Origin of the sequence: Kitasatospora sp. NPDC094019 (genome assembly GCF_044764505.1) — a bacterium.
Taxonomy (GTDB): Bacteria; Actinomycetota; Actinomycetes; order Streptomycetales; family Streptomycetaceae; genus Kitasatospora.
In genome coordinates this window covers 123,421-180,401 of sequence record NZ_JBIWIF010000016.1, presented here as the reverse complement: position 1 = coordinate 180,401, position 56,981 = coordinate 123,421, and the positions used below count along the sequence as shown (strand labels likewise).

The 56,981-nt window shown below is 73.9% G+C and carries 46 protein-coding genes (2 of these 46 only partly in view); 22 read left to right on the top strand and 24 right to left on the bottom strand.

The window, feature by feature from the left end; genetic code table 11:
• Positions 1-239: the 5' portion of an amidase gene (locus ACIQ9P_RS30045; RefSeq protein ID WP_402362948.1), read on the bottom strand. 1,168 nt of this gene lie to the left of the window's left edge; 239 of the gene's 1,407 nt are visible here — the first part of the coding sequence; the start codon lies at positions 237-239; its stop codon lies beyond the left edge, outside the window.
• Between the two features lie 404 nt (positions 240-643).
• Between ACIQ9P_RS30045 and ACIQ9P_RS30040 the strand changes: the two genes are divergently transcribed.
• Together ACIQ9P_RS30040 and ACIQ9P_RS30035 are read left to right on the top strand one after the other, a co-directional pair.
• On the top strand, positions 644-2,440 hold the full coding sequence (locus ACIQ9P_RS30040) for a glycoside hydrolase family 35 protein (RefSeq protein ID WP_402362945.1): 1,797 nt from the start codon (positions 644-646) through the stop codon (positions 2,438-2,440).
• Between the two features lie 158 nt (positions 2,441-2,598).
• The gene (locus tag ACIQ9P_RS30035) at positions 2,599-3,753 is read left to right on the top strand and encodes a serine hydrolase domain-containing protein (protein ID WP_402362943.1); all 1,155 of its coding nucleotides are present in this window, start codon (positions 2,599-2,601) and stop codon (positions 3,751-3,753) included.
• A gap of 82 nt (positions 3,754-3,835) precedes the next feature.
• Here ACIQ9P_RS30035 and glmS read toward each other — a convergent pair whose 3' ends face one another.
• Together glmS and ACIQ9P_RS30025 are read right to left on the bottom strand one after the other, a co-directional pair.
• Positions 3,836-5,662, bottom strand: coding sequence for a glutamine--fructose-6-phosphate transaminase (isomerizing) (glmS, locus tag ACIQ9P_RS30030; RefSeq protein WP_402362940.1), 1,827 nt, complete (start codon positions 5,660-5,662; stop codon positions 3,836-3,838).
• Between the two features lie 164 nt (positions 5,663-5,826).
• Positions 5,827-6,111, bottom strand: a complete 285-nt coding sequence (locus tag ACIQ9P_RS30025) for a hypothetical protein (RefSeq protein WP_030396260.1) — start codon at positions 6,109-6,111, stop codon at positions 5,827-5,829.
• A gap of 210 nt (positions 6,112-6,321) precedes the next feature.
• Here ACIQ9P_RS30025 and asnB point away from each other — a divergent pair, with 210 nt between their 5' ends.
• Positions 6,322-8,172, top strand: coding sequence for an asparagine synthase (glutamine-hydrolyzing) (gene asnB / locus ACIQ9P_RS30020; protein WP_402362937.1), 1,851 nt, complete (start codon positions 6,322-6,324; stop codon positions 8,170-8,172).
• A 198-nt stretch (positions 8,173-8,370) separates the two neighbouring features.
• The gene (locus tag ACIQ9P_RS30015) at positions 8,371-9,513 is read left to right on the top strand and encodes a hypothetical protein (RefSeq protein WP_402362934.1); all 1,143 of its coding nucleotides are present in this window, start codon (positions 8,371-8,373) and stop codon (positions 9,511-9,513) included.
• A 199-nt stretch (positions 9,514-9,712) separates the two neighbouring features.
• Here the strand turns inward: ACIQ9P_RS30015 and ACIQ9P_RS30010 are convergent, their stop codons facing one another.
• Positions 9,713-10,885 (bottom strand): hypothetical protein, encoded by a 1,173-nt coding sequence (locus ACIQ9P_RS30010; protein WP_402362931.1) that lies wholly within the window; start codon positions 10,883-10,885, stop codon positions 9,713-9,715.
• A 420-nt stretch (positions 10,886-11,305) separates the two neighbouring features.
• Between ACIQ9P_RS30010 and ACIQ9P_RS30005 the strand changes: the two genes are divergently transcribed.
• The 5 genes from ACIQ9P_RS30005 to ACIQ9P_RS29985 all read left to right on the top strand — a co-directional run bounded on the left by ACIQ9P_RS30005 (position 11,306) and on the right by ACIQ9P_RS29985 (position 18,086).
• Entirely contained in the window at positions 11,306-12,733 is a 1,428-nt protein-coding gene (locus tag ACIQ9P_RS30005) for a pyridoxal phosphate-dependent decarboxylase family protein (protein WP_402362928.1), read from the top strand.
• A gap of 89 nt (positions 12,734-12,822) precedes the next feature.
• Complete coding sequence (locus tag ACIQ9P_RS30000; RefSeq protein ID WP_402362925.1) at positions 12,823-14,235, top strand: GNAT family N-acetyltransferase; 1,413 nt, start codon at positions 12,823-12,825, stop codon at positions 14,233-14,235.
• Positions 14,236-14,638: 403 nt separating this feature from the next.
• On the top strand, positions 14,639-15,901 hold the full coding sequence (locus tag ACIQ9P_RS29995) for a MurT ligase domain-containing protein (RefSeq protein ID WP_093859229.1): 1,263 nt from the start codon (positions 14,639-14,641) through the stop codon (positions 15,899-15,901).
• A gap of 64 nt (positions 15,902-15,965) precedes the next feature.
• On the top strand, positions 15,966-16,694 hold the full coding sequence (locus tag ACIQ9P_RS29990; protein WP_328953519.1) for a glutamine amidotransferase: 729 nt from the start codon (positions 15,966-15,968) through the stop codon (positions 16,692-16,694).
• Between the two features lie 366 nt (positions 16,695-17,060).
• Positions 17,061-18,086 carry a 6-phosphofructokinase gene (locus ACIQ9P_RS29985; protein ID WP_402362921.1) on the top strand — a complete coding sequence of 342 codons (1,026 nt, stop codon included), beginning with the start codon at positions 17,061-17,063 and terminating at the stop codon, positions 18,084-18,086.
• A 116-nt stretch (positions 18,087-18,202) separates the two neighbouring features.
• Here ACIQ9P_RS29985 and ACIQ9P_RS29980 read toward each other — a convergent pair whose 3' ends face one another.
• Positions 18,203-19,030, bottom strand: coding sequence for a tyrosinase family protein (locus tag ACIQ9P_RS29980; RefSeq protein WP_402362918.1), 828 nt, complete (start codon positions 19,028-19,030; stop codon positions 18,203-18,205).
• Positions 19,031-19,083: 53 nt separating this feature from the next.
• The gene (locus ACIQ9P_RS29975; protein ID WP_402362916.1) at positions 19,084-19,506 is read right to left on the bottom strand and encodes a tyrosinase cofactor; all 423 of its coding nucleotides are present in this window, start codon (positions 19,504-19,506) and stop codon (positions 19,084-19,086) included.
• A 305-nt stretch (positions 19,507-19,811) separates the two neighbouring features.
• Between ACIQ9P_RS29975 and ACIQ9P_RS29970 the strand changes: the two genes are divergently transcribed.
• Positions 19,812-20,807: a 2-hydroxyacid dehydrogenase gene (locus ACIQ9P_RS29970; RefSeq protein ID WP_402362913.1), complete on the top strand. Its 996-nt coding sequence runs from the start codon at positions 19,812-19,814 to the stop codon at positions 20,805-20,807.
• 351 nt (positions 20,808-21,158) lie between these two features.
• On the opposite strand, the gene ACIQ9P_RS29965 is transcribed toward ACIQ9P_RS29970, so the two are convergent.
• The 4 genes from ACIQ9P_RS29965 to ACIQ9P_RS29950 form a co-directional block, all read right to left on the bottom strand.
• Positions 21,159-21,509: a spore-associated protein gene (locus ACIQ9P_RS29965; protein WP_402362910.1), complete on the bottom strand. Its 351-nt coding sequence runs from the start codon at positions 21,507-21,509 to the stop codon at positions 21,159-21,161.
• Positions 21,510-21,614: 105 nt separating this feature from the next.
• Positions 21,615-21,956 (bottom strand): spore-associated protein A, encoded by a 342-nt coding sequence (locus tag ACIQ9P_RS29960; RefSeq protein WP_402362908.1) that lies wholly within the window; start codon positions 21,954-21,956, stop codon positions 21,615-21,617.
• Between the two features lie 195 nt (positions 21,957-22,151).
• Positions 22,152-22,592: a spore-associated protein A gene (locus ACIQ9P_RS29955; RefSeq protein ID WP_402362906.1), complete on the bottom strand. Its 441-nt coding sequence runs from the start codon at positions 22,590-22,592 to the stop codon at positions 22,152-22,154.
• 313 nt (positions 22,593-22,905) lie between these two features.
• Positions 22,906-23,334 carry a DUF2690 domain-containing protein gene (locus ACIQ9P_RS29950; RefSeq protein WP_402362903.1) on the bottom strand — a complete coding sequence of 143 codons (429 nt, stop codon included), beginning with the start codon at positions 23,332-23,334 and terminating at the stop codon, positions 22,906-22,908.
• A 362-nt stretch (positions 23,335-23,696) separates the two neighbouring features.
• Here ACIQ9P_RS29950 and ACIQ9P_RS29945 point away from each other — a divergent pair, with 362 nt between their 5' ends.
• Positions 23,697-27,539, top strand: a complete 3,843-nt coding sequence (locus ACIQ9P_RS29945; RefSeq protein ID WP_402362900.1) for a helix-turn-helix domain-containing protein — start codon at positions 23,697-23,699, stop codon at positions 27,537-27,539.
• A 172-nt stretch (positions 27,540-27,711) separates the two neighbouring features.
• Here ACIQ9P_RS29945 and ACIQ9P_RS29940 read toward each other — a convergent pair whose 3' ends face one another.
• The 3 genes from ACIQ9P_RS29940 to ACIQ9P_RS29930 form a co-directional block, all read right to left on the bottom strand.
• Positions 27,712-28,554, bottom strand: coding sequence for an alpha/beta fold hydrolase (locus ACIQ9P_RS29940; RefSeq protein ID WP_402362897.1), 843 nt, complete (start codon positions 28,552-28,554; stop codon positions 27,712-27,714).
• A gap of 107 nt (positions 28,555-28,661) precedes the next feature.
• Entirely contained in the window at positions 28,662-29,468 is an 807-nt protein-coding gene (locus ACIQ9P_RS29935; RefSeq protein ID WP_402362894.1) for an alpha/beta fold hydrolase, read from the bottom strand.
• A 69-nt stretch (positions 29,469-29,537) separates the two neighbouring features.
• Entirely contained in the window at positions 29,538-30,536 is a 999-nt protein-coding gene (locus ACIQ9P_RS29930) for an FUSC family protein (protein ID WP_402362891.1), read from the bottom strand.
• A gap of 334 nt (positions 30,537-30,870) precedes the next feature.
• On the opposite strand from ACIQ9P_RS29930, the gene ACIQ9P_RS29925 reads away from it, so the two are divergent.
• The gene (locus ACIQ9P_RS29925) at positions 30,871-31,839 is read left to right on the top strand and encodes a cytochrome c oxidase assembly protein (protein ID WP_402363047.1); all 969 of its coding nucleotides are present in this window, start codon (positions 30,871-30,873) and stop codon (positions 31,837-31,839) included.
• A 100-nt stretch (positions 31,840-31,939) separates the two neighbouring features.
• Here ACIQ9P_RS29925 and ACIQ9P_RS29920 read toward each other — a convergent pair whose 3' ends face one another.
• Positions 31,940-32,647: a TetR/AcrR family transcriptional regulator gene (locus tag ACIQ9P_RS29920; RefSeq protein ID WP_402362888.1), complete on the bottom strand. Its 708-nt coding sequence runs from the start codon at positions 32,645-32,647 to the stop codon at positions 31,940-31,942.
• Between the two features lie 142 nt (positions 32,648-32,789).
• Between ACIQ9P_RS29920 and ACIQ9P_RS29915 the strand changes: the two genes are divergently transcribed.
• Positions 32,790-34,271, top strand: a complete 1,482-nt coding sequence (locus ACIQ9P_RS29915; RefSeq protein WP_402362885.1) for an MFS transporter — start codon at positions 32,790-32,792, stop codon at positions 34,269-34,271.
• A gap of 119 nt (positions 34,272-34,390) precedes the next feature.
• Here the strand turns inward: ACIQ9P_RS29915 and ACIQ9P_RS29910 are convergent, their stop codons facing one another.
• The 3 genes from ACIQ9P_RS29910 to ACIQ9P_RS29900 form a co-directional block, all read right to left on the bottom strand.
• Positions 34,391-36,613: an NADP-dependent isocitrate dehydrogenase gene (locus ACIQ9P_RS29910; protein WP_402362882.1), complete on the bottom strand. Its 2,223-nt coding sequence runs from the start codon at positions 36,611-36,613 to the stop codon at positions 34,391-34,393.
• 130 nt (positions 36,614-36,743) lie between these two features.
• Positions 36,744-37,175, bottom strand: a complete 432-nt coding sequence (locus ACIQ9P_RS29905) for a DUF4180 domain-containing protein (RefSeq protein ID WP_402362879.1) — start codon at positions 37,173-37,175, stop codon at positions 36,744-36,746.
• Positions 37,168-37,668: a helix-turn-helix domain-containing protein gene (locus ACIQ9P_RS29900; RefSeq protein ID WP_402362876.1), complete on the bottom strand. Its 501-nt coding sequence runs from the start codon at positions 37,666-37,668 to the stop codon at positions 37,168-37,170. Before ACIQ9P_RS29900 ends, ACIQ9P_RS29905 begins: the two co-directional genes overlap by 8 nt.
• 235 nt (positions 37,669-37,903) lie before the next feature.
• On the opposite strand from ACIQ9P_RS29900, the gene ACIQ9P_RS29895 reads away from it, so the two are divergent.
• A complete protein-coding gene (locus tag ACIQ9P_RS29895) occupies positions 37,904-38,290 on the top strand; it encodes an SAV_915 family protein (protein ID WP_402362874.1) in 387 nt (128 codons plus the stop codon).
• Complete coding sequence (locus ACIQ9P_RS29890; protein ID WP_402362871.1) at positions 38,287-38,598, top strand: hypothetical protein; 312 nt, start codon at positions 38,287-38,289, stop codon at positions 38,596-38,598. Before ACIQ9P_RS29895 ends, ACIQ9P_RS29890 begins: the two co-directional genes overlap by 4 nt.
• Before the next feature lie 80 nt (positions 38,599-38,678).
• Here the strand turns inward: ACIQ9P_RS29890 and ACIQ9P_RS29885 are convergent, their stop codons facing one another.
• Together ACIQ9P_RS29885 and ACIQ9P_RS29880 are read right to left on the bottom strand one after the other, a co-directional pair.
• A complete protein-coding gene (locus tag ACIQ9P_RS29885; RefSeq protein ID WP_402362867.1) occupies positions 38,679-39,998 on the bottom strand; it encodes a DUF2254 domain-containing protein in 1,320 nt (439 codons plus the stop codon).
• A 238-nt stretch (positions 39,999-40,236) separates the two neighbouring features.
• A complete protein-coding gene (locus ACIQ9P_RS29880; RefSeq protein ID WP_402362865.1) occupies positions 40,237-41,874 on the bottom strand; it encodes an FAD-dependent oxidoreductase in 1,638 nt (545 codons plus the stop codon).
• 306 nt (positions 41,875-42,180) lie between these two features.
• Between ACIQ9P_RS29880 and ACIQ9P_RS29875 the strand changes: the two genes are divergently transcribed.
• The 7 genes from ACIQ9P_RS29875 to ACIQ9P_RS29845 all read left to right on the top strand — a co-directional run bounded on the left by ACIQ9P_RS29875 (position 42,181) and on the right by ACIQ9P_RS29845 (position 47,544).
• Positions 42,181-43,347: a SchA/CurD-like domain-containing protein gene (locus tag ACIQ9P_RS29875; RefSeq protein WP_402362863.1), complete on the top strand. Its 1,167-nt coding sequence runs from the start codon at positions 42,181-42,183 to the stop codon at positions 43,345-43,347.
• Between the two features lie 92 nt (positions 43,348-43,439).
• Positions 43,440-43,874 (top strand): cupin domain-containing protein, encoded by a 435-nt coding sequence (locus ACIQ9P_RS29870; protein WP_402362860.1) that lies wholly within the window; start codon positions 43,440-43,442, stop codon positions 43,872-43,874.
• On the top strand, positions 43,871-45,130 hold the full coding sequence (locus ACIQ9P_RS29865) for a beta-ketoacyl-[acyl-carrier-protein] synthase family protein (protein ID WP_402362857.1): 1,260 nt from the start codon (positions 43,871-43,873) through the stop codon (positions 45,128-45,130). The genes ACIQ9P_RS29870 and ACIQ9P_RS29865 overlap by 4 nt, the downstream gene beginning before the upstream one ends.
• 5 nt (positions 45,131-45,135) lie before the next feature.
• Positions 45,136-46,377: a beta-ketoacyl synthase N-terminal-like domain-containing protein gene (locus ACIQ9P_RS29860; protein ID WP_402362855.1), complete on the top strand. Its 1,242-nt coding sequence runs from the start codon at positions 45,136-45,138 to the stop codon at positions 46,375-46,377.
• Positions 46,378-46,457: 80 nt separating this feature from the next.
• The gene (locus ACIQ9P_RS29855) at positions 46,458-46,718 is read left to right on the top strand and encodes an acyl carrier protein (protein WP_402362852.1); all 261 of its coding nucleotides are present in this window, start codon (positions 46,458-46,460) and stop codon (positions 46,716-46,718) included.
• Position 46,719: 1 nt separating this feature from the next.
• Positions 46,720-47,175 (top strand): SRPBCC family protein, encoded by a 456-nt coding sequence (locus tag ACIQ9P_RS29850; RefSeq protein WP_402362849.1) that lies wholly within the window; start codon positions 46,720-46,722, stop codon positions 47,173-47,175.
• A gap of 39 nt (positions 47,176-47,214) precedes the next feature.
• Positions 47,215-47,544: a TcmI family type II polyketide cyclase gene (locus tag ACIQ9P_RS29845; RefSeq protein WP_045944736.1), complete on the top strand. Its 330-nt coding sequence runs from the start codon at positions 47,215-47,217 to the stop codon at positions 47,542-47,544.
• A 110-nt stretch (positions 47,545-47,654) separates the two neighbouring features.
• On the opposite strand, the gene ACIQ9P_RS29840 is transcribed toward ACIQ9P_RS29845, so the two are convergent.
• From ACIQ9P_RS29840 to ACIQ9P_RS29820, 5 genes are all read right to left on the bottom strand, one after another.
• Positions 47,655-50,594, bottom strand: coding sequence for a condensation domain-containing protein (locus ACIQ9P_RS29840; RefSeq protein WP_402362847.1), 2,940 nt, complete (start codon positions 50,592-50,594; stop codon positions 47,655-47,657).
• The gene (locus ACIQ9P_RS29835; protein ID WP_402362844.1) at positions 50,591-52,507 is read right to left on the bottom strand and encodes an amino acid adenylation domain-containing protein; all 1,917 of its coding nucleotides are present in this window, start codon (positions 52,505-52,507) and stop codon (positions 50,591-50,593) included. Before ACIQ9P_RS29835 ends, ACIQ9P_RS29840 begins: the two co-directional genes overlap by 4 nt.
• Positions 52,508-52,584: 77 nt before the next feature.
• A complete protein-coding gene (locus ACIQ9P_RS29830) occupies positions 52,585-54,465 on the bottom strand; it encodes a non-ribosomal peptide synthetase (RefSeq protein ID WP_402362840.1) in 1,881 nt (626 codons plus the stop codon).
• Between the two features lie 39 nt (positions 54,466-54,504).
• A complete protein-coding gene (locus ACIQ9P_RS29825; protein WP_402362837.1) occupies positions 54,505-55,734 on the bottom strand; it encodes an acyl-CoA dehydrogenase family protein in 1,230 nt (409 codons plus the stop codon).
• Positions 55,731-56,981 carry the 3' end of a condensation domain-containing protein gene (locus tag ACIQ9P_RS29820; protein ID WP_402362834.1) on the bottom strand. Its footprint extends 1,986 nt past the window's final position, so the window shows 1,251 of its 3,237 coding nt (coding positions 1,987-3,237); the start codon falls outside the window, past its right edge; its stop codon occupies positions 55,731-55,733. The genes ACIQ9P_RS29825 and ACIQ9P_RS29820 overlap by 4 nt, the downstream gene beginning before the upstream one ends.

Sequence of the window (56,981 nt, the reverse complement as noted above, 5' to 3'; positions counted from 1 at the left end):
TAGCTGGGCACTCCCGACAGCGGGGCGTCCTCGGCGCTGCCGTCGGCCCCGTGCGGGCGCCCGTACGCGGCGAAGGCGACCGGGGCGAGTGCCGCGTCGACCCGTTCGGCCCGGGCCGCCGCGGCCGCCGCCAGCTCGGCGGGGGCCACCTCACCGGCCCGCACCAGTGCGGCCAGCGCCACCGCGTCGTGCTCCCCCAGCGCGTCGTCCGCGTACGCGTGCACCCGCTCGTCGGCCATCCGGACTCCCCATCCCTGCCAGTCACCAATCGGTGGCGGCGCCCCCGGATACGTACCTACCCGTCGGTAATGCCGCGCGAGCTGAGCAGTCTAGGGGCGGAGCGGCGCGTGGAACACCCCGTGTCCCGAACCCGGAAGCGATGCCCCGACGCTGGCGGACCGCCCGGGCATCGCGCCCGGGCGGTCCGCCGGCGGACGGAGCGCCACCGCGTCAGGTGCAGTGGATCTTCCCGCAGTTCGGCGTGGAGATCCGGTGCTGCGTGCCCGCCGAAAGCCGGGTGGGGCGCGTACACACCTCGTATACGCTGGCTGGACGAGGGCCGGCCCGGGGGGCTGACGCCCCGGGGCCGGTTCCGACGCAACAGCACCCGACCGACGACCGCGTCAACCGAAAGCTGGTCCGCATGATCGAGCTCGACTTCGACGACGACGGCTTCCGCCGCAATGGCGTGCCGCACCGGATCGTCTCCGGCGCGCTGCACTACTTCCGGGTCCACCCGGAGCTGTGGGACGACCGGCTGGCCCGGCTGCGCGCGCTGGGTCTCAACACCGTGGACACCTACATCCCGTGGAACTTCCACGAGCTCCCCTCCGGCGAGGTGGACTTCACCGGCTGGCGGGACATCGCGCGGTTCGTCCGGACCGCCGAGCGGCACGGGCTGGACGTCATCCTCCGCCCGGGCCCCTACATCTGCGCCGAGTGGGAGTCGGGCGGTCTGCCGGCCCGGCTGCTCGCCGCGGACGGAATGGGGCTGCGCAGTTCCGACCCGGCGTTCCTCGCCGAGGTGGACGGCTGGTTCGACGCCGTGGTTCCCGAACTGCTGCCGCTGCTGGGCAGCCGCGGCGGCCCGGTGGTGGCCGTCCAGGTGGAGAACGAGTACGGGAGCTACGGCACCGACGCCGCCTACCTCGCCCATCTGCGCGACGGCCTCCTCGCCCGCGGGGTGGACTGCCTGCTGTTCACCGCCGACGGTTCCGAGGACTTCATGCAGCAGGGCGGGGCGGTGCCGGGGCTGCTCGCCACCGGGACGTTCGGCTCGCGGGCGCCGGAGCGTTTCGAGGTGCTGCGTCGGCAGCAGCCGAAGGGGCCGCTGGCGGCGATGGAGTTCTGGATCGGCTGGTTCGACCGGGTCGGCGAGCCGCACCACGTCCGGGACGTCGAGGAGACGGCGGGCTCGCTCGACGAGTTGCTCGCGACCGGGGCCTCGGTGAACCTCTACATGGCGCACGGCGGCACCAACTTCGGTTTCTGGGCGGGGGCCAACCACTCGGGGACGGGGCCGGACACCGCGGGCTACGAGCCGACCGTGACCAGTTACGACTACGACGCGCCGATCGGCGAGGCGGGCGAGCTGACCGCCAAGTTCCACGCGCTGCGGGCCGTCATCGGCAAGTACGCGCCGCTCCCGGAGGGCGAACTGCCGGCGCCGCCGCCGCGCCTGGAGCCCCGCCGGCTGGAGCGGGCGACCGGCCGGGCGCGGCTGCTGGACTCCCTGGACGTGCTGTCGACGCCGGTCCGCCGGCCGACCACCGAGCCGATGGAGCGGGTCGGCCAGTCGCTCGGCCTGATCCACTACCGGACGCACGTCCCGGGCCCGCGGCCGGAGATGCCGCTGCGGATCGACGGGATCGGGGACCGCGCGCAGGTCTTCGCCGACGGCCGCCCGCTGGGGGTGCTGGACCGCAACGACCCGGGCGCCACCCTGCCCCTGGCCGCCGGTCCGGCCGGGGTGACCCTGGACATCCTGGTCGAGGCGCTGGGGCGGGTCAACTACGGTCCGCAGCACGACGATCGCAAGGGAATCCGGCGCGGTGTCTCGCACGAGCGCCAGCGGCTGCACTCGTGGGAGATCCGGCCGCTGCCGCTCGCCGATCTCTCCGCCCTGGCCTTCGGCGAGGACGTCGGCGCCGCCGAGGGCGATCCCGTCCTCCACCGGTTCGAGACCGAGGTCGACACTCCGGCGGACGCCTTTCTCGCACTGCCGGACTGGGGCCGGGGCCTGCTCTGGCTCAACGGCTTCCTGCTCGGCCGCTACACCCACGAGGGCCCGCAGCGCACCCTGTACGCGCCGGGGCCGCTCTGGCAGCAGGGCCGCAACACCCTTGTCGTGCTCGAACTGGACCGCCACGGGGAGGCCCTGGAGATCCGCGACGAGCCGGACCTCGGTCCGACCACCCGCGCCCCGAGCGCCGACTACTGACACCACCGCCCGGCCGCCGCCCGACCCCGCGCCCGGCCCGCACCCGGCCCCGCGCCCGGCACCGGAATACTCCGGTGCCGGGCCGGGTTGACGCCCCGGCGGGCCGATGATCAAGACCGATGGTCGAGGCCGCGGGAAAGCGGAACCGAGGGGGAACCATGTCGAGCAGTGCCACCGTGGGCGGGAACGTCGCGCCGGGCTTCGAGGAGGTGCGCGCGGAGTTCGCCGCCGTGGTCGCGGAGGAACCGGAGGGCGGCGGCGCGCAGTTGGCCGTGCACCTGGACGGGCGGCGGGTGGTCGACCTCTGGGCCGGTGAGGGGGTCTCCGGCGAGTCGCTGTTCGCGCTCTACTCCTCCGCGAAGGGGGCGGCGCACCTGGTGACGGCACTGCTGGTGCAGGAGGGCGTACTCGACCTGGAGAAGGAAGTCGCCCACTACTGGCCGGAGTTCGCGGCCGAGGGCAAGGGTGCGCTCACCCTTCGGCAGCTGCTGGAGCACCGGGCGGGCCTGATCGGGGTCGACGGTGGGTTCACGACGGAGGAGCTGGCGGACGACCGGCGGCTCGCGGAGCGGCTGGCGGCCCAGAAGCCCTACTGGGAGCCCGGGACGGCCTACGGCTACCACGCCTACGTGATCGGCGCGCTGACCGGTGAGGTGGTCCGCCGCCGGACCGGCCGTACGCTGCGGGAGCTGTTCGAGGAGCGGATCCGGGCCCCGTACGGGCTGGACTTCTTCCTCGGCCTTCCCGCCGAGCTGGAGTCGCGGTACCTGCCGGTGCTTCCGGCGGTCCCCCTCCCCGGGCAGCAGGACGAACCGCCGGCACCCGACAGTCCGACGGGGATCGCCTTCAACCTGAACGCCTCCCCGCCCACCGACCTGATGGGTTTCGGCAACCTCCGCTCGGTGCAGACGCAGGGCCCGGCCTCGACCGGCAGCTTCGGCAACGCCCGCGGTCTGGCGGCGCTGTACGCGGCGGCGGCGCAGGGGCTGGACGGGCGGGCGCCGTTCCTGACCCCGGCCACGATCACCGAGTTCGGTCCGGTCCGCACGCACGGCACCGACGTGGTGACCGGCGAGGTGGACCACTTCGGCCTCGGCTTCGAGGCGCAGAGCACCCGCTTCCCGTTCCTCGGGGCGGAGGCGTTCGGCCACAGCGGCGCGGTGGGCGCGCAGTCCTTCGCCGATCCGCGCAGCGGCGTCGCCTACGGCTACACCCGGCGCCGGTTCAGCGCCATCCCCCTCGGCCCGGAGAACCACCGGCTGGCCGGGGCCGTCGTCCGCGCCGCCGGAGCGGTACGCGGGACGGCCGGCTGACCGTCGGACGCGTGAGGGACCGGCCGTGGAGCACGGCCGGTCCCGGGAGCGCCCGCACCCGCGCGGGCACCGGACCGTACGGCTACTCCACCGTCACGCTCTTGGCGAGGTTGCGCGGCTTGTCGACGTCGCGCCCCAGCGCCACCGCCGCGTGGTAGGCGAGCAGCTGGAGCGGGATGTTGAGCAGCAGCGGGTCGAGCTCGGGCTCGCTCTTGGGAACCAGGATGCAGTGGTCCGCGAGCTTGGTCTCGGGGCGGCGGTGGGCGACGGCGAGGACGCGGCCCGAGCGGGCCTTGATCTCGCCGAGGGTGGTGAGGTTCTTGTCGAGCAGTTCGTCGTCCGGGACGAGGGCGACGGTGGGCAGTTCGGGGCTGATCAGCGCCAGCGGGCCGTGCTTGAGCTCGCTCGCCGGGTACGCCTCGGCGTGGACGTAGGAGATCTCCTTGAGCTTCTGCGCGCCCTCGCGGGCGACGGGGTAGCCGCGCACCCGGCCGATGAACATCATGCCCTCGGACCCGGCGTACTCGGCGGCGAGTCCGGCGATGGCGTCGCTCTGGGCGAGGACCTCGCGGATCTGGTCGGGCAGCGCCTTGAGGGCGGAGACGATCCGGCGGCCGTCGGCGGGCGAGAGGTCGTGGATCCGGCCGAAGTGCAGGGCGATCAGCGCGAAGGCGACGACGGTGGAGGTGAACGCCTTGGTGGAGGCGACCGAGATCTCCGGGCCCGCGTGCAGGTAGATGCCGCCGTCGCACTCGCGGGCGATGGCGCTGCCGACGGTGTTGACGACACCGAGCACCCGGCCGCCCTTGCGCTTGACCTCCTGGACGGCGGCAAGCGTGTCGTAGGTCTCGCCGGACTGGCTGACCGCGATGTAGAGGGTGTCGGCCTCGATCACCGGGTTGCGGTAGCGGAACTCCGAGGCGGGCTCGCTGTGCGCGGGGATCCGGGCCAGTTCCTCGATCAGCTGGGCGCCCATCTCGCCGGCGTAGTAGGCGGAGCCGCAGCCGAGGATCTTGACCCGGCGGATCTCGCGCAGCTCGCGGGCGTCCAGGTTGAGGCCGCCGAGGTGGGCGGTGGCGAAGCGCTCGTCGAGGCGGCCGCCGAGGGTGCGCTCGACCGAGCCGGGCTGCTCGTGGATCTCCTTGAGCAGGAAGTGCTCGTAGCCGCCGGTGTCGTAGGAGTCGATCTCCCAGTCCACGGTGGACGGCTGGCGGTGGGTGGTGCGGGCGTCCTCGGTGAAGGTGCGGAAGCCGTCGGCGCGGACGGTGGCCAGCTCGCCGTCCTCCAGGTGGACCACCTGGCGGGTGTAGCGGACCAGGGCGGAGACGTCGGAGGCGACGAACATCTCCTTCTCGCCGATGCCGAGCACGATCGGGCTGCCGTTCCGGGCGACCACGATCCGGTCCGGCTGCTCGGCGTCGAGGACGGCGATGCCGTAGGTGCCGACGACCTTGCCGAGGGCGGCGCGCACGGCCTCCTCCAGCTCGACGCCCTCGGTGGCGTGGGCGGCGATCAGGTGGCCGAGCACCTCGGTGTCGGTCTCGGAGCGGAAGACCGCGCCGTCGGCGGTGAGCTTGGCGCGCAGCTCGTCGGCGTTCTCGATGATGCCGTTGTGGACGACGGCGATCCGCTCGGCGTTGTCCAGGTGCGGGTGGGCGTTGGCGTCGCTGGGGACGCCGTGGGTGGCCCAGCGGGTGTGACCGATGCCGGTGGTGCCCTTGAACCGGGCGGGGACGGCGGCGGCGAGGTCGGCGACGCGGCCCTTGACCTTGCGGAGCTTGATGCCGCCGGTGCGGCCGGCGACGGCGACGCCGGCCGAGTCGTAGCCTCGGTACTCCAGTCGGGCGAGGCCCTCCAGCAGGAAGGGGGTCGCGTCCTTGGGGCCGATGTAGGCCACGATTCCGCACATGGTGGTGGGCTCCTTGGTTCCTTGTTCCTTGGTTCCGGCTGTTTCCGGTGATCGCTGCTCCGGTGCTCGCCACTCCGGCGCTCACTGCTCCGGTGCTCGCCACTCCGACGCTCACTGCTCCGCGCTCGTCGCTCCGGGGCCGGCCGCTCCGGGGCCGCGGCCGGTCAGCCGTAGACGATCCGGCGCAGCTGACGGGCCGAGAGCTCCGGGGCCGCGACCCGGCGGGCGGGCAGCTCCTCGGCGAGCCGGGCGAAGATCTTCTCGTTGGTCAGGCCGCGCGCCTGAAGCTCGCCGTGACGGCGGCGGACGTACTCCTCCGTGGTCTCGGAGAAGTACGCCAGCACCTCCGCCACCACCCGCGCCGCCTCCCGGGGCCCGAGCGGGCTGGTCCGGGTGAGGTGGGCGAGGAGGTCTTCGTGAGGGTGCGAGGAACCGGTCGAGCTGGACACAGTCAGTGACTCTAGGCGCCCTTCCCGGAAGAGATCAAAGATCCTGCCCGAAATCGGGCAGGATTCTGCGGCATCCGGCCCAGCCCCAGGGTCTTGTCCGCACCGGGGCCACCACGTAGCGTGATGGCCTGCTCACACACCGGGGGGAACACGGGGTGATGAGGGGGGCGGGAGCATCGGAAGAGTGTCGGAAGAACCGGAGGCTTGCTGATGTGCGGGATCACCGGATGGGTCGCCTACGACCGCGACCTGACCCTCGAACGCGCCGTGCTCGACGCCATGACGGCCACCCAGCTCTGCCGCGGCCCGGACGACGGCGGGGCCCGGCTGGAACGCCACGCCGCCCTCGGCCACCGGCGCCTCGCCGTACTCGACCCCGAGGGCGGCGCCCAGCCGATGACGGCCGAGCACGACGGCCGGCTGCTGGCCGCCCTCAGCTACAACGGCGAGATCTACAACCACCACGAACTGCGCGCCCAGCTGGTCGCGGCCGGACACCGCTTCCGCACCCGCGGCGACACCGAGGTGGTCCTGCGCGGCTACCTGGAGTGGGGCGAGCACGTCGCCGAGCGGCTCAACGGCATGTTCGCCTTCGCCGTCTGGGACGCCCGAACCGAGGAACTGCTGCTGGTCCGCGACCGGATGGGCGTCAAGCCACTGCACTACCACCCCACCCCGGACGGCGTGGTCTTCGGCTCGGAGCCCAAGGCGCTGTTCGCCCACCCCGCGGTGCGCCCGGTGGTCGACCTGGACGGGCTGCGCGAGCTGATCACGATGACCCGCACCCCCGGCCTCACCCCGTACCGGGGCATCGCCGAGGTCCGGCCCGGCCACCTGGTGCGGGTGCGGCGCGGCGGCGTCTCGGTCCACCGCTACTGGGCGCTGGAGGCGCGCCCGCACACCCAGGACCTCCCCAGCACGATCACCACCGTCCGGGCCCTGCTGGAGGAGATCGTCCACCGCCAACTGGAGGCGGACGTGCCGCTCTGCTCACTGCTCTCCGGCGGCCTCGACTCCAGCGCGGTCACCGCCCTGGCCGCCCGCAGCCTGGCCGCGACCGGCGACGGGCCGGTCCGCTCCTTCGCGGTCGACTTCACCGGGCAGAGCGAGCACTTCCACCCGGACGCGGTGCGCACCACCCCGGACCGGCCGTACGCGGAGCTGCTGGCCCGGCACGTGGGCGCCGACCACCGGGTGATCGAGCTGGACAGCGCCGCCCTCACCGAACCGGCGCAGCGGCTCGCCACCCTGCGTGCCCGGGACCTGCCGGGCGGAGTCGGCGACATGGACACCTCGCTGCTGCTGCTCTTCCGCGGGGTGCGCCGGCACTCGACGGTCGCCCTGTCCGGCGAGTCCGCGGACGAGCTTTTCGGCGGCTACCGCTGGTTCCACGACCCGAAGGCCCTCGACGTCGACGACTTCCCGTGGGCGGCCGCGCTCAACGGCTTCGGCGGCGCCGGCAGCGGCCCGCGCGAGCAGTTGCTGGGCCGGGGACTGCTCGCCAAGCTCGACCTGCCCGGCTACCGGCGCGCCCGGTACCGGGAGGCGCTCACCGAGGTGCCGCACCTGCCGGACACCGACCCGTTCGAACGGCGGATGCGGGAGATGTCCTACCTCAACCTGACCCGCTTCGTCCGGATCCTGCTGGACCGCAAGGACCGGATGAGCATGGCCAACGGGCTGGAGGTGCGGGTGCCGTTCTGCGACCACCGACTGGTGCAGTACGTCTTCAACACGCCGTGGACGATGAAGTACTTCGACGGCCGGGAGAAGAGCCTGCTGCGCGCCGCCGTCCGGGACATGCTGCCGCCCGCGATCGCCGACCGGATGAAGAGCCCGTACCCGGTCGTCCAGGACCCGCGCTACCCGGAGCTGCTGCGCCGGGAACTCGCCGCGCTGGCGGCAGACCCCGGCTCCCCGGCCCTCGCCCTGCTCGACCGCCGCGCGCTCGCCGACGCGCTCGCCCCGGACACCGACCCGCAGTCGGTCCGGCTGGCGGCCGATCTGGCCCTGGACCTGGACGCCTGGCTGACGGAGTACCAGGTGTCGCTGGAGCTCTGACCCGGGCGCCCCGGGTGGCGCGCCGTTGCGCCACCCGGGGGAGGGTGACCCGCCGCCAACCCGCCTCGTTGACCGGGCGGGACGTGCGATAGCGTCGCCGACACCTCCCGAATGGCGGCCGAAAACACGGAATCCGAGACCCGTGCCGTCAGGATGGGGAACGTCCCGTCCGTCTCGATCCGCCGGGGGATCTCCGTCATGCAACCGCGAGCCTTCGCGATCCTCACCGCCCTGCTGCTCGGGGTGCTGGGCCTGGGGTCGGTGGCCGTCACCGACTGGACGCCCCAGCAGGCCGCCGACCGGGCGGCCGCCGTCGCGACCGCCACCGGGCCCGGTGGCGCCACCGGGCCGGCCGGCGCCGCGCCCACCGGCACCGGGCAGCCGGCCGCCTCGGCCACCGCGACCGGGGACCCGGCGGTGTGGACCCGCTCGACGCTGCGCAACAAGCTGATGGCCGAGATGGACGCCAGCGACCCCGGCGTCGCCCTGGCCGACCTCGACCGGATCACCAAGCAGCTGCCGTACACCGTCCGGTTCTGCCACCCGATCGCCCACGAGCTCGGGCACGCGGCGGTCAAGCGGTTCAACGCCGATTTCCAGAAGGTCATCTCCTTCCCGCACGAGACCTGCGCGGCCGGCTATCTGCACGGCGCGGTGGAGGAGATGCTCAACGCCTCCGCCCAGCCGGAGACCGACCTGGTCAAGCTCTGCGCGCCGAAGAACACCGGCCCGTGCATCCACGGCGTCGGCCACGGCACCATGTTCGTCGCCAAGCAGGACGTCGCCAAGGCGCGCGACCTGTGCAACAAGTTCACCACCGACCAGAACCGGATCCGCTGCTCCGAGGGCCTGTTCATGCAGCTCTTCGGCCCGGACGAGGAGGACGAGAAGGCCAAGGCCAACCTCCCCGCCGACAAGCTCGCCCAGGACCCGCTGTACCCGTGCAAGGACCAGCCGGCGCTGTTCCAGTCCGCCTGCTTCTTCTACGCGCCGACCTTCTACCTCTCCTCGCACGACTACCCGAACCACCCCGAGGTGTACGCCGAGGCGCTGAAGTGGTGCCTCAACGGCAAAGCCTCCGGCGGGGCGGTCGACTGCAGCCGGGGCGTCGGCTCGCGCACCATGAAGTACAACCTGGACCGCGAGGACTGGGCCGCCCAGCAGTGCGCCACCGCCGCGGACGGCTGGCAGCGCAAGGCGTGCGCGGAGGGCCTGGTCAGCTACTACACGGTCAACTACACGGAGGCGGGCGCGGCCGGCCGGCTCTGCGCCAAGTTCACCGACAAGGAGATGCAGGGCTACTGCCGCTCCGCCGGCGGGCTCTCGGCCTCCCTCGACTGAGGAGGTGCGGCGCGTACGGCACGGTGTCCGCGGGCGGCCCGCGCGGGAACTCCGACGGCCGCCCGCTCGCGGACGGATTCCGCACCGGCGGCGGGACGGCAGGGTCCGGCGGCCCCACCGCCGTGGCGGGGCCGCCGGACCGGGTGCGACCGTACGGCCGGGGCCGTGCGGTCAGGGCACTGCGGTCAGGGCACTGCGGTCAGAGCCGGGTGGTCATCACCATCGGCTGCGGAAGTCGCTGCTTCTCGTAGTTGTAGGCGCCGGTGACGGTCACCTCACGGCCGCTGGTGGACACCTTCCAGGACCAGTACGCCGTGCCCGCGCCGGACTCCGGGAAGTCCAGCGAGGTCGCCCGCGAGCCCGTCACCCGCAGCGCGTACGCGTCCTCGCCGCCGCCCGAGACCCGGCCCACCGTCACGATGCCGTCCGGCGAGGAGGCGGCGCCGCTCACCGCGCCCGCGCCCTCGGGAGCCTCGACCCGGGTCCAGGCGCGACCGTCCCAGTGCATGAGCAACGCGTGGCCGCGGTCCTTCTCGTCCAGCACCACGCGCCCGACCGCCCACACGTCGCGCGGCCCCTTCACCACGACATCGTTGAACTCGCCGTACAGGCCGCCGAAGGCCGGCACCGGCACGACGCTCCAGCCGCGCCCGTCGAAGTGCAGGGCGACCGGCCGGTCGTCCTCGGCGTAGCCGTTGCCGACCGCCCAGACGTCGTCGGGGCCGGCCGCGGCGATCGCGCTGAGGCCCCAGCTCTGGTACGGCGCGGGCAGTTCGACCTGCCGCCAGGAGCGGCCGTTCCAGTGCTGGACGATGCCCACGTGGCTGTCGGCCCCCTGGCTCCAGCCCGCCGCCCAGGCATCGTTCGGCGTCAGCGCGGCGATTCCCAGCAGGCCGCCGCCGCCCGAGTCGGCGGGCATCGGAGCCGGCTCGATCTGCCAGGAGCGGCCGTTCCAGTGCTGGGTCATGACCGGCCCACCACCCCGGCCGGAGTCACCGACCAGCCAGCCGTCGCGGGCCGAGGTCGCCGCGACGGCGTTGACCCGCTCGGTCCCGCCGGGAGCGGTCGGCACTTCGGTCCACTTCCCGTCGCGGCGGTCGTCGCGGGCATAGAGCACGGGGTCGAACCCGACGCTCCCGTCGCCGCCCGGGACGACCCGGAAGCCGGCCGCCCAGGTGGTGCGGGCCTCGGGACGGGTTGAGCCGGTCAGCACGGTGTCGCCACCGGGCAGTTTGGCCGCCGTCCAGCGCGCCGCCCCCGCGGCGGGCGATGGTTCCGGAGCGGCCGAGGCGGTGGCGGGCAGGACCCCGCACGCGAGGAGCGCGGCGAGCGCGCCTGTCAACGACAGTCGGATGCGTGTTCCGACAGCCATGTCGTACCTCCAGACCCGGGGCGCGGTGCCCCGATGCCCGGATGACGCCCGTCCCTCCGCCGGAGGTTGCCCGCCCGGTCCCGGGAATTCGGCGCGTGCGAAGTTCTTCTGAGGACATGTCAGTTCGGTTGTCCCGCAGGCGCTCCGGGCAAATGCCACCCCGTTCGCAACGCCGTCGCCGTTCGGAGCGCCGTCGCCGTTCGCCCGGCGCCGGACGATCGGGCGATCGCTCGCGCCACCTGGGCCACCACCGGCGCATCACCGCTCGCGGTCGACCGATCACCCGGACCTCTCGGGCGCCGGGCCGTCCCGGATGACGGGCCCGCGCCGCACGGCGCGGGCCCGTTTCCGTAGGATCGCGGCGTTCGGGTGCGCCGAGGACGCCGCGCCACCGGGCCCCGCACCACCTGGAGCCACCGCATGACCTCCGACGACTTCCGCGCCGCCGCGCACACCGCCGCCGACCTGGCCGCCGACCACCTCGCCGGGCTGACCGCCCGGCCGGTCTGGCAGCCGATGGACGACGCCGCCCGGCGCACCCTGCTGGACGCCACCCTGCCCGCCACCGGCCGTCCGCTGGACGAGCTGCTGGCCACCGTCGGCCGGGACGTGCTGCCGTACCCGATGGGCAACGGCCACCCCCGCTTCTTCGGCTGGGTGAACTCCGCACCCGCTCCGGCCGGCGTGCTCGCCGCCCTGGCCGCCGCCGCGATGAACCCCAGCTCGGCCGGCGGCGACCACGCGGACGTCCACCTGGAGCGGGCCGTGGTCCGCTGGATCGCCGAACTGGTCGGCTTCCCGCACCCGCCCGGCGGCGGGCTGCTCACCTCCGGCACCTCGATGGCGACCATCGTCTGCCTCGCCGCCGCCCGCGACCGGGCCGCGCGCGCCGCCGGGTGGGACGTCCGCGAGGACGGCCTGGCCGGGATGCCGCCGCTGGTCGGCTACGTCACCGGCGAGACCCACTCCTGCGTCCGCAAGGCCGCCGAGCTGCTCGGCCTCGGCAGCAAGCACCTGCGCACCGTCGCCGCCGGCCCGGACGGCCGACTCGACCCGGCCGCGCTGCGCGCCGCGATCGCCCGCGACCGGGCCGCCGGACTGCTGCCGTTCCTGGTCGTGGCCTCGGCCGGCACCGTCGGCACCGGCGCGGTCGACGCCTTCGACCCGATCGCCGACCTGTGCGCCGAGGAGCGGCTCTGGCTGCACGTCGACGGCGCCTACGGGGCTTTCGGCGTCCTGGACCCGGAGATCGCCCACCGCTACGCCGGGCTGGCGCGCGCCGACTCGCTCGCCCTCGACCCGCACAAGTGGCTCGGCGTCCCGGTCGACTGCGGCTGCGCGCTGGTCCGCGACCCCGCCGAGCTGCGCGCCGCGTTCAGCCTCGTCCCCTCCTACCTGCGCGACGAGGCGGCCGGCGAGCTCGGCTGGTTCTCCGAGTACGGCACCGAGCAGACCCGCCCGTTCCGCGCCCTCAAGGTGTGGGCGACCATCGCCCACCGGGGCCGCGACGGCCTGGCCGCCGACATCGCCCGGACCACCGCCCTGGCCCGCCGACTCGGTGAACTCATCACCGCCGACCCGGAGTTGGAACTCCTCGCCGAGGTCCAGACCTCCATCGTGGCGTTCCGGCTGCGCCCGGCCGGCCCGACCGACGACACCGCCCTGGACGCCCTCAACCGCGAGCTCCCCGCCGCCGTCCAGCGCCGCGGCCGCGCCTTCCTCACCGGCGCCCGCCTCGGCGACCGCGAGATGCTCCGCGCCTGCCTCCTCAACCCCGCCACCACCGAGGCCGACCTCGTCGTCCTCCTCGACGAGGTGAAGGCGGCCGGGCGCGAGCACACCGGGTGACCGGCCGCGGTGATCGAGTCACAGCACCATTAACCGCGGGGTCACGGAGGATTCGTGATCGTGAAACACGGAAGCGGCAGATTGATGGCATGGAGCACACGGAGCAGCTGACGCCCCCGACCGATCCGACCACGACCCCGTCCCGTGCCCAGCGTCGCGGCCTCCGCGGCCACCGCTGGCGGCGCGACGCGGTGGAGCTCTCCGCCGTCTTCCTCTCGGTGACCGCCGCCGACCTGGTGGCCAAGCTCGTGGTGCACGGGCCGGACGGGCCGGTGCTGCTCGCCGCGTCCGCCGCCGCCCTGCTCGCCACCGCGCTGTTCCACACCTGGTGGGCACACCGCCACCAGCTGCACGGCCCCCCGGCTCCGGACGCGCCCGCGCCGCCGGGGGCGCCGGGCGCCGAGGCACTGCGGGGGCCGCTGCACGACTTCGAGGGCAGCACACTGTGGCGGATCCGCACCACCGTGCAGGACTCCCCCGGCAGCCTGGCCCGGGTCTGCTCGGCCCTCGCCGAGCGGCAGGTGAACATCGTCTCGATGCAGTCCCACCCGCTGCCGACCGGCGCCGTGGACGAGTTCTTCGTCCGCGCGCCGCGCCCGCTCACCCGGGCCGACCTGACCGCGCTGGTGGCCGGGGCCGGCGGGGACGACATCTGGACCGGCCCGGCCGACGCCCACGACCTGGTGGACGTGCCCACCCATGTCCTGGCCCTCGCCACCCGGACGGCGCTGGACGCCGCGGAGCTGCCGGTCGCCCTGCGCCGGCTCTTCGGGCAGTGCAGCATCCGGCAGTACCCGGGGGCGGCCGCGCGCGGCACCGCCGGGGTGGACGGCCATGTGATGCGGCTGCCCGTCCCCTCCGGCGACCTGATCGAGCTCACCCGCCCGCAGCTGCCGTTCACCCCGACCGAGTTCGCCCGGGCGCAGGCCCTGGTCGAGCTGGACACCCTGCTCGGCCCCCGGGTGCCGGACGTCCGGGCCCGGCCGAGCGTGCCGGCCGGCGCCGAGCTGACCGTGCGGCGGGCGGACGCGGACGACAAGGCGGCCGCCCTGGCGATGCACCACCGCTGCTCCCCCGAGACCCTGCGCAAGCGCTACCACGGGCCGGTCCGGGACGCCGACCGCTACCTGGACCACCTGCTGGACGCCCGGCACGGGCAGGCGCTGGCGGTGGAGGCGGCGGACGGGCGGATCGTCGCCCTCGGACACCTGATGTGGGACGACGAGGGCGCCGAGGTGGCGGTGCTGGTCGAGGACGCCTGGCAGCGGCACGGGCTGGGCCTGGACCTGATGCGGCGGATGTCGGCGCTGGCCCTGGAGGCCGGGGTGGAGACGGTGTACGCGGTCACCCAGTCCTCCAACACCGGACTGATCGCGACCATGCGCCGGCTGGCGGCGCCGCTGGACTACCAGGTGGAGGAGGGCACCCTGGTGATCACCGCCCATCTGGCGGAGGCCACCGAGGAGCTCCCGGTCCCCTGGCAGACCCGTCCGGGCCGCTGAGAACGGGGCGGCCCCAGGGGCCGCCGGTCGGCCCGATCGAGCGGTACCGGTGAACAGAACGAACAGGTCCGGTAATCATCCGGTCATTTCTTCACCACACCCTCACCAAGAACCCCACCGGCCCCGGGCCGGGCGGCCCCCGCGCCGCCCGGCCCGGGGCGCGCGCGGAACCGCCGCACCCCGCTCACGCGTCCCCGACGGGGAACGGCCCGTCCGTACACCGCCGATCCTGACCCCGTGTCAGGGACTTCCGGACCGCCGCTTCCGGGGCGTCGCAGCAGGCGGCACGGGGTCCGGGGCGTCGAGCCCGGCGGCGGAGTCGGTAGGCTGATCCCGTCCCCGCCGCCCGACGGCCCGTAGTCCGGCCCCCGGGCGGTGCCGCAGCAAGGAGGAACCACTGAGCATGGCAGGCACCGAATCGGAGCCCACAGGCGCACGCGACGCCTCGCTGCCGGCGCGCGCGAAGATCGCGGTGACCGCCGGCAAGGTGGCCGCCGCCGTGTCCCGCAAGGCCGGTCGCGGCAGCGGCTCGGTGATCGGCGGCAAGGTCGCGCTCAGGCTCGACCCCGACCTGCTCGCCACCCTCGCCGACCACCTGGACGTGGTGCTGGTCAGCGCCACCAACGGCAAGACCACCACCACCCGCCTGATCGCCGAGGCGCTTCGCGCCGCCGGCCCGGTGGTCTCCAACGCCCTGGGCGCCAACATGCCGGCCGGCATCACCTCCGCCCTGGCCGGCGGCTCGGAGGCCCGCTTCGGCGTGATCGAGGTCGACGAGAAGTACCTGGCCGGCGTCGCCCGCGACACCCGCCCCAAGGCGATCGCCCTGCTCAACCTCTCCCGCGACCAGCTCGACCGCGCCGCCGAGACCCGGATGATGGCCGAGAAGTGGCGCGAGGGCCTCCAGGACACCGAGGCCGTGGTGATCGCCAACGCCGACGACCCGCTGGTGACCTGGGCCGCCTCCTCCTGCAAGAAGGTGGTCTGGGTGGCCGCCGGACAGGCGTGGAAGGAGGACGCCTGGTCCTGCCCCGCCTGCGGCGGTGTGATGCAGCGCCCCGGCGACGACTGGTTCTGCCAGGAGTGCGGTTTCCGGCGCCCCAACCCGCACTGGGCGCTCCAGGGCACCCACGTGATCGACCCGCAGCGCGGCGCCTGGCCGATCCAGCTCCAGCTGCCCGGCCGGGCCAACCTGGCCAACGCCACCAGCTCGGCCGCCGTGGCCGCCGTGTTCGGCGTCTCCCCGCAGGTCGCCCTGGAGCGGATGCGCGGCGTCACCGCCGTCGCCGGCCGCTACGACGTGGTGCAGTACCAGGGCCGTGACATAAGGCTGCTGCTGGCCAAGAACCCGGCCGGCTGGCTGGAGACCTTCTCGCTGATCGACGGCCCGCCCACCCCGGTGGTGCTCTCGGTCAACGCGCTCGACGCGGACGGCACCGACACCTCCTGGCTGTGGGACGTCGACTACGAGCGGCTGGCCGGGCACCCGGTCTTCGTGCTGGGCCAGCGGAAGCTGGACCTCGCGGTGCGCCTGGAGGTCGCCGGGCTGCAGTTCCACGTCGTGGACTCGCTGGAGCAGGCCGTCCGGATGGCCCCGCCCGGCCGGATCGAGGCGATCGCCAACTACACCGCCTTCCAGCAGCTGCGGAAGGTCGTGGCCGGCTGATGCCGGAGCGGCACCCGCAGCCCCCAGCAGCCCACCGCACGTACGTCATGGAAGGTCTTCGAGGATGAGTGAGAGCAGCCTGCGCGTGGTCTGGGTCTACCCCGACCTGCTCAGCACCTACGGCGACCGGGGCAATGCCCTGGTCGTGGAGCGCCGGGCCCGCCAGCGCCACCTCAACGTCACCCGGATCGACGTCCGCTCCGACCAGTCGGTGCCCACCAGCGGGGACATCTACCTGATCGGCGGCGGTGAGGACCGCCCCCAGCGGCTGGCCGCCGAGCGGCTGCGCAACGACACCGGGCTGGTGCGGGCGGCCGAGAACGGCGCGATCATCTTCGCGGTCTGCGCCGGCTACCAGATCCTCGGCCACGAGTTCGTCAACGACCTCGGCCAGCGCGAGCCGGGCCTCGGCCTGCTGGACGTGTGGACCACCCGCGGCGAGGGCGAGCGCTGCGTCGGCGACGTGCTGGCCGACGTGGACCCGCAGCTCGGCCTGCCGCAGCTGACCGGGTTCGAGAACCACCAGGGCGTGACCCACCTCGGCCAGGGCGTCAAGCCGCTGGCCCGGGTCACCGCCGGCCGGGGCAACGGCACCGGCGACGGCACCGAGGGCGCGTGGCGGGACACCGTCTTCGGGACCTACCTGCACGGCCCGGTGATGGCGCGCAACCCCGCCGTCGCCGACATGCTGCTCAAGCTGGCGCTGGACGTGAACGCCCTGCCGCCCGCCGACACCACCTGGTACGACGCGCTGCGCGCCGAGCGCATCGCCGCCACGACGCGCCCCGCCTAGTACCCCCCGGTCCGTCCGCCCGGTGCCCGCGATGCGGTCATGGGCTCCCCGGACGGGCCGGGACGTACGACAATGGGGCTGCCCCGTTCCGGGGCTGCCGGCTGCACACCCTCCTCGGCAGCAGGCTGTATTTCCACGCGGGGCGTCGACGACGCCGCTCCCGCGTCGGCTCCTGCCCGGCCGGACGCAGGCGCCGTATGCTCGACTCCACGGCCGGTTTCGGATGTTCTGTCCGAGTCGGCCGGTCCTTCACCCGACGGTCACCTCCGCGCCCACCCGGCGCGGGTAGGTCCGGTCGTGGTGGCGGTCCGTCGTCCCAGCCTGTAGTCCGGCCGTTCCTCGGTTCTGCTCGGGAGTTGCAAAGCAATGCGTATTGGAGTGCTGACCAGCGGCGGTGACTGCCCCGGCCTGAACGCGGTGATCCGGTCCGTGGTCCACCGGGGGGTGGTCGACCACGGCGACGAGATCATCGGGTTCGAGGACGGCTGGCGCGGTTTCCTGGAAGGGCACCACCGGCCCCTGACCCTCGACTCGGTGAGCGGCATCCTGGCCCAGGGTGGCACCATCCTCGGGTCCTCCCGGGTCCAGCCCAGCCATCTGCGCGACGGCGTCGAGCGCGCCAAGAAGTACTGCGCGGACCTCGGCCTGGACGCGGTGATCCCGATCGGCGGCGAGGGCACCCTCAAGGCCGCCAAGCTGATGAGCGACGCGGGTCTGCCGATCGTCGGCGTGCCGAAGACCATCGACAACGACATCGCGTGCACCGACGTCACCTTCGGCTTCGACACCGCCGTCTCGGTGGCCACCGAGGCGCTGGACCGGCTGAAGACCACGGCCGAGTCGCACCAGCGCGTGATGGTGGTCGAGGTCATGGGCCGCCACACGGGCTGGATCGCCCTCAACGCGGGCATGGCCGCCGGCGCGCACGCGATCGTCGTGCCGGAGCGCCCGTTCCACATCGAGAAGCTCACCGCCGTCGTCCGGGAGCGCTTCGACCGCCAGAAGAAGTTCGCCATCGTGGTCTGCGCCGAGGGCGCCAAGCCCGAGCCCGGCACCATGCACTGGGAGGAGGGCACCAGGGACATCTACGGGCACGAGCGCTTCACCGGCATCGCCACCCAGCTCTCCGGCGAGCTGGAGCACCGCCTCGGCAAGGAGGCCCGCCCGGTGATCCTCGGCCACACCCAGCGCGGCGGCACCCCGACCGCCTACGACCGGGTGCTCGCCACCCGCTTCGGCTGGCACGCCGTCGAAGCCGTCCACAAGGGCGCCTTCGGGCACATCACCGCTCTGCAGGGCACCGACATCAGCCTGGTGCCGCTGGCCGAGGCGGTGGCCGAGCTGAAGACCGTGCCGGCCGACCGCTACCAGGAGGCCGAGACGGTCATCTGACCGCCCGACCCCGTGACGTCCGGTGCCCCGGCCCCCGAGAGCGCGAGTCTCGGGGGCCGGGGCCGTTCGCGGCGGCTGCCCCGCCGGGAGCGCGACCGGACCCGCGGACCGGCCGATCAGAAACCGGTGTCGTAGGTGTACTTGCCGCTGTGGTCGAGCAGGTCCGCCGGGGAGACCGTGTTCCACGGCTTCATCCGGTCGTTGAGGTCGATCACGTCGGGCGTGCCGGCCGTCGGCAGGTAGGTCCGGCCCGGGTTGCGCTTCTGCCACTCGGACCAGAGCTTGTCGACGAAGCAGTGGTGCAGCCAGAACACCGGGTCGTTGGGCGACATGCCGGTGGCCATCTGGCCGCCCACCCAGACGTGCACCCGGTTGTGCAGGTTGACCCCGCGCCACCCCTCCAGGTTGTTGCGGAAGCCGGCCGAGGAACTGTTCCACGGCGCGGCGTCGTAGGTGGTGATGGCGAGCACCGACTCGGTGTCGGTCCGGCTGGGCAGCTGGGCCACCCCGGTGCCGAGCTGGCGGCGCAGATAGGTGCGGCTGTCGGTGTTGACGTTGAGCCGCCAGTTGCCGCCGGAGAAGGCGAACGGGCCGGTGGTCACCTGGCCGTCGCTGCTGCGGCCGTTGCCGCCCATGAAGTCGGCGCCCCAGATGCCGGCGGTGGCCGTGCGGTCGGCGGTCCAGTCCCAGTACGGGAGGTTGACGCTCGGATCGACGGCCTGCAGCGCCGCCTCGAACTCCAGCAGGTACTGGCGGTGCCAGGGCAGGAAGGAGGGCGAGCGGTGCCCGGTGCGCTCGCCGTTGTCGACGTCGCTGAGGATGAACTGGTTGTGCGTGGTGACGAACGGGTCGTAGCCGCCGTTGGCCTTGAGCGCCAGCACGGCGTTGACGAACGCGCGCTTCTCCTGGGCCGTCAGGTTCGCCTGGTTCTTGCGGACTCCCATGTGAGTCCCCCCTCTGGTGGTGGTGGTCGGTCGCGGTGGGCGAGTGGCCGGAATCAGACGGTGACGACCGGGACGAGCGTCGCGCCCTGGAGGTCGTTGACGGCGGCCCGGGCGAGCGAGCGCGGCGTCGCGAAGGTCTGGTAGTGGTTCACGACGCTGATCCAGGTGCCGTCGGCGTTGCGCATCATGTGCAGCTCGTCGCCGTCGATCGTCACCCGGTAGCCGGTGCCCCCACCGGTGCCGGTGCCGCCGCCGTGGTGGTGACTCCCCCCGTCGACCGGGCGGCCCTGGATCCGGCGGCCCTGGAAGACCTCGTCGAAGGTGTCGGACGCGCCCGGGTCGGCGGCGGTGGCGGCCCCGCCGCCGGGGCCCGCGAGACCGATCACGACGGTGCCGGTGGCGACGGTCAGGGCGGCCGCGGCCCCCTGGAGCATGCGTCGGCGCGTCAGCTCCGTGGCATGGGTGTCCTCGGACATGGTGATACCCCCTCAAGTGCCCGGGACTGTGGTTCGGGCACTGTTCACGAACGGTTGGTTAACCGTTAAACGAAGGCGATTCCTTGATCGAATCGCTCATTTCGATGGTCGCAATGCTTGTTGACCTACGGAACAGCCGATCGGCGGGGGTGCGAAGGGTTGCGTATGAATTCGGTCATTTTCCGTCACCTGCCGAACACGCAGCGAACACCCCCGGCGGGGCGCACCCGGCCGGCCCCACCGCGGCCGGTTAGCGTGGCCGGTGGACCGGCACGGGCCGGGACGGACACCGGAGGGAGCAGGCGATGGAGATCCTCGCGTACGGCGTGCAGGCCGACGAGCGGCCACTGCTGGAGACGGCCTTCGCGGGCCGGCACGCGCTGCGCTGCCTGTCCGTCTTCCTCAACCGCGACACCGCTCCGCTCGCGGCCGGGTACCCGGTGGTCAGCAGCAGCGTCAACGCCGAGCTCGACGCCGGGACCCTCGCCGTCCTCGCCGCCGGCGGCACCGAACTGATCGCCCAGCGCTCCACCGGCTTCAACAACATCGACCTCGACGCCGCGGCCGGCTTCGGCATGACGGTCGCCCGGGTCTCCCAGTACAGCCCCTACGCGGTCGCCGAACACGCCTGGACCCTGGCCCTGGCCGTCAACCGCAGGCTCACCCGGGCCGCCGGGCGCTCCCGCGAGTTCGACTTCCGCCTCGACGGCCTGCTCGGCCGCGACATCCACGGCATGACCGTCGGCGTCATCGGCACCGGCAAGATCGGCGAGTGCTTCGCCCGGATCGCCGCCGGATTCGGCACCGAACTCCTCGGCTGGGACATCGCCGAGAACCCGGCCTGCCGGGACCTCGGCACGACCTACACCGAACTGCCCGAACTCCTCTCCCGCGCCGATCTGGTGAGCCTCCACGTCCCCCTGCTGCCGTCCACCCACCACCTCATCGACGGAGCCGCGCTGGCCCGGATGAAGGACGACGCGATCCTGGTCAACTCCAGCCGCGGCGGCCTCGTCGACAGCGCCGCCCTGGTCGAGACCCTGCGCGCCGGCCGCCTCTCCGGCGTCGGCCTCGACGTCTACGAGGAGGAGACCGGTGTCTTCTTCACCGACCGCTCGATCGAGGGCATCACCGACGACACCCTCGCCCGTCTCGTCACCTTCCCCCAGGTCATCGTCACCAGCCACCAGGCGTACTTCACGTCCACCGCCGTCGGACAGATCATCGACGCCACCGTCCGCAACGTCGACGACTTCGCCGCCGGCCACCGCAACGAGAACACCCTCGTCCCCAAGAACTGAACCCGCGGGCCGAAACGCTTCCGGCGCTCGCAGCCATGCGCCGCGCCAGCGCACGGCCCCTCTCGCACGAACTGCTCCTGCCCGCGCAGTCGCAGGATCGAACGCACCGTCCCGGCGAAGGCCGATCAGGTCCGCAGCCGGACGAAGCCCGGTTCCGGGGCGGTCGGACGCCGGCCTGCGACAAGGACGACTGCGAGAAGCGCCACGACACGGTTGCGGGATCAGCCGGCTGGAACGCCACGGCACCGTGCGGTGTCCACGGGACACGACAGGTCGGCCGTGCGCTGCAAGGCGAAAGCGCTGGTCGCAGCCACCAACGGATGGCCACGACCAGCACTTTCGCAATAGGTTTCAGCCGCAGTGGGTGTGCCAGCGGCTGACCTCCTGGTCGTTGATCACACCGCCCCAGTCGATACAGGTACCGCGGCCGTTCACCGAGACGGGGCCGGCGTACGAGGTGTAGTAGCCGGAGTCGATGTCCTGGACACCGTCGTCCCGCCCGATCCAGGCATTCATCGAGAGGGCGGCGCCCGGGTGGCTGCGCACGACGACCAGGCAGTTGCGGCCCGCCTCCGCGTTCCAGGTCAGGTAGGCCGTTCCGAGGTTCCCGATCGGTGCGGAGTCGATGGTGCTGTATCCGTTCCCGCAGGGCCCGGACGCGGCGGCGCGGGCAGCGGGAGTGGCGAGGGCGAGCAGCCCCATGGCCATGGCTCCCGCGATGACCGCGAGAGCGGGGCCACCGCGAGGACCGAATGCGCCGCGACGGAGTACTTCGAGAATCACGATCGTTTCCTCCCTCCCCTTTCCCTACCCGCAGTGCGACCTGAACTGGTACGCGCCGGTGGGTGCGTCGTCCACGTAGCCGCCCCAGTTGATACAGGTGGCCCGCCCGTTCGCGTACACCGGACCCGCGTAGTGGTGGTAGAGGTTCTTGTCCTCCTCCTCGAAGCCGTCTGCGGTCCGCTGGATCCAGGCCGTCATGTAGTAGAGCTCGACGGGGCCGTCGTTCGCTCCGTACCTCTGCGTGACCACGCAGTTGTAGCCGCTGGAGCTGTTCCAGGTCAGAAAGGTGCGCCCGTAGCCGCTGATGTCGAGGGAATCGATCTCTCTGTACCCGGCGCCGCACGATCCGTTGTAGGTCCCGTTCACAGGCGTCGCCGCGGCCGCCCCCGGAAAGGCGATGAGACCCACGGCCGCCGCAGACAGGGCCATTCCTGTGCGGAGGCGGAGGGACTGGATCCTTCTCACTGACACTCCTTGCGTGATGGTCCGAATGGATGAGGTCGACGATCCGGGTCGGAATTCCCGGAATGCGGAGGATCGGAGAGCTCTACGGCGGTGGGATCAACCGCAGTGGGAGTCGTACTGCCAGTACTTTCCGTAGAGGTACGAGCCGCCCCAGTCCACGCAGCTTCCCTCGGCGTAGACGTAGACCGGCCCGGCGTAAGCGGTGTAGTTACCGCTGTCGGAATCGCGGGAGGCACGGTCACCGCTCCGCTGGATCCAGGCGTCCATGGATTTGGCGGAGCCCGGATATTCGGCCACCGTGACGACGCAGTTGTAGCCGTTGTCCGAATAGGTCAGGAAGATATTGGCGCCCGACTCCAGGCGCAGGCTGTCGATGACCCGGTACCCACTCCCGCAGGCGCCGTTGTATCCGGCCGCCTCCTGATCCGATCCGGGACGCGCGGAGACCTCGGTCGCGGATGCCGTTGCAGGCGATGCCACCAACAGCGCTCCGCCTAGGAGCAGCGATGCCGCCGCCGCCTTGAAGTTGCCCTTCATTTCTCTCCCTCGGGGTCGATCTCCTTGTGGCGATTCATTTCATCGGCGAGAGTTCGCCCGAGCTGATGTCGGCGTGCGCCTGGCCGGACAGCGGGAACAGCAGGAGCAGCGGTGGCGTGCGACCGTCGGTCACGCCCCGTCCAAGCGGTCACGCCGACCTCACGTCGTACCGTCCGACAGGAGGGGCGGAACCACGTTCATTGCCCGCACTGCGGTTTTCGAGTTCCGCCGATGCATCAGCTGCATGCTTTTCCGGGGAAGGGATCTGCGCTACCACGGCAGCTCCCCGGATCCCCGAACGGGTGGAGGAGCCTCAGTGCCAGCCGGTGCAGATGGGCTGGTCCCAGTTGTCGATGCAGGCTCGCGCTTCGACCGAACCATTGACCATGTTGCCGAAACCGGTGGGGCCGGTCGCGATCCACCCGTGGATGTTTCCGTTCGTGTTCTGCACCCAGAAGTTCTGCCCGACCGAGGTGCCGGAGATCCGGGCCCAGTTCGACCTGCACGAAGGGCTGTAGCGCAGTTCGATCGTGCCCTTCGCCGAGTACGCCGACTCCACCGTGTAGGCGTCCGTGTTGCAGCCCATGTCCACCGGGTCCTTTCCGTTGCAGGAGGACCCGTAGCAGCCGGCCGTGGCCCGGGTGACAGCGGCGGACGCGGTCGGAGCGGCCAGCCCGGTCAGCGCGGTCGCAGCCACTGCGAGGCCGAACAGGATCCCGACCGGACGATTCGTGTGCCTCATGCGGATTTCCTTCCCTGGAGACGAGGTGATCGACGCTGCCAGCGGGCTCGGCACTGTCTGCCGTATGCGCACCGCGGCCCACACGGACGGGGGTGCCACCGAGGCACGACCGTGCCGGTGCCAGGGCCGGCCGCTGTCGCGCTCCGGCTCTGACACAGCCGAGTCTTGACGGCCGACCTGTTGTTGCGCAGCCCCCCTCATCACGTGAAACAAAGTGCCGCCCCGCAGGCCGGAAGGACCGCCGGAACGAGACAGGATGACGGGAAGCCGTGGCAGCGGTGCTCGCGGGTCCGTAGGTTGACGCAAGCTGATGGTGCGGGCGGGTGGGGGGAGGGCTCGGGATGGGGCGCCAGGAGAGTCCGTTGGATCCGACGGCCGGACCGGTCGAACGGTTCGCGTCGGAGTTGCGCGAGCTGCGCGGGGAGGCGGGGAACGTGACCTACCGGGTCATGGCCGGCCGTACCCGCTATTCGGTCGCGACGTTGTCGCGGGCGGCCGGCGGGCAGCAACTCCCCTCGCTGCCGGTGGTCCTGGCCTACGTGCAGGCGTGCGGCGGCGACCCTGCGGAGTGGGAGCGGCGCTGGCTCGCCGCAGTGCGGGAGGCAGCCGCCGAGGAGGGCGACGCCGGTGCGCCGTACCGGGGACTCTCCCGGTTCGAGCCGGGTGACCGGGAGCGGTTCTTCGGCAGGGACCGGCTCGTCGCCGACCTGCTGGCCCTGGTGGACTCCCATCGGCTGGTCGCTGTCGTGGGCGCCTCGGGCAGCGGCAAGTCCTCCCTGCTGCGCGCCGGACTGGTCCCGGCGCTCCGGGACCGGGGTGCGACGCAGGCGGGCCCGGCCGCCGTGCGGATCCTCACGCCGGGCGCGCGGCCCGCCCGCGACCACGCCGCACTGGTGACGCCCGGGAACGGCAAGGGCTACACGGTGCTGGTGGTGGACCAGTTCGAGGAGGCGTTCACGCTGTGCGCCGAGCCGGCGGAACGCGCCGCCTTCATCGATCTGCTCCTGGCGGCGAGCGCGCCGGACAGCCGTTTGCGGGTGGTCCTCGCAGTGCGGGCCGACTTCTTCGGCCACTGCGCCGAGCACCACGGGCTCGCGGCGGCCCTGCGGGAAGCCACGCTACTGGTCGGGCCGATGGGACCCGCCGAACTGCGCGAGGCGATCGTCAAGCCGGCCGCCGGCGCGGGCCTGATCGTCGAACGCGCCCTGACCTCAAGGATCGTCGAGGAGATCGACGGCGAGCCGGGCGGGCTGCCCCTGCTGTCGCATGCTCTGCTGGAGACCTGGCGCCGCCGCAGGGGCAGGGCACTGACAGAAGCCGCCTACGAAGCCGCCGGCGGCGTGCACGGCGCCATCGCCCTTACCGCAGAACGGGCCTACGACCGCCTGACACCGGAGCAGGCCACCGCCGCCCGGCGCATCCTGCTGCGGCTGGTCACCCCGGGCCAGGGCGTGCAGGACACGAGCCGTCCCGTCGACCGCACCGAATTGGAGTCACTCGACGCCGGGGGCGCCGACACCGGCACCACCGCGGTGCTGGAACTCCTGGCCCGCGCCCGGCTGATCACCCTGGACGGCGACACCGTCCACCTCGCCCACGAAGCGCTGATCAGCTCCTGGCCGCGCCTCAACACGTGGATCCACGACGCCCGCGACAAGCTGCGCCGGCATCGGCATCTCACCGAAGCGGCCGAAGCGTGGGAGGAACTGGATCAGGACCCCGGAGCGCTCTACCGGGGCACCCGGCTGGCAACTGCCGAGACAGCCTTCGCGACCTCCGGGCCGCGCAGCGACCTCACCCCGCTGGAGTCCCGCTTCCTCACCGCCGCCCTCACCGCCCGCGACCAGGAGAACCGGAAGGCCGCGCGCTCCGTCCGGCGGAAGCGGACCCTGCTCGCCGCGCTGTCCACCCTGGTCGTACTCGTCCTGCTGGCCGGGGTGACCGCGTGGCAGCAGAACCGGACCGGCGAGCGCCGTCGCACCGAGGCCGCCGCCCGCCGGGCCGCCGCGATGGCGGACGGCATGCGCTCCTCCGACCCGGTGACGGCGATGCGGCTGAGCCTCGCCGCGTGGAGGACGGCCGACCTTCCCGAGTCACGGTCCGCGTTGCTCGGCGCCACCGTCCAGTCGGATCGGGACGTCTTCACCGATCCGCCGTCCGACAAGGCCGTCCCGCAGACCCATTTCCTCAGCGGCGACGGCCGCACCTTGGTCGGTGTGGGCCGGGACGAGGTGGTGAGGTGGGACGTCGACACACACCGGCGCGTGGCAACACTCCACGGCCTCGGGGCCTTGGCCGACAACACGGAGGACATGAGCGCCGACACCCGGACACTCGCCGGGTTCGAGCACGACTACGTGAACGTGTGGGACGTGCCAGCGGAACGCTTCGGCGCACTCCCGGTGACACGCCACGTGTTCGGTCCCGGGTTGCGTGGAACGGCGGCCCGGCTCGGTCCCAGCGGTCGAACGCTGCTCCTCTTCGCGGTCCTCGGCACGGACGACGTGATCCAGGTCCGGGATGTCCTCGATGGTCGGCTGCTTCTCGAACGACACACCAAGGCCGGTGAGCGCACGCCGGCCGGCCCCGACGAACTGCGCCGCGTGCCGGAAGTCAGGCAGCGGCGGATGTGGGCGGAGGACCGCCTGCAGTACTACCCGTACCCCGAGGCGTCGCTCAGCCCCGACGACCGACAGGTGGCACTGTGCCTTCCGGACGAGCCGGTCCAGGTGTGGAACGTACCCGAGCAGCGCCAGGTCCCCACTCCCTGGGCCCCCCGCGTCACCGCGCAGCAGTGCCTGAACCAGGCGGTCGGTTTCACACCGGACGGGCGCCGACTGGCAGTCGTCGACAGCGGGGCAGTGCGGATCTGGGACCTCGCCTCGGGAACGGAACTCCCCCGGATCGAGCACCCCGGCATCAGGGAGACGGTGTTCAGCGCGGACGGAACGCTCATGGTGGCCTCGGACGGCAAGGAGGTACTGGTGTGGCGCCTCGACACACCGTCGGTCCCGATCCTGCGGCATCCGCTCGCCAACACCGACGCCAGCCAGTTCAGACTTGACCCGGACGGACACCGGATCCGTTACCTGGAGGGCTCGACCGGAGCGGTGGTCCGAACCGTCGACCTCACGAACGCCCTCGCCCCGGCCTGGACCAGCAGGCCGATCGCGGCTGCCGTGTTCAGCCCCGACGGAAACACGCTCGCTACGCTGCCGTCGCCCGCGGGCGGCGACACGTACCGCTTCCAACTGCGCGATCTCCGCAGACCGGAGGACGTCGTGGACCTTCCCGGCACGTCCTGCACCTCGCAGCACCAGGTCCCCGTGCCCTGCACCGTCCTCACAGCGTTCCGTCCGGACGGGGGAGCGTTCGCCTACGGTGTCTTCGACCCCTCACAGACGGATTCGCCCCCCAGAGTGTCCGTCTGGGACGTCTCCTCCGGCAGCGTAACGGCGACCCTGGACATCCTTACCAGGAAGGGGCGCCCGGGGTCCGACATCAACGCGATCGCCTTCACCCCGGACGGAGGATCGATCCTGGTGTCACGAATGCCGCAGGACGAGGCGGTGGAAGTCTGGAACCTGTCCCAGCAGGCGAAGACCCAGGAGATCTGCTGCGTCGGCGGGGAACAACTCGCCGTCCGTCCGGACGGGCAGCTCATTGTCACCTCGCACAACCAGCTCGTGGACCTTGCAGCAGGCCGGGCAAAATCCAGGACGCTCACTCAGAACACCACCCGGGCAGTCGCGTTCAGCCCGACCGGCGCCTACCTGGCCACCGGCGATCAAGCCGGTCGTGTCACATTCTGGGACGGCGCTGCCGAGAACAACCTGGGCATGCTGCCCGGCAGCCTCAGGCCCGACGCCGAAGGGGCGTCGGACCCCGTCTCCGTACTGGCCTTCTCCCACGACGGCAGCACCCTGGCCGCCGCGGGCGGCGACGGCACACTACGGCTGTGGGACCTCGCATCCCACCAACCACTCGGCCCCGCACTCCCCGCGCCAGGAGGCGCCGCCCTCTCCCTCGCCTTCGGCCCGGACGACCGCACCCTGCGCGTGGCGACCGAGCACGTACCGGCACACGAGATCGCGGTCGCCCCGGACCGGTCGGCCACCGACATCTGCGAACGAGCCGGAGGCGGACTGCCCCCGGCCGACTGGCACACCTACCTTCCCGAGGTGCCCTACCGGGAGGTCTGCTGACCCGACGGCGCGATTCCCTGCGGGCACCCGGCCGGGGACAGGGGCCCGCGGTCCCAGCTGTACGACCGAGCGACAGTACCGGCCGCCGAACACGCCCGGACCCTGGCGCCGGCCGTCGACCGCAGGCACGCCCACGCCGCCGGGCACTCCCGCGAGTTCGGCTTCCGGGGCCTCAGCCGGTGACCCTCGCGAGCCAGGCCAGCAGGTCGGCGGTGACCTCCTCGTGGTTGGTCTCGTGCAGCAGTTCGTGACGGGCGCCGGGGTAGCTGTGGTGGACCACGTCGGTGAATCCCACGTGCTGGTAGCGGCGGGCGACCAGGTCGGCGGGCACCAGACCGGCCGTGAGCGGGTCGTCCTCCCCCGCGAAGACCGCGACCGGCAGGTCCGGCCGGACCCAGGAGGGGTCGGTGAGCCGGGGGGCCGCGGCGACCAGACCCGCCAGCCCGGCGGCGTCCAGGGTGAATCCGCACAGCGGGTCGGCGAGGTGGGCGTCGACGGCGTCCGCGTCGCGGCTGAGCCAGTCGGCGGGGGTGCGGGCGGGACGGAACGGCTCGTTGAGGGCGGCCAGCAACTGCGGTCCGGTCCCGGTGAGGCCCCGGGCGAGGTGGTCCAGCGCGGTGGTGCCGAACAGGGCGAGGCCGGACAGCCGCGCGGCGTGGTCGAGGGTGTACTGCTGGGCGGCGAAGGATCCCAGGCTGTGGCCGAGCAGCACGACGGGGGCTCCGGGGTGGCGGCGCTCGGCGACGGCGGTGATCCGGGCGAGGTCGGCCACGAGCTCGTTCCAGCCGTCCGGGCCGAGGCGGCCGCGCCCCGCGTGCATGGTCAGGCCGTGGCCGCGGTGGTCGCCCGCGTAGACGGCGCAGCCGACCGCGGTGAGGGCGTCGGCGAGGCGCGCATAGCGCCCGCTGTGCTCGCCCATGCCGTGGGCGATCTGGACGACGGCGCGGGCCGGACCCTCAGGGGCCCAGGTCCGGACGTGGAGGCGGATGCCGCCGGGGCTGGGGAGGGTGAACACGGGGGCTCCAGGTGTCGAGGGGGCGGAGACGTACGGCCGCCCGGCCCGGGGCGGGAGCCTCGGGCCGGGCGGGGGTGCGGGGAGTGCGGACGCGGGCCGACCGGGTCTCAGCCGGTCGTGGCGGCGAACCCGGCGATCAGCCGGGCGACCGCCTCCGGGCGGTCGAGGTGGACGGTGTGACCGGCCTCGGGGACGACCGTGGCGCGGGCCAACGGGCTGAGGACCGCGGTGGCACCGGCGTGCTCGCTCGACCAGAACTGGCTGTCGGCCCCGGCGACGATCAGGGCGGGCACGGTGAGGCCGGCCACGACGTCGCGCCAGTCCTGGCAGGCGTGGTCGAACAGCAGCGGGTAGGTGTCACCGGTGATGAGCCGGCTCATGCCGCGCCCCCCGGCCCGCCGGATACCCGCGTCGACGGCCGCCGGGTCGGGCCAGGCGCGGCCGCGTCCGGTCTCGACGGCGTCCGGCCGCAGGAAGAACGCGCCCAGGTTCTCGGCGGTCAGCCCGTGGAAGCCGTAGGGCCAGTCGGGGCCGCTGACCATCCGCGGGGTCTGGTCGAGCGTGACGATCCCGGCGAGGCGCTCGCAGCCGAACAGGCTGACGCAGGACCAGATGGTGCTCGCGCCCATCGACGCGCCGACGGCGGTGACGTCGTCGAGGTCGAGCCGGGTGAGGAACTCGTGCAGGTCCTTGCCGTGCCGGGCGATGCGCTGCCCGCCCGCGGGCCGGTCGGACTGCCCGTGCCAGCGCCGGTCCAGGGAGATCACCCGGTGGCCGGCCGCGCGCAGGGTGGCCCACTGCATCGCCCAGCTGTCGGCGGGGGCCCCGTAGCCGGCGATCAGGACGACCGGGCGGCCGGTGCCCTCGTCGTAGTAGTGCAGGGCGGTGTTGTCGCTCGTGACGAACCTGGGCATGGCGGCCTCCGGGAGGGTGTCGGGGCGGGAGTCCCGGGCAAGGGGTGCCGGGAGAGGACGGGGACGGGCTCAGTGGGCGGCGGGCCTCCGGCGCCAGGGGTGGCCGACGGCGACGGCGATCCCGCAGGCGAGGAGGGTGTCGACGAGGCGGGCGGTGATCACCGTGCCGTCCGAGGGCGGGCCGGGCACGGCGAGCACCAGCACGACGACACTCGCCAAGGCCGTGTGCAGGACGTAGGAGCGGTCGGTGGCCCCGGGAAACACCGCGCCCACCAGGACGGCGAGCAGGACCGCCGTCCAGCCGGACAGGGTGTGGGCCGCCGCGGCGGCGGCCAGAACGCCCAGGACCGTCCCGGCCACCCGGCCGCCGACCCGGCGCAGCACCGAGGCGTCGGCCGGGCGGAAGGCCAGCGCCGCGGTGAGCGGCAGCCAGAAGGCGTGCTCGGGTCGGAGCGACTCGGCGAGGACCGCGGCGGCCCCGACGCACAGCGGCAGCCGCAGGACGGCGTCCCGGCGGGCCGGTCCGCACCCGCCCACGCGTGGCACGCCGGGAGCGGCACCGCCGCCGGGACGGCCGCGCCGACGGGTGAGGGCGAGGACGAGCAGCAGGCCCATCGGCGCACAGCCGAGACCGTAGAGGGCGACAGTACGGCCGGCCGTCAGACCGGTGCCCATGCCCGTGCCGATGGCGGTCAGCACCATCAGCTTCAGGCCGAACAACTGGTCGGCGGGCCGGGCGAAGCCGACGACCGCGGCGGCCAGGGCGGCCAGCGTCATGCACAGGACCTGGCCCCAGCCCGGCGTGGGCGCCGTGCGGCCGAGGAGCAGGCCGGCGGACCCGCCGGCCAGGATCGCGGCGAACCGGACCGCGCGCTCGCGCACCGGACCGCTGTGGTCTCCGTTGACGCTGCACACCGCGCCGGCCAGGGCCACCGGCACCCCGGCGGCCCCCGCCAGCGCGTGCGCGCCGAGCAGTGCGGTGGTGATCGCCACCGCACTGCGGACCGTCCGGTCCCACGGGATCCGCCGCCCGGGCGGGGCGGCGGCGGGGCGGTCGGGGCTACGCATGACGGACGGCTCCCGGGCGGGGTGGGGTCGGGGTTTCCGATCTCCACGGTGCCCGTCGACGGGCGCGACGGCCATGGTGCGCGGTACAGCGTCCGCGGGGCCGGAATTGTCCGCGTGGACAAGGAGTCCGTGCCGGCCGCGGCCGGACGGCCGGTGGCCTCCGCCGGCCCGAGGCACTCGAAGCGCTCGGACGGCTCGGACGGCCGACCCCGGGGACCGGGCCGGAGTAAGACCCGCCTAGGCTGTACGCCGAAGCAAAACGGGCGAACCGGACCCATCCAGGGGCCGCGAGGATGGAAAGCAGGACCCGCCGATGGGCGACGGAATGTCAGGAATGCACCACCACGGCGGGATGGCCGAACTCGGGCCGTTCTCGCTCTCCAACGTCCTGACCTGGTCCCCCGACTGGGTGTTCCTGATCGGCAGCCTGGCAGCACTTGCCCTGTACGTCACCGGCGTGGTCAGGCTGCGGCGGCGCGGGGACAGCTGGTCGGTCGGGCGCACGGTGGCCTGGGTGCTGGGCATCGGCTCGGTGATCCTGGTCACCTGCACCGGGCTGAACGACTACGGCATGGTCCTCTTCAGCGCGCACATGATGCAGCACATGGTGCTCTCCATGCTGTCGCCGATCCTGCTCCTGCTCGGGGCCCCGATCACCCTGGCCCTGCGCGCGCTGCGTCCGGCCGGGAAGGGCCGCCCGCGCGGGCCGCGCGAGCTGCTGGTGGCACTGCTGCACAGCACCTACGTGAAGGTGGTCTCGCACCCGGCGTTCACCATCCCGCTGTTCATCGCGAGCCTGTACGGGGTCTACTTCACCCCGCTGTTCGACTTCCTCATGGAGTACCGGCTCGGGCACATCTTCATGATGGTGCACTTCCTGGCGACCGGGCTCGCCTTCTTCTGGCCGATCATGGGCGTGGACCCGGGCCCGAACCGGTCGGGCCATGTGATGCGGATCATCGAGCTGTTCATGGGCATGCCGTTCCACGCCTTCTTCGGCGTCGCGGTGATGATGGCCAACCACCAGTTGGTCAAGACCTTCACCGTCGAGGGGGCACCGCCCGGCACCGATCTGCTGGCGGACCAGAAGCTGGCCGGCGGCATCACCTGGGCGTTCGGCGAGATCCCGACCGCGATCGTGCTGATCGCGCTGGTCTACCAGTGGATGCGCTCGGAGGAACGGCTCTCCCGCCGCCGGGACCGCGCCGAGGACCGCAGCGGTGACGCCGAGCTGGCGGCCTACAACGCCTACCTGGCCTCGCTGGACCAGCGCAACCGGCGGCCGGCGGCCGACGCCGGCTGATCCGACCGAGGACCACGACGAGCCCCCGTCCGACCGCGGACGGGGGCTCCGTCGTGTCCGGACCCCGTCGCATCCCGTCGCATCGTGTCCGGGGGCGGGCTCAGACCTCGCGCGGAGCCTGCCGGGCGAGGCCCGCGACCAGGATGTCCAGACCGAACTCGAAGCGCTCGTCGCCGACGTTGCGGGTGAGCGCGGCGGCCATCGAGGTGATCATCGGATAGCGCTCGGTCGGGATGGTCGCGAAGTAGTCGTGGATCCGCTCGGTGAACTCCTCGGTGTTGGTCCCGCCCCGGGTGGACGCCTCGAAGGCGGTCGCGGTGGTGTAGAGGCCCAGCAGGTCGACCCCGTAGGCGGCGGTCTGCTCGTCCAGGCCGCCGGCCCGCAGCATCGCGAGCATCGCCTCGGCGATGTCCATCGCGTGCGGGGTGATCGGGACGTTGGCGACCACGGCGGCCTTGGCCAGGTCGCGGTGCGAGAGCAGCGCCTCGCGGGAGCGCCGCAGCAGGCCCTTGATCTGCTCCTCCCAGCGCGCCGGGTCGGCGTCCTCCAGCACGATGTCGGCATAGGCGAGGTCGAGGACCAGTTCCACCAGCTCCTCCTTGGAGCCGACGTGGGCGTAGAGGCTGGCCGCGCCGGTGCCGAGCTCCTGACCGACCCGCCGCATGCTCAGGGCGTCCATGCCCTCGGTGTCGACGATCCGCAGCGCCGCCTCGACGATCCGCTCGCGGCTCAGCGGCTGCCGCCGGGGCGCCCGCTCCCTGTCCTGCCAGTGCTCGGGCCAGCCGGAGCGCGCGGCGGGACTGGTCATGGGGGCTCCTTCGTGGTCGGTGACAGGACCCACAGTACTTGACACGAACACCGTTCCATGGGAGAACACTGTTCGTTCAAGAAAACAGTGTTCGTGATGACGAACGCCGTTCGTCGCTGGCTCTCGCTCCGGAGACCTCCCCATGACCAGTCAGATCGCCCCACCCGCGCCCACCGGAACGCCGTCCGCCGGCTACCGGCTGCGCTGGGCGGGACTCGCCGTCATCCTCGCCGCCGAGGTGATGGACCTCCTCGACACCACGATCGTCGGCGTCGCCGCACCCGCCGTCCGGCAGGACCTCGGCGGCAGTGACGCCCAGATCCAGTGGATCACCGCGTCCTACACGCTCGCCTTCGCCGTGCTGCTGATCACCGGCGGCCGGCTCGGCGACCTCTTCGGCCGCAAGCGCCTGTTCGTCCTCGGCGCGGCCGGCTTCACCCTCGCCTCGGCGCTCTGCGCGGCCGCGCCCGGCGCGGACACCCTGGTCGCCGCCCGCACCGTGCAGGGCCTGTTCGCGGCGCTGCTCATCCCGCAGGGGCTCGGCCTGATCAGGGGGATGTTCCCGCCCGGGCAGCTCGGCGCCGCCCTGGGCCTGTTCGGCCCGGTCCTCGGGCTCTCCTCGGTGCTCGGCCCGACCCTCGGCGGCTACCTCACCGGGGCCGACTGGTTCGGGCTCGGCTGGCGGGCGGTCTTCCTGATCAACCTGCCGGTGGGCCTGCTCACCGTGTTCGCCGCCGGGCGGATCCTGCCCGCCGACCGCGCCTCCACCGCTACCGCCGCCGGCGACCCCACCGACACCCGCCCGGGCCGGATCGACCCGGTCGGCGTGCTCATGCTCGGCCTGGCCGTGCTGCTGCTGGTCTACCCGCTGGTGCAGGGCCGCGAGCTCGGCTGGCCGCTGTGGACCTTCCTCTCGATGGCCGCCTCGGTCCCGACGGTCTGGCTCTTCACCGTCCAGCAGCGCGGTGTCCTGCGGCGCGGCGGCACCCCGCTGATCGAGCCCTCGCTCTTCGCCAAGCGGGCCTTCGTCTCGGCGCTCGCCACCGGGCTGGTGTTCTTCGCCGCCCTCTCCGGCCTGATGCTGGTCTTCACCCTCCACCTCCAGCTCGGCCTCGGCTGGACGCCGCTGCACGCCGGACTGTCGATGATCCCGCTCTCGATCGGCGTGGTCGTCGGCGCCGTGCTCTCCGGCGCCCTGCTGGCCCCCCGCTACGGCCGCCGGGTGCTGCACCTCGGCATGGTCCTGGCCGCCGCGGGCGCGCTCGGCCTGTGGGCCACCGCGGGCGGCGCCGACGGCCTCTCCTCCTGGCAGCTGGCGCCGTCGCTCGCCCTGGCCGGCCTCGGCCTCGGCCTGATCATGGCCCCGTTCTTCGACATCGCGCTCGCCGGGGTCGAGGAGTCGGAGACCGGCTCCGCCGCCGGTGTCCTCAACGCCCAGCAGCAGCTCGGCGGCTCGATGGGCGTCGCCCTGCTCGGCACCGCGTTCTTCGGCTGGGCCGGCACGGACGGCTTCGGAGCCGCCGCCGGCCGGACGTACGGGCTGGTCGCCGCGCTGCTCGCGGCGGCCTTCCTGATCGCCTTCCTGCTCCCCCGGCAGGCCCGCCCGGACGGCGAGGGGCACTGAAGCCCCCGTCGAGGCCCCGCCGCACCCCGGGTTCCCCCGGGCGGTGGAACGCCGGGAGGCCCCGGGGTCCGTGGTTCCGGACCCCGGGGCCTCCCGGGTCGCGCGCGGTGCGGGCGGAATCAGCCGAGGTTGGCGATCGCCTCGTTGAGCGTCTTCGAGGGACGCATCACGGCCGCGGCCTTGGCCGGGTCCGGCTGGAAGTAGCCGCCGAGCTCGACCGCGGAGCCCTGCACGGCGACGAGCTCCTCGACGATGACCTGCTCCTGCTCGGTCAGCGACTTGGCCAGGCCAGCGAAGGACTCGGCCAGGTCGGCGTCCTCGGTCTGGCCGGCCAGCTCCTGGGCCCAGTACATGGCCAGGTAGAAGTGGCTGCCGCGGTTGTCGATGCCACCGAGGCGGCGGCTCGGCGACTTGTCCTCGTTGAGGAAGGTACCGGTGGCGCGGTCCAGCGTGTCGGCCAGCACCTGGGCGCGGGCGTTGCCGGTGGTGCGGGCCAGGTGCTCGAAGCTGGCGGCCAGCGCGAAGAACTCGCCCAGGCTGTCCCAGCGCAGGTAGTTCTCCTTGACCAGCTGCTGGACGTGCTTCGGGGCGGAGCCGCCGGCGCCGGTCTCGAACAGGCCGCCGCCGTTCATCAGCGGGACGACCGACAGCATCTTGGCGCTGGTGCCCAGCTCCAGGATCGGGAACAGGTCGGTCAGGTAGTCGCGCAGCACGTTGCCGGTGACCGAGATGGTGTTCTCGCCGCGGCGGATGCGCTCCAGCGAGAAGGTGGTGGCCTCGACCGGGGCCAGGATCTCGATCTGCAGACCGTTGGTGTCGTGCTCCGGCAGGTACGCCTTGACCTTCTCGATCAGCACGGCGTCGTGGGCGCGGGTCGCGTCCAGCCAGAACACGGCCGGGTCGCCGCTGACCCGGGCACGGGTGACGGCCAGCTTCACCCAGTCGCGGATCGGCAGGTCCTTGGTCTGGCAGGCGCGGAAGATGTCGCCCGGCTGGACGGCCTGCTCCAGGACGACCTCGCCGGTGGCGGCGTCGACCAGGCGGACGGTACCGGCGGCGGCGATCTCGAAGGTCTTGTCGTGGCTGCCGTACTCCTCGGCCGCCTGGGCCATCAGGCCGACGTTCGGGACCGAGCCGATGGTGGCCGGGTCCAGGGCGCCGTTCGCGCGGCAGTCGTCGATGACGGCCTGGTAGACACCGGCGTAGCTGCTGTCCGGCAGCACGGCCAGGGTGTCGGCCTCCTGGCCGTCCGGGCCCCACATGTGGCCGGAGGTGCGGATCATGGCCGGCATCGAGGCGTCGACGATGACGTCGCTCGGCACGTGCAGGTTGGTGATGCCCTTGTCCGAGTCGACCATGGCGAGGGCCGGACCGGCGGCCAGCTCGGCCTCGAAGGACGCCTTGATCTCGGCGCCGTTCGCCAGCTTGTCGAGGCCGGCCAGGATGCCGCCGAGACCGTTGTTCGGGTTCAGGCCGGCGGCGGCGAGCGCCTCGCCGTAGCTGGCGAAGGTCTGCGGGAAGAACGCCCGGACCACGTGGCCGAAGACGATCGGGTCCGAGACCTTCATCATGGTGGCCTTGAGGTGGACCGAGAAGAGCACGCCCTCGGCCTTGGCGCGGGCGACCTGCGCGGCCAGGAACTCGTTCAGCGCGGCGGCCCGCATGACCGAGGCGTCCACGACCTCGCCGGCCAGCACCGGGACCGACTCGCGCAGCACGGTGGTGGCGCCGTCCTCGGCGACCAGCTCGATGCGCAGCGCGCCGGCCTCGCCGATCACGGTCGACTTCTCGGTGGAACGGAAGTCGTTCACGCCCATGGTGGCGACATTGGTCCTGGAGTCGGCCGACCAGGCGCCCATGCGGTGCGGGTGGGTCTTGGCGTAGTTCTTGACCGACGCGGGGGCGCGGCGGTCGGAGTTGCCCTCGCGCAGGACCGGGTTGACGGCGCTGCCCTTGACCTTGTCGTAACGGGCGCGGACGTCCTTGTCCTCGTCGGTCCGCGGGTCGTCCGGGTAGTCCGGCAGCGCGTAGCCCTGCGCCTGCAGCTCGGCCACGGCGGCCTTGAGCTGCGGGATCGAGGCCGAGATGTTCGGCAGCTTGATGATGTTGGCACCCGGGGTCTTGGCGAGGGCGCCCAACTCGGCGAGGGCGTCGCCGATCCGCTGGTCCTCGGTCAGACGCTCCGGGAAGCTCGCGATGATCCGCCCGGCGAGGGAGATGTCGCGCGTCTCCACCTTCACGCCCGCGGTCGAGGCGTACGCCTGGACGACCGGCAGGAACGAGTACGTTGCCAGGGCAGGCGCCTCGTCGGTGTGCGTATAGATGATGGTCGAGTCAGTCATCGGTACTCCGCTTCACGTCTCCAACGTCTTGACGTCAAGATATCTCGTGACCGGCCCTTCGCTCCACCTCCCCCCGGCACGGATCAGCTCCACGGTCGACCCGATGTCGTCGCGGGGCAAGCCGAACGGGTCACGGGGTGGACCGGGAGGCAGTGTCCGGGGCACCGTTCCGGGCGCCGGTCAACGCGTCGATCCGGGCGTCGAACTCGGCCTCGTCGGCGAGGAACCACAGCTGGCGGCCCCGGTTGCTCTCCCGTACGAAGTCGCGCAGCGCGCCGCTGGCCCCGGTGTACGCGGTGAGGTCGCCGACCACGGCGAGGCCGACCCGGTACTGGGCGAACTTCTGGGTCACCTCCCCGGCGAGTCGGGTGCCCAGGGTGAAGAACTCGGCCCCGAACCGGGCGGCGGGCACGAGCAGCCATTCGGCGTCCCCGGCGAACGCCTCGCCGAGGAGGTCCATGCCGTCGCCCGGGGTACGGACCACCGGGCCGTCGGCGGACAGCCGCACCACGACGGGGGCGGGCACGGGAGCGGCGGCGGGCGCCGGGAGCGACTCAGACATGGCGGTTCTCCGTCGTCAGGGCATGGATGAGGAGCAGCAGCTCGGCGGCGTCGGCCGGGGCACCGAGAACGATCACCTTGAGGGTCGAGCGCTCCTCGTTGTGCAGCGTCTCGATCCGCAGCGGCACGCCCCCGCCCCGCGGGCCGGAGACGGCCGCGAGCAGGGTGTTCGACAGCCGGGCGGCCTCCCGGAGGCCGATGCCGTCGATCTGCACCACGGCGGACGCCTCGGCGTGCAGCGGCCCCGGGGCGGGCGGCGGCGGGGCTTCGATCCCGGGGGCACCGCCCGGACCGGCGGCGGGACCAGTACCGGGGTCGGGGTCGGGTCCACCGGCGAAGGAGTCGAAGTCGCGGCGGGCGATCCGGTACTGCTTGCCGATCCTGGTGGCCCGCAGCCGGCCGTCGCGGACGTACCCGCGGACCGTCCGGACGTGCAGGCCGAGCAGTTCGGCAACCTGCTCGACCGAGAAGTACTCCGGGGGGTGCTCCGGCATCGGCCGCCTCCTTGACTCCGTCGCTTCGTTACGCAAACTACCATGAGACAGGGAGCGATAGGGAAGGATAGGGAAGCCCGTCCGGTGAGCGGTGTGCCCGACCGTCAGGACTTCGTCAACGCGGCGCTGCATTCGGTCAACGCTGCGTCAGGAAGGTTCTCCGTCCGGCCACGGCGGTCCTAGCGTCGGAGGTGCAGTTCCGGCAGGCCCCTCTCCACCACTCGGGAGCACCCGCATGGCCCGCTTCGTCGTCTGGCACGTCCCGGTCACCGTCACCGGACGGACCACCTCCCTCCGCCTCTTCCGGCTGCGCGACGGGCGCCGCTGCGCCGTCGGCTTCAGCTCCGCGGACGCGCTCGCCGAGCTGCTCGGCCCGGAGCAGGCCGCCGTCGAGCTCGGCGAACCGGCGCTGCGGGCGCTCACCTCGCCGCTCGGCGTCGACGAGCTCGTCCTGGACCCGCGACTGGTCGCCGCGCCGGTCGTCGCCCCGACCGGCCCGACCACCACCCCGGACGCAGTCGGCCGGACCGGCACCGACCGGGAGACCGGCCCCGGCGGTCCCTCCACCGGGACCGCCGGGCGCCCCGCCACCCGGCCCGGCGCACGGCTCCAGCACCGGTGAGCGCACTCCATCTGCTCCCCGGGGCGCCCCGGCCGGAGCCGGCCCGGCCGCTCCAGGCCCTGGCCCGGGTGAGCTTCGGGCCCGTCCCACTCGACTTCGACCGTCTGGTCGCCGAACTCCCCGCCGTGCAGAGCGGGTTGGCCCTGGCCGGGGACGCCGATCTCGAACTCCGGCTCGCCTGTACCGGACCGGAGGAGTTACGCGCCGTCTCGGCCGCGCTGCTCCGGGCGGGCGCGGCCCACGTCCACGTGGACCTGGTGCTCCGCGCCCTCGTGCCGGGCCGGCCCGCCCTGCGGCCGGTGCCCTGAGAACCCCCGGGGGCCCGGGCCGGTGCACCCGGGGCCCCGGGTCCGGGCATCCCCGGATCGCGGCGTCCCCCAGGGACAGATCAGCCGATGCCCTGCCGGTCCGGGCGCAGGGCGAAGGCCAGGACCTCGGGGTCGCCCTGCTCCCGGGTCACCGCGCGGACCAACAACTCCTGCTGGTCCACGAGTTCGGGCCGGCGCGGCTCCGGCGCGATCCGCAGCAGGTCCTCCAGCGCGGCGGCCAGCCGCCGGGTCACCTGGGGGTGGCCCGCGCCGCAGAGGCGGATCTCGGTGAAGGCGAGGTCGACGATGCTCGACCAGCCCGGCACCGGTTCGACCAGCCGGACCGCACCCTGCCGGTCGCGGTGGCAGAGGTCGCCGAAGCTCTCGTGGAGGAGCATCGCGAGCAGCTGGTGGATCCGGTCGACGGCCTGCACGGCGGTGGTCGGGTCGTTGACGGCGGGCGAGAGCGCGCGGATCGCGATGTCCACGAGCTGGCGGAAGCCGAAGCTCAGGTCCTGGTGCATGGTGCGGTCGACACCGACGTTGAGCGCCTGGGCGATCCGCCGCGAGCGCGGCGGGCCCTCGCCGGCCACCCGGACGATCGGGGTCCCGGGAGCGATGAAGTCGCCGATCCTCGGCACCAGGTGCAGCACCGCGTCGTGCTTGCGGGCGATCCGCAGCAGCCGCCGGATGTTCACGTCCCGCAGCACCCCGGGGCGGCCCTCGTGGAGCAGGGTGTACGCGTCGTCGGGCACCGCCGGCGGCGCGGGTTCGGCCGGCATCAGCCGGTACTGCAGCAGCACGGTGATCGACTCGCCCGCGACCCGGTCGATCACGTGCGGGACACGCAGCAGCCGAAGGGTGGCCTGCACGTAGAGCACGAAGAGGCCGAGGCTGAGCACGACCAGGAGCACGGCGACCACGCTGGAGAAGACCGGGACGGAGGTCAGCTTCGCCGGGTCGGTGGAGTCGTCGTAGCTGAACTGGACCAGCAGCGCGAAGAGGAAGGTGGCCAGGCAGACCGAGAAGGTGGCCTTGGTCAGCCGGCTGCGGACGTAGAGCCGCAGCACCCGCGGGGAGAACTGGCTGGCGGCCATCTGCAGCGACACCAGCGAGATCGAGAAGACCACGCCGATGAACGTCAGCATCGCCGAACTCACGGTGGAGACGACGGACTTGGCGGCACTGTTGAAGCGCAGCAGCTCCTCCACCGAACCGGTCTCGGCCACGCTCCGACTCACCACCGCCTCGTCGAGTTCGGCGGCCAGCCCGGCCAGCAGCACGGCGGCGAGGCAGGCGAGCAGCGGGGCGAACCAGAACGACTCGCGCAGGTGCTCGCGCAGCGGGGACAGCGGTCGGTAGCGGACCGGCGGACGCGGCCCGGCCTGGCGGTCGGTCATCGCTCCAGGCTAGGCGGCCGCGCGGCGGCTCCCGGCACGCCACGCAGCGGTGTTCCGGCGCGCTCCGACCGATGTCCTCGCGTCGGAACGTCCCGGTCCGGCGCGACCACGGACCGGGGCCCCGTTCGACCGGTCGCTCCGCCGCGAGGCCGGTCCGCCCGCCCCCGGCCCGGGTCTCCCCGTGCGGGACGGGCCCGCCGGTGCGTACCGGCGGGCCCGTCCCGCCGGGCCGGCCGGGCTACAGCGAGAGCACCTCGCGCAGCGCCCCCTCGACGATCTCGGCGGGGTCTCCGGCGTCGGCACCCGCGGCACCCTCCGAGCGCCAGGCCACGAAGCCGTCCGGGCGGACCAGGACGGCGCCGTCCGGGCCGATGCCGTGCAGGGCCGCGAAGTCCTCGCCCGGCTCGGGGGCCAGGTCGTCCTCCGCGTCCGCGCCGATCCGGAGCGCCTCCAGCGGGACGGCCAGCCGGTCCGCCGCCCGGCGGGCGCCCTCCTGCCAGGCAGCTCCCGCCGATCCCGTCAGCAGCACCATGGTCTGCTCGTACAGGTCGAGGGTGGAGAGCCGGACCCCGGCCCGCAGCAGCCACTGGTGCGGCGCCCGGCTGCCCGGCTCGCCCGCCGACTCGAACGCCTCCGGGACCACCGGGCCCCCCGGGTCGGTCCCGGTCACCGCGCCCTGCCGGTAGCGGTAGCCGAGCGCCACCGCCAGCACTCCGGCCTGCCGGCCGACGCCCGGCACCACCGCGTAGCCCGGGTGGCTGTGCTCGGCGGAACGGGCCGAGGCCCGCTCGCCGGTCACCCGCGCCACCGGGCGGCGCTCCTGCCCGTAGGTGTCCAGCAGGCCGGGACCGGCCCAGCCGCAGAGCACCGCGGCGAGCTTCCAGGCCAGGTTGTGCGCGTCCTGGATGCCGGTGTTGGAACCGAACGCCCCGGTCGGGGACATCTCGTGGGCCGAGTCCCCGGCCAGGAAGACCCGGCCGGAGGAGTAGCTCTCGGCCACCCGCTCGGCGGCGTGCCACGGCGCCCGGCCGGTCACCTCGACGTCGAGCTCCGGCATCCCGACGGCGGCCCGGATGTGGCGGGCGCAGCGCTCGTCCGTGAACGCCTCCAGCGGCTCGCCGTGCTCCGGGTGCCACGGCGCGTGGAACACCCACTCCTCCCGGTTGTCGACCGGCAGCAGGGCGCCGTCCGCCTCCGGGTTGGTCAGGTAGCAGGCGATGAAGTGGCGGTCGCCGACCGCCTCGGCCAGCCGCTTCGCCCGGAAGGTGATGCTGACGTTGTGGAACAGCTCGCCCTTGCCGCTCTGACCGATGCCCAGCGCGGTGCGGGCCGGGCTGCGCGGGCCGTCCGCCGCGACCAGGTACTGCGCCCGGACGGTCCGCTCCTCCCCCGTCTCCCGACTGCGCAGCAGCGCCGTCACGCCCTCCTCGTCCTGCTCGAACGAGAGCAGCTCGGTGCCGAAGCGGATGTCGGCGCCCAGGTCGCGGGCGGCGCGGCGCAGCACCGGCTCCAGGTCGTTCTGGCTGCACAGGCACCAGGAGCTGGGGCTGAACCGGGCCAGCCGCCCGCCCGGGTCGATGTCGCGGAACAGCCACTCCTGTTCCTCGCCGGTCAGGGACGGGGCCTGCAGGATGCCGTGGTTCGGGGCCAGCACGGACGCCGCCTCGCGGATCGCCGCCTCGATGCCGGCCACCCGGTACAGCTCCATCGTCCGGACGTTGTTGCCTCGGCCACGCGGGTGACGCGAGGTGTCGGCGTGCTTCTCGACCAGCAGGTGCCTGACACCCAGTCGGCCCAGGAAGAGCGCGGCCGACAGCCCGACCAGCGAGCCGCCGACGATCAGGACCGGCACTCGGTCGTCCACCTTCGGATTCATCAATTGCTCCAGCCTGTACGGGAGTTCTGGGCCGAATGCGGGGCTCGGCGGGACTCTCGGAGGGGCCCGCGGACACGGCGGCCCGGTCCTACCGTCCCCCGCTCCGGGTCCGTTCTGGCGCTTCGTCGCCCGGATGGCCCGCATGGCTCGCGCCACCCGGGAGCACCGCGCACGATCGACCTCAGACCTGGTGGCCGACGCCACCTCGGCGCCCCTCCCCCCGCCGGAGGCCGCCCAGCTCCTCCGGCTCCGGAGCCGCCGCACGCGGCCCCCGACGCGTGCGGCCCCAGAAGCAGAAAGTGGATCATGACGACTCTGTCCGAACCGCCCGCGCGGCAGCACTCCGCCTCCGACACCCGGCTGCGGGTGGTGCTGATGCTGGAGATCCAGGACGGCGCCCAGCAGCGCTTCATGGACGTCTACGAGCAGCTGCGCCACCAGGTCGCCTCCGTGCCCGGCCACGTCAGCGACCAGCTCTGCCAGTCCATCAACGACCCCCGGCAGTGGCTCATCACCAGCGAGTGGGAGGACCAGGACACCTTCCTGGAGTGGGTCGACAGCCCGGCCCACCGCGAGATGGTCAAGCCGATGCACGGTTGCGTCAGCGACACCTTCCGCTCGATGCGCTACACGATCCTCCGCGAGACCTCCGCCGCCGGCGCCACCGGCACCGGGGCCCCGATCGAGGTGCCGGCCGACCTGCCGCGCACCGCCCCGGCCGGCCAGGTCGGCCCGCCCAAGGCCGACCCCGGCCCGGACGGCGTGGTCCGGCACGCGCTCACCTTCACCGTGAAGCCCGGCACCGAGCCCGAGGTGGCCCGGATCCTGTCCGGCTACGCCTCCCCCCGGGCCGACGTCGACGGGACCACCCGCCTGCGCCGCACCTCCCTGTTCATGCACGGCAACCGCGTCGTCCGCGCGGTCGAGGTGATCGGCAGCCTCGGCGACGCGCTGCGGCACGTCGCCATGCAGCCCGAGGTGCGTGCCGTCGAGGAGGCGATCAACCCGCACCTGGAGGAGGCCCGCCAGCTCGGCGACCCGCAGGCGGCCCGCGCCTTCTTCGCCCGGGCCGCGCTGCCCGCCGAGAACCAGGCCGTCGCCGGCACCCCGGCCGCCGGCCGACCGCACCGGCACGCCGTGCTGTACCCGGTGAAGCCCGGCAACGGCCAGGCGGTCACCGACCTGCTCGCCGACTACGACGAACTCGCCACCGTCGACCCGACCGGCCCGGTCGCGACCAGCACCGTCTTCCACCGGGACGACGTGGTGGTCCGGCTGGTCGACCTGCGGGTGCCGCCGGAGGCGGACCCGGCGGCGGCGCTCGGCATCGCCGGCGAGCGCGAGGCCGCCGTCCTCGGCCGGCTGCTCGACCTCGGCCCCGAGGTCGACCTGCGGACCGACGCCGGACTGCGCGCCTTCCTCGCCGCGCGCGCCATGAACCCGGTCACCGACCGTACCTCGCAGGACTCCTGACGGAGCGTCGGCCCAGAAGACGTCCGACCGGACCCGGCCCGGAAGAACACGGAAGCTCCCCCGGCAGAACACCCGGCAAGAAGGAAGAAACCATGTCCACGCAGTACCCACGGATCGTCAACGTCTCCGAGGCCCCGGAGAACCGCCGGCGCGGCGGCGACCTGCGCGCCATGCTCACCCCGGCCACCTGCGGCGCCACCAGCGGGTTCATGGGGCTGGCCATCGTCGAGCCCGGCGAGCGGATCGGCGAGCACTACCACCCGTACTCCGAGGAGTTCGTCTTCGTCGTCACCGGCGACCTCGAAGTGGACCTGGACGGGGAGACCCGGATCCTCAGGCCCGAACAGGGGCTGATGATCCCGATCAACATGCGCCACCGGTTCCGCAACGTCGGCGACACCGTGGCCAAGATGGTCTTCCACCTCGGCCCGCTGGCACCGCGCCCCGAGCTGGGCCACGTGGACACCGAGGAGACCGGGGCGGCGGTCAACGCCGGGCCGCCGGAACACGCCAAGGTGGCTTCGTGAGCCGCCGACGGGTCGCCGTCACCGGAATCGGCGTGGTCGCGCCCGGTGGGGTCGGGGTCCCGGCGTTCTGGGACCTCCTGACCGCCGGGCGGACGGCGACCCGCGGCATCACGCTCTTCGACCCCGCCGGGTTCCGCTCCCGGATCGCCGCCGAGTGCGACTTCGACCCGGCGGCGCACGGGCTCGGCCCGGAGGACGTCCAACGGGCCGACCGCTACGTCCAGTTCGCGATGGTGGCGGCGGACGAGGCGATCACCGACGCCGGACTCGACCTGGCCGCCGAGGACCCGTGGCGGATCGGCGTCTCGCTCGGCACCGCCGTCGGCGGCACCACCCGGCTGGAGCACGACTACGCCCTGGTCAGCGCCGGTGGCGCCCGCTGGGACGTCGACCACCGGCTGGCCGAACCGCAGCTGCACCGGGCCTTCGCGCCCAGCACGCTCGCCTCGGCGGTCGCCGAGCGGACCGGCGCCCACGGACCGGTGCAGACCGTCTCCACCGGCTGCACCTCCGGCCTGGACGCCATCGGCTACGCCTTCCAGACCGTCGAGGACGGCCGGGCCGACATCTGCATCACCGGGGCCTCGGACTCGCCGATCTCACCGATCACCGTCGCCTGCTTCGACGCCATCAAGGCCACCAGCGAACGCAACGACGATCCGGCACACGCCTCCCGGCCGTTCGACGCCCACCGGGACGGCTTCGTGCTCGGTGAGGGCGGCGCCGTCCTGGTCCTGGAGGAACTGGAGCACGCCCGGCGGCGCGGCGCCCGGATCTACGGCGAGATCGGGGGCTTCGCCACCTTCGGCAACGCCTACCACATGACCGGCCTCACCCAGGAGGGGCTGGAGATGTCCCGGGCGATCGACCACGCGCTCGGCCACGCCCGGGTCGACCGCACCGACGTCGACTACGTCAACGCGCACGGCTCGGGCACCAAGCAGAACGACCGGCACGAGACGGCCGCCGTGAAGCGCTCGCTCGGCGAGCACGCCTACCGGACGCCGATGAGCTCGATCAAGTCGATGGTCGGGCACTCGCTCGGCGCGATCGGCGCGATCGAGGTGGTCGCCTGCACCCTCGCCCTGGACCGCGGCGTGGTGCCGCCGACCGCCAACTACGAGACACCCGACCCGGAGTGCGACCTGGACTACGTGCCGCGCACCGCCCGGGAGACGCCGCTGCGCCACATCCTCTCGGTCGGCAGCGGCTTCGGCGGATTCCAGTCCGCCGTCGTGCTCACGAGAACGGGGTGAGATCCATGACGTCACGTCAACAGGAACGCCGGGCGGTGATCACCGGCCTGGGCGTGGTGGCGCCGAACGGCGTCGGGGCCGATGCCTTCTGGAAGGCGACCCGGCAGGGCGTGAGCGTCCTCGACCGGATATCACGTGAGGGCTGCGAGAACCTCCCGCTGCGCGTCGCGGGCCAGGTGCGGGACTTCGAACCGCAGGCCGTCATCGACAGCCGCCACCTGGTGCAGACCGACCGGTTCACGCACTACGCGATGGCCGCCGCCGACCAGGCGGTGGCGGACGCCGGATTCCTCGCCGATCCCGACCGCCCCTACGCGGTCGGTGTGGTGACCGCGGCCGGCTCCGGCGGCGGCGAGTTCGGCCAGGGCGAGCTCCAGCAACTGTGGGGCAAGGGGCCGCAGTTCGTCGGCCCCTACCAGTCCATCGCCTGGTTCTACGCGGCCAGCACCGGTCAGGTGTCGATCCGCGGCGGCTACAAGGGCCCGTGCGGGGTGGTGGCCAGCGACGAGGCCGGCGGACTGGACGCGATCGCGCACGCCGCCCGGTCCGTCGCGCACGGCACCGACGCGGTGGTGGTCGGTGCCGCCGAGGCCCCGCTCGCCCCGTACTCGATGGTCTGCCAGCTCGGCTACCCCGAACTGAGCCTGGCCGACCGGCCCGACCGCGCCTACCTGCCGTTCTCCCCCGACGCGGCCGGCTTCGCCCCCGCCGAGGGCGGCGCGATGCTGCTGCTGGAGGACGAGGCCACCGCCCGTCGGCGCGGCGCCGCCGTCCGGGCGTACATCGCCGGGCACGGCGCCACCTTCACCGGCGCCTCCCGCTGGACGGAGTCCCGCGAGGGCCTGGCGGCGGCGATCCGGATCGCCCTCGACCGGGCCCGGATCTCGCCGGAGGAGGTGGACGTGGTCTTCGCCGACGCCCTCGGCGTCCCGGCCGCGGACCGCGCCGAGGCGCTCGCGCTGGCCGACGCGCTCGGCCCCTACGCCGAGCGGGTCCCGGTCACCGCCCCCAAGTCCGGTACCGGGCGGGCCTACTGCGGCGCCCCGCCGCTGGACACGGTCGCCGCCGTGCTCGCCATGGAGGACGGCGTCCTGCCGCCCACCCCGAACGTCACCGAGGTCGCCCACGACCTGGCCCTGGTGACCGGCCGCGCCCGCCCGGCCGAACTGCGCACCGCCCTGGTGCTCAGCCGCGGGCTGATGGGCTCCAACTCGGCGCTGGTGCTGCGGCGCGGCGAACCGGACTGACCCCGCCGCCGTTCCGCCCGCCCACGGCCCGCCCCACGCTCCACCGCTCAACCACCAGCTCGCTACGAAGGGACACCCCCGTGAGCAACACCCTCAACTATCCACAACTCGCGGAGCTCATCCGGGCCAGGGCCGGCGTCGAGATCGACCCGGTCGAACTGGAGCGGCCCGGCGCCGATTTCGACGAGTTCGGCGTGGACTCCCTCGGCCTGCTCGGCGTGGTCGGCGAGCTGGAGAACCGGCACGGGGTGAAGGTCACCAACGGCGCGGAGTCGGCCAGGACCCCGGCCGAGTTCCTGGCCCTGGTGAACTCCGCCGTGACCGCGAAGGCGGGTGCCTGAGATGCCCGGACACACGGACAACGAGATCGTCATCGCGGCCCCGCTCGACCTGGTCTGGGAGATCACCAACGATCTGGAGAACTGGCCGCAGCTGTTCAGCGAGTACGCCTCGGTCGAGGTGCTGGAGCGCGACGGCGACCGGGTGACCTTCCGGCTGACCATGCACCCGGACGACGACGGCAAGGTCTGGAGCTGGGTCTCCGAGCGCACCACCGACCGCCCCTCGCTCGCGGTGCGGGCCCGGCGGGTCGAACCCGGCCCGTTCGAGTTCATGGACATCCACTGGGAGTACTCGGAGGTGCCGGCCGGCACCCGGATGCGCTGGGTGCAGGACTTCGCGATGAAGCCCACCGCGCCCGTCGACGACGACGGCATGGTCAACCACATCAACCGCAACTCCCGGATCCAGATGCAGCTGATCCGCGAGAAGGTCGAGAAGAAGGCCGCGGAGGTCTGAGCCATGACGTCCCCCGCGACCGAGCACCCGACCGCGCGGATCCACCGCGCCCTGATCGTCGCCCGGATGAAGCCCGACGCGGCCACCGGCATCGCCGAGGTCTTCGCCGACTCCGACAACCGGGGTGAGCTCCCCCACCTGATCGGCGTCACCGGGCGCAGCCTGTTCCAGTTCGGCGACGTGTACCTGCACCTCATCGAGGCGGACCGACCGCCCGGACCGGCCGTCGCCCAGGTGGTCGGCCATCCCGAGTTCCGTGCCGTCAGCGACGCGCTGACCACCTACGTCCAGGCGTACGACCCGGCCACCTGGCGAGGGCCGAAGGACGCGATGGCGCGCGAGTTCTACCGCTGGGAGCGCCGCGGCTGAGCGCGCGCCGGTGACACGTCGAGCGGACACCCCGCGGGCCTCGGGCCCCGGGGTGTCCGCTCGTGCGGGCGGCTCGTGGCGCCGCCGGTGCCTTCCGGCGGGCTGTGGCGTCAGTGCGCCCCGGCGGTCCGCGCCGTCATCGCGGCGAGCACGGCGCGCCAGTCCTCGCCGGGCTCCGGCGTCAGCGGCCCGGCCAGCGCGTCGGCCCGGTAGTGCCAGGGGCGCAGCAGCTCGGCCTCGGCCTCCGGTCCGTACCCGACGGTGCTGGACGAGCCGAGCAGCCGGACCAGTTCGGCGCTGAACTCGGCCCAGGAGACATGGCCCGTGACGGCGTTGACGATCCGGCCGGGCGCCCGGCCGAGGCTCGCCGTCACGGCCCGGGCCAGGGCGGCCGAGTGCACCCAACTGGCCCCGGCCCACCCGGCCGCGGGCTCCGGCAGCAGGATCGGACGGCCGGCCAGCGCGGACTGGTAGAGCGCGCCGGTGGCGCCCCAGCGGAGCTGGTCGCGCAGCCGCCGGTGCGGGCCCCAGACGATCGGTGAGCGGACCACGGCGACCGGGCCTCGGGCCGACGGGGCGGCGTCCAGCAGGATCCGCTCGCAGTCGAGCTTGGCCCGCCCGTAGGGGGTGAGCGGCCCGGCCGAGGGGCCGCCCTCGGGGACCTCCCCGGCTTCCGGCCGGCCGTAGGCGTCGATGCTGCTGACGAAGACGAACCCGCCGGTGCCGCGCCAGCCCTCGACCAGGGTCCGCATGGCGGCGAGGTCGACGGCGTGCTCGGTGAAGGTGCAGGCGGCGTGGATCACGGTCTCCGCGCCCTCGACCGCCCGGCGCAGGCTCTCCCGGTCGGCGAGGTCCCCCTCGGCGACCTCCACCCCGGACCCGGCCACCAGATGGGCCGACTCGGGGCGGACCAGGGCGCGCACGGGGCGGCCCTGGGCCACGAGTTCCTGGAGCAGGGCGGCGCCGACGCCGCCGCTGGCGCCGGTGAGCAGCACCGTCCCGGACCGGGTGACGGGGGTGGCCCGGGTGCCGGAGGCGGGGCGCCGGGCGCCGCTGCCGCGTTCGGCGGCGCGTTCGGCCAGCAGGGTGGCCAGGGCGCGCGGGGTCCGGCGCTCCAGCACGTCCAGTCCGGTCAGCGGCAGGCCCAGGCGGGCGCGGAGGCGCTCCGCCAACTGCACGGCCACCAGGGAGTGGCCGCCGAGGCCGAAGAAGTCGTCCTCGGCGCCCGGCCGGGGGCCGAGCAGTTCGGCGAAGACGTCGCGCACGGCGTCCAGGTGGGCGGTGGGGGCGCCGGGGAGCCGGGCCGGGTCGAGGGTGCCGTCGGGGCGGCGCGGGATGCGGTCCAGCAGGGTGACGGCGAGCGGCAGCGCGCCGGGCTCCGCCAGCCCGCGGCGCAGGGCGGCGCGCAGCTCGGCGCCGCTGGGGGCGACCGGGCCGGTGACGCTCGCGTAGGCGAGGGCGGGGCCGTGCTCGGCGAGGTGCAGGGCGGCGTCGGTGACCCGGGGGTCGGCGAGCAGGGCGGCCACGGCGGGGTGGCGGTCGGGGCCCTCCGCCGGCCCGGCCGCGCCGGGGAAGCGCTCGCCGTCGGGCAACTCGCCCTCGGGAGAATCGCCGTGGGGCAGATCGTCGTTGAGCGACTCGCCGGGGAGCCGCTCGCCCGGGAGATGGGACAGCGGGCGGTCGGCGTCGGCGGCGACGGCCGTCAGCAGCGCGGCGAAGACGGCGTGCAGCCGGCCCGCGGTGGCCCCGTCCAGGGCCGCCGGGTCGTGCTGGAGCAGGCAGCGCGGGCTCGGGCCGTCCTCGACCAGCAGGGTCAGGCCGAACTTGGCGAGCCCGAGGTCGACCTCCACCGCCTCGGCGTCGAGGCCCGGCAGCTTCAGCGGCTCGGCCGGGTGGACCAGGTCGCAGCTGACGGCGAGCAGCGGCGTCCCGTCGGCGCCGCGGGCGGCGGCGCCGAGGCGCTCCACGACCAGGTCGAAGGGCACCTCGTGGTGCTCCTGGGCGTCCAGCAGCGCGGTGCGGACGGTGGCCAGCAGCTCGCTGAAGGCCGGGTCGCCGTCGGGCTCGGGCAGCCGGGCCCGGACCGGCAGGGTGTTGACCTGGAGGCCGATCAGCCGCCGCAGTTCGGGCCGGGAGCGGTGGCCGCCGGCGCAGCCGAGCACCAGGTCGGAGCCGCCGGTGGCGGCGCGCAGGGCCGCGAAGGCGGCGGTCAGGACCACGGTGAACGCGGTCGCGCCGTGCCGGGCGCCGAGTCGGCGCAGTCCGTCCAGGGTGTCGGCGGTGAGCGGCGCGCTGTGCAGGACGGCGCGGCGCTCGGGGGTGCCGGGCGGGACGGGGCGCAGCAGCGGCAGCGGAACGGCGCCTGCGAGCCGGTCGGCCCGGGCGGTGGCCGCCGCGCCGAGCCGGTCGTCGCGGGCGCGCTCCCAGCGGGCGTAGTCGGCGTACTGGAGCTCCGGTTCGGGCAGTCCGGCCGGGCGGCCCCCGGCGGCGGCCGCGTACAGGGCGCCGAGTTCTTCGGCGAGGACGGGCAACGAGCCGCCGTCGACGGCGATGTGATGGAGCGCCAGGAGCAGGGTGTGGTCGTCCGGGGCGTGCCGCAGCAGCAGCGCGCGCAGGACGGGGCCGGTGGCGAGGTCGAACGGGCGGGCCGCCTCGGCCGACAGCAGGGCGGCGGCCCCCTCCGGGGTGGCGTCCCGGACCGGCAGCGGCACCGGGGCGGGCGGCGCGACCTCCTGGTGGGGCCGCTCGTCCAGGTGTCCGTACCGGGTGCGCAGGATGTGGTGACGGGCGGTGAGGCCGGTCAGGGCGGCGGCGAGGGCCTCCCGGTCCAGCGGGCCGCGCAGCCGGGTGGCGAGCGGGACGTGGTAGCGGGGGCCGCCCTGGCCGAGCCGGTCCATCAGCCACATCCGCTGCTGGGCGTGGGACAGCGGGGCCGGGCCGGGGGCGGTGCCGCGCGGAACCGGTCCGGCGGCCGGAGCGCCGGGCGCGGGCGTCCTGCTGCGGCCGCGGGCCCGGCGGAGCAGTTCGGCCTGGTCGATCGGGGCGGTCATCGGGCGGACTCCTGGGCGTGGGCGCCGGCGGTCACGAGGTCGGGCCCGGCCGTCCGGGTGGGTTCGGTCGACCCGGTGGAATCGGCCGCGAGCAGGGCTCGTTCGATCAGGGCGGCCTGGCCGGCCACCGTGGGACGGTTCAGGAAGTCACCGAGCGGCAGCTCGACGCCCAGGTCCTCACGGAGGTCGTCGACCACCCACATGGCGAGCAGCGAATGGCCGCCGAGGGCGAAGAACTCCGCTTCGGGGGTGGTCACTTCGACCTCCAGGGCGCGCGACCAGGCAGCCGCGACGACCTGCTCGATCGGCCCGAGGGCCGCGGACTCCGCCACAGGTCCGGCCACGGGTCCGACCTCGGGCCCGGCGGCCTCGGCCGGCCCGTCCCCGGCGGCCAGCGCGCGGCGGTCGACCTTGCCGCTGCCGGTGAGCGGCAGGGTGTCCAGCACCGTCCAGGCGGTCGGCACCAGATGGGCCGGGAGGCGGTCGGCGAGCTGCCGGCGCAGCGACTCGGGCGCCGGGCGGGCGCCCTCGGCGCCGACCACGAAGGCGGTGAGCGCGGCGTCCTCGTGCCCGGCGCGACGCAGCACCACGGCCGCCTCGGCGACCTCGGGCAGTCCGCGCAGCACGTGCTCCACCTCGCCCGGCTCGATCCGGTAGCCCCGAAGCTTCACCTGGTCGTCGAGGCGGCCGTGGAAGTCGAGGGTGCCGTCCGGCCGCCGGGAGACCAGGTCCCCGGTACCGTACGCCCGGCCCAGGCCGGGGAGTTCGACGAACCGCTCGGCCGTCAGCTCGGGCCGCCCGAGGTAGCCGAGCGCCAGCCGCCCGGTGAGCCAGAGTTCGCCGCGGGTGCCGTCCGGGACCGGGCGGCGGTCCTGGTCGAGGACGGCGGCGCCGGTGCCGCCGAACGGGCGGCCGATCGGCACCGGGCCCGCGCAGTCGGCGGGCCGGACGCGGTGCAGGGTGGCGAAGGTGGTGGCCTCGGTCGGGCCGTAGCCGTTGACCAGTTCCAGCCAGGGGTAGGTGCGCAGCACGGCACCGGCGTGCTCGGCGGCGAGCGCCTCGCCGCCGACGACCACGTGCCGCAGCACGCCGAAGATCCGGGAGCCGCGCGCGGCGAGCTGGTGGAACAGGGCGGTGGCCAGCACGGCGTGGGTGACGCCGAACCGCTCGACGTCGCGGGCGAGTTCCTCCGCGCTGGGGCGTTCGGCGGTCGGCACGGCGAGCGCGGCGCCGTTGGCCAGCGGACCCCAGAGTTCCAGGGTCGAGAGGTCGAAGCCGGCCGAGGTGCGGACCAGCATCCGGTCGCCGGGCCGCAGCACGACCCCGTCGGCGGCGGTGACCAGCCCGGTGACGGCGTGGTGCGGCACCAGGACGCCCTTGGGGCGCCCGGTGGAGCCGGAGGTGAAGTACACGATGGCGGTGGCGGCCGGGTCGGGGTCGATCGGACCGGGCCCGCGCTCGTCGTCACCGGTCCCGGCGGGGCCGGTCTCGGTGAGCACCAGCGAGCGGTCCTCGGCCAGGTCGAGTTCGGCGAGCAGCGCCTTGTCGCCGAGGGTGAGCCGGACGGCGGCGTCGTCGAGCATCGCGGTGAGGCGCGCGGCCGGGTACGCCGGGTCGAGCGGCAGCACATGGCCGCCGGCCCACCAGACGGCGAGGTGGGCGACGGCGATCCGGCTGCCGCGGGCGCAGAGCACGCCGACGGCGCTGCCGGGGGCGACCCCGCGGGCGGTCAGCTCGGCGGCCAGCAGGCGGGCGTTGGTCACGAGTTCGCGGTAGGTCAGGGTGGTGGTGCCGTCGGTGACGGCGAGCGCCTCGGGGCGCTCGGCGGCCTGCCGGGCGACCAGCGCCGGGACGGTGGCGGGAGCGACGGCCGAAGCGGACGCGGGATCGACGGCGGAGCGGGAGGGAGTCATGGGAGGTCAGCCTTCCGGGCGCCCCGGCGGTGGGCCGGGGCGCCGTGCGACGGTGGGCGGGAGGGAGGGGCGGCCGGTCAGCCCGCCGCGGCGTCCGGACGGCGCTCGTCGACCAGTCGCGCCAGCGCGCGCAGGTCAGGCTGGCGCAGCAGCATCGGGGCCCGCAGCCGGACCCCGAACTCCTCCTCCAGCGCGGCGAGCAGCCGCGCGGCGGTGACCGAAGTCCCGCCCGCGTCCAGGAAGTTGTCGGCGGGGTCGAGGTCGGACCGGCCGAGCAGACCGGCGCAGATCCGGAGCACCGTCCGCTCGGTGGGCGTGGCGGCCCCGTCGGCCGCCGGTCCGGCGGAGCCCTCGGCGCCCTGCTGGGCCGCGGTCTCCTCCGCCTTGAGCAGCGCGGCCCGGTCGATCTTGCCGTTGGCGTCCAGTGGGAAGGCGTCGACCAGCCGCAGCGCACTCGGCACCGCCTGCTCGGGCAGCCAGGGCCGCACCGCCGCCAGCAGTTCGGCGCCGTCCACCGGGGCGCCCTCGGTCACGGGCTGGGCGAAGGCCAGCAACTGGGCGCCGCCCACCGGGGCCGGGCGGGCGACCACGGCCGCGCGCCGCACCCGGGGGTCGCGCTCCAGCGCGGCCTCGACCTCGGCCGGTTCGATCCGCACGCCGCTGACCTTGACCTGGTCGTCCAGTCGGCCGAGGAACTCCAGCACCCCGTCCTCGCGCATCAGCACCCGGTCACCGGTGCGGTAGACCCGGTCGGTGCCGTCCAGGTCGTCCGGCGCGGAGACGAAGCGCTCGGCGGTCAGCTCCGGGTCGAGGTAGCCGATGGCCAGGCCCTGGCCGCCGATCCGCAGTTCACCGGCCTCGCCGCGCGGCACGGGGCGGCCGTTCCCGTCGGCGACCAGGACGATCGCGCCGGGGACGGGCCGGCCGATCGGCGGCGCCCCGGTGCCGTGGTCGGCGCCCGGCGCCATGCTGTGCACGGTGGTGGTGACGGTCGCCTCGGCCGGGCCGTAGGCGTTGTGGACGGTCGCCGTGACGTCCGGGCCGGGGGTGCGGCGCAGCCGGTCGCCGCCGACCGTGAGGTGGCGCAGCGGCAGGTCGGCGGGCCAGGGCCGGTCGAGAACGGGCTCGGCGAGCGGGGTGGGCAGCACGCCGACCGTGATGCCGGCGGTGCGCCACCAGTCGGTGAGCGCGGCCGGGTCCCAGCGGACGGCCTCGGGGGCGACGCAGAGCGCCGCGCCCGAGGTGAGACCGGCCCACAGCTCCATCAGGTGCGGGTCGAAGGCGACGCCGATGAGCAGGCTGTGCCGGTCGCCGGGGCCGAGGCCGGTCAGTTCGCGGTACCAGGTGAGCAGGGCGCCGAGCGCGGTCTGGCCCACGGCGACGGCCTTCGGCAGCCCGGTGGAGCCGGAGGTGAGCACGGTGTACTGGGTGCCCTTGGGGGCGCGGACGGCCTCCGCGCCGCCCGCGCCGTCGCGCTGCTCGGCGAAGGCGGCCACGATGCCGGTCGCGCCGGGGGCGGTGACCGGGTGGTGCCGGCCGTCCCGGTGGGCGGGCGGCAGCAGCGCCGGGTCCCCGATCAGGCAGGCGGGGCGCAGCTGTTCGGCGACGGCCCGGAGCCGGCGCTCGCCGGGTCGCGGACCGAGCGGCAGGTGGACGGCGCCGAGCCGGGCGACGGCCAGGGTGGCGGCGACCAGGGCGGCGGAGTGGTCGAGGCAGAGGCCGACCAGGTCGCCGGGGCGGACCCGGCCGGCCAACTGCCCGGCGATGCCGTCGGCGAGGCGGTCGAGTTCGGCGTAGCTCAGGGTGAGCCCGCCGTCGATCAGCGCGGGCGCCTGCGGGGTGCGGCGGGCCCAGCTGGTGAAGAGGTCGAGCACGGCGCCGTCGCGGTGCGGGCGGCCGTGGGCGACGGAGAGGCCGGGCAGCAGGCCGGACAGGGGCAGGTCCTGGATGGTGGTCATGACGGGTTCCTCCGGACGTCGATGGATGGTCGGTACGGGTCAGCCCAGGCCCATGGCCCGGGCCACGATCACCTTCTGGACCTCGGAGGTCCCTTCGATGATGGTGGTCATCCGGACGTAGCGGTAGAGGTACTCCAGCGGGTGGCCCCGCACCCAGCCCGTGGCGCCGTGCACCTGCAGCGCGCGGTCGACGGCCCGGACGGCGGTCTCGGAGGAGGTCAGCTTGGCGAGCGCGGCGTTCTCGGGCGCCTCGGTGCCCTCGTCGACCAGCCGGGCGCAGGCGAGGGTGAGCAGCTTGGCGGCCTCGACCTCGGCCCGGGTGCGGACCAGGTGGTCCTGGATGTGCTGGTAGTCGCCGATCGGATGCCCGAACGCCTGCCGCTCGCGGGCGTACTCGACGCCGAGCCGCAGCGCGTGCTCGGCGATGCCGTCGCACATCGCGGCGACCACCAGCCGGCCCCGGGAGAGGCTGTCCATGGCGAGCCCGGTGGCGGCGCCGATGCCGTCCTCGCCACCGATCACCGAGGCGGCCGGGGCGTGCAGCCGGTCGAGCACCAGCTCGAACAGCGGCTCCCCCGACATGCCCTCGTAGCGCTGGCCGATGCGCAGCCCGGGGTGGTCCATCGGGAGCACGAAGGCGGTGGCGCCGGCGGTCGGACCGGCGCCGTCGCCGAGGTCGGTGGCGGCGACCACGAGCGCGAGGTCGGCGTGCTCGGCGTTGCTGACGAAGGTCTTGCGGCCGTTCAGCAGCCAGCCGTCGCCGTCGCGGACGGCGGTGGTGGTGAGCCGGAACGCGTCCGAGCCGGCCTGGGGTTCGGTGAGCGCGAGGCAGCGGGTTCGCTCGCCCCGGACCAGCGGGACCAGGTGGCGCTCGATCTGTTCGGGGGTGCCGTGCCGCAGCAGCGGGCTGGGACCGTCGGAGCCGGCCAGCGCGTAGGGGGCGAGCGGGCAGCCGCTGCGCCCGGCGGCGTGGTGGAGCAGCACGACGGCGGTGAACGGCATGCCGGAGCCGCCGAGTTCCTCCGGGTAGTCGCCGGCGTAGAAGCCGAGGGCGGCGGAGCGCTTGCGGACGTAGGTCCGCAGGTCGGCCGGCGGCTGTTCGCCGGACTCGGCCAGCTCGGCGGCGAGCGGTTCGAGTTCACGGCGGACGAAACTCTCGAAGGCGGCCACGAGTTCGCGGTGCTCGGCCTCCAGGACGGCGGAGGGCGCGGAGAGGCCGGAGCCCGAGCCGGGGCGGGCGGCGGTGCGGCCGGGGGCGGTGAGGGTCACTGCTGGGCTCCGGTCAGGGCGCGGGCCTGGTCGGCCAGGACGGGGTGCTGGAAGAGGGTGCGCAGCGGGGGCCGGTTGCCGAGGCGCGGCTCCAGCCAGGCGGCGAGCCGGGCGGCGAGCAGCGAGTGGCCGCCGACCTCGAAGAAGTGCGAGTCCGGGGCGAACCGGTCGTGACCGAGCACCTCCCGCCACGCCTCGGCGATCAGCAGCTCGGCGGGGTCGGTGAAGGCCGACGGCGCCGCCTCCGGCGGGGCGGCCACGGGCGCCTCGGCGGCCAGCCGGGCGAGCGCCGCCCGGTCCGGCTTGCCGCCGGGCAGCAGCGGCATGGTGTCGAGCGCGGTCCAGCTCGCCGGGACGAGCCCGGCGGGCAGCCGGCGGGCCAGGGCCGCGTGCAGGGCGGCCTGGTCGGGCTGCGGGCCACCGTCGAGGAAGCCGAGCAGACGCGGTCCGGCGCTGTCGTCCCGGTGCAGCAGGACGGCGCAGGAGCGGCCGCCGAGTTCGGCGGAGGCGGCGGCCTCGATCTCCTCCAGCTCGATCCGGAAGCCGCGCAGCTTGACCTGGTTGTCCTGGCGGCCGAGGAAGCGCAGCCGCCCGTCGAGGTCGCGGTAGCCCCGGTCGCCGGTGCGGTAGACGCGCTCGCCGCCGAGGGCCGGGACGGCCGGGAAGCGGGCCCCGGTGACCTCGGGCAGGCCGAGGTAGCCGTCGGCCAGGGCCGCTCCGCCGACGGCGAGTTCGCCGACGGCGCCGGGCGGCAGCGGCTGCCCGCCGGTGTCCAGGACGTGCACCCGGACACCGGGGAGTTCGGTGCCGAGCGGGATCTCGGCGGTGTCCTCGGTCCCGTCGGCCCCGGCGGCCGGGTCCTGGACGTCCGCGCCCTCGGTACCCGCGGCCTCGGCGGCGGCTCCGCCGGCGACGGCCGGCGCCAGGTCGGCGGCGGTCAGCTCGTGCACGGTGGAGGTCACGGTGGCCTCGGTGACGCCGTAGGCGTTGAGGACGGTGACGGCGGTGCCCTCGGTCAGCCCGCGCAGGGCCCGGGCCGGCAGCCGCTCGCCGCCGAGGACGAGCAGGCGCGGCGTCCAGCGGCCGTCCGCCAGCGCCTCGCGCAGGTCCTCGCGGACGGCGAGCGCGTAGCTGGTGGGCAGGTTGGCGACGGTGACGCCGCGGGCGGCCAGCACCGCGACCAGCTCGGGCCCGGTCGGGACCTCGCGCTGCGGCAGCACCAGGGCGGCGCCGGCCACCAGCGAGGG

Coding starts and splice junctions, on each gene's coding strand:
- ACIQ9P_RS30040 (WP_402362945.1), top strand. CDS start 644: ATGATCGAGCTCGACTTCGACGACGACGGCTTCCGCCGCAATGGCGTG.
- ACIQ9P_RS30035 (WP_402362943.1), top strand. CDS start 2,599: ATGTCGAGCAGTGCCACCGTGGGCGGGAACGTCGCGCCGGGCTTCGAG.
- glmS (WP_402362940.1), bottom strand. CDS start 5,662: ATGTGCGGAATCGTGGCCTACATCGGCCCCAAGGACGCGACCCCCTTC.
- asnB (WP_402362937.1), top strand. CDS start 6,322: ATGTGCGGGATCACCGGATGGGTCGCCTACGACCGCGACCTGACCCTC.
- ACIQ9P_RS30015 (WP_402362934.1), top strand. CDS start 8,371: ATGCAACCGCGAGCCTTCGCGATCCTCACCGCCCTGCTGCTCGGGGTG.
- ACIQ9P_RS30010 (WP_402362931.1), bottom strand. CDS start 10,885: ATGGCTGTCGGAACACGCATCCGACTGTCGTTGACAGGCGCGCTCGCC.
- ACIQ9P_RS30005 (WP_402362928.1), top strand. CDS start 11,306: ATGACCTCCGACGACTTCCGCGCCGCCGCGCACACCGCCGCCGACCTG.
- ACIQ9P_RS30000 (WP_402362925.1), top strand. CDS start 12,823: ATGGAGCACACGGAGCAGCTGACGCCCCCGACCGATCCGACCACGACC.
- ACIQ9P_RS29995 (WP_093859229.1), top strand. CDS start 14,639: ATGGCAGGCACCGAATCGGAGCCCACAGGCGCACGCGACGCCTCGCTG.
- ACIQ9P_RS29990 (WP_328953519.1), top strand. CDS start 15,966: ATGAGTGAGAGCAGCCTGCGCGTGGTCTGGGTCTACCCCGACCTGCTC.
- ACIQ9P_RS29985 (WP_402362921.1), top strand. CDS start 17,061: ATGCGTATTGGAGTGCTGACCAGCGGCGGTGACTGCCCCGGCCTGAAC.
- ACIQ9P_RS29980 (WP_402362918.1), bottom strand. CDS start 19,030: ATGGGAGTCCGCAAGAACCAGGCGAACCTGACGGCCCAGGAGAAGCGC.
- ACIQ9P_RS29975 (WP_402362916.1), bottom strand. CDS start 19,506: ATGTCCGAGGACACCCATGCCACGGAGCTGACGCGCCGACGCATGCTC.
- ACIQ9P_RS29970 (WP_402362913.1), top strand. CDS start 19,812: ATGGAGATCCTCGCGTACGGCGTGCAGGCCGACGAGCGGCCACTGCTG.
- ACIQ9P_RS29965 (WP_402362910.1), bottom strand. CDS start 21,509: ATGGGGCTGCTCGCCCTCGCCACTCCCGCTGCCCGCGCCGCCGCGTCC.
- ACIQ9P_RS29955 (WP_402362906.1), bottom strand. CDS start 22,592: ATGAAGGGCAACTTCAAGGCGGCGGCGGCATCGCTGCTCCTAGGCGGA.
- ACIQ9P_RS29950 (WP_402362903.1), bottom strand. CDS start 23,334: ATGAGGCACACGAATCGTCCGGTCGGGATCCTGTTCGGCCTCGCAGTG.
- ACIQ9P_RS29935 (WP_402362894.1), bottom strand. CDS start 29,468: ATGCCCAGGTTCGTCACGAGCGACAACACCGCCCTGCACTACTACGAC.
- ACIQ9P_RS29930 (WP_402362891.1), bottom strand. CDS start 30,536: ATGCGTAGCCCCGACCGCCCCGCCGCCGCCCCGCCCGGGCGGCGGATC.
- ACIQ9P_RS29925 (WP_402363047.1), top strand. CDS start 30,871: ATGCACCACCACGGCGGGATGGCCGAACTCGGGCCGTTCTCGCTCTCC.
- ACIQ9P_RS29920 (WP_402362888.1), bottom strand. CDS start 32,647: ATGACCAGTCCCGCCGCGCGCTCCGGCTGGCCCGAGCACTGGCAGGAC.
- ACIQ9P_RS29915 (WP_402362885.1), top strand. CDS start 32,790: ATGACCAGTCAGATCGCCCCACCCGCGCCCACCGGAACGCCGTCCGCC.
- ACIQ9P_RS29910 (WP_402362882.1), bottom strand. CDS start 36,613: ATGACTGACTCGACCATCATCTATACGCACACCGACGAGGCGCCTGCC.
- ACIQ9P_RS29905 (WP_402362879.1), bottom strand. CDS start 37,175: ATGTCTGAGTCGCTCCCGGCGCCCGCCGCCGCTCCCGTGCCCGCCCCC.
- ACIQ9P_RS29900 (WP_402362876.1), bottom strand. CDS start 37,668: ATGCCGGAGCACCCCCCGGAGTACTTCTCGGTCGAGCAGGTTGCCGAA.
- ACIQ9P_RS29895 (WP_402362874.1), top strand. CDS start 37,904: ATGGCCCGCTTCGTCGTCTGGCACGTCCCGGTCACCGTCACCGGACGG.
- ACIQ9P_RS29885 (WP_402362867.1), bottom strand. CDS start 39,998: ATGACCGACCGCCAGGCCGGGCCGCGTCCGCCGGTCCGCTACCGACCG.
- ACIQ9P_RS29880 (WP_402362865.1), bottom strand. CDS start 41,874: ATGAATCCGAAGGTGGACGACCGAGTGCCGGTCCTGATCGTCGGCGGC.
- ACIQ9P_RS29875 (WP_402362863.1), top strand. CDS start 42,181: ATGACGACTCTGTCCGAACCGCCCGCGCGGCAGCACTCCGCCTCCGAC.
- ACIQ9P_RS29870 (WP_402362860.1), top strand. CDS start 43,440: ATGTCCACGCAGTACCCACGGATCGTCAACGTCTCCGAGGCCCCGGAG.
- ACIQ9P_RS29860 (WP_402362855.1), top strand. CDS start 45,136: ATGACGTCACGTCAACAGGAACGCCGGGCGGTGATCACCGGCCTGGGC.
- ACIQ9P_RS29850 (WP_402362849.1), top strand. CDS start 46,720: ATGCCCGGACACACGGACAACGAGATCGTCATCGCGGCCCCGCTCGAC.
- ACIQ9P_RS29840 (WP_402362847.1), bottom strand. CDS start 50,594: ATGACCGCCCCGATCGACCAGGCCGAACTGCTCCGCCGGGCCCGCGGC.
- ACIQ9P_RS29835 (WP_402362844.1), bottom strand. CDS start 52,507: ATGACTCCCTCCCGCTCCGCCGTCGATCCCGCGTCCGCTTCGGCCGTC.
- ACIQ9P_RS29830 (WP_402362840.1), bottom strand. CDS start 54,465: ATGACCACCATCCAGGACCTGCCCCTGTCCGGCCTGCTGCCCGGCCTC.